At 47.1% G+C, this 53,466-nt stretch carries 47 protein-coding genes, 1 tRNA gene and 1 pseudogene; 34 read left to right on the top strand and 15 right to left on the bottom strand.

Translation table 11 applies throughout. The features are described 5' to 3' along the window. The 22 genes from MJ770_RS07560 to MJ770_RS07665 form a co-directional block, all read left to right on the top strand. Positions 1-390: GIY-YIG nuclease family protein (locus tag MJ770_RS07560; protein ID WP_239251004.1), on the top strand; the 390-nt coding region annotated here is incomplete at its 5' end. Positions 391-452: 62 nt separating this feature from the next. Beyond that, positions 453-1,502, top strand: coding sequence for a hydrogenase expression/formation protein HypE (hypE, locus tag MJ770_RS07565; protein WP_239251005.1), 1,050 nt, complete (start codon positions 453-455; stop codon positions 1,500-1,502). A gap of 396 nt (positions 1,503-1,898) precedes the next feature. After that, on the top strand, positions 1,899-2,273 hold the full coding sequence (sdhC, locus tag MJ770_RS07570; protein ID WP_239251006.1) for a succinate dehydrogenase, cytochrome b556 subunit: 375 nt from the start codon (positions 1,899-1,901) through the stop codon (positions 2,271-2,273). Next, positions 2,267-2,638 (top strand): succinate dehydrogenase, hydrophobic membrane anchor protein, encoded by a 372-nt coding sequence (gene sdhD / locus MJ770_RS07575; RefSeq protein ID WP_239251007.1) that lies wholly within the window; start codon positions 2,267-2,269, stop codon positions 2,636-2,638. The genes sdhC and sdhD overlap by 7 nt, the downstream gene beginning before the upstream one ends. Continuing rightward, positions 2,638-4,401 carry a succinate dehydrogenase flavoprotein subunit gene (gene sdhA / locus MJ770_RS07580; protein WP_239251008.1) on the top strand — a complete coding sequence of 588 codons (1,764 nt, stop codon included), beginning with the start codon at positions 2,638-2,640 and terminating at the stop codon, positions 4,399-4,401. The genes sdhD and sdhA overlap by 1 nt, the downstream gene beginning before the upstream one ends. Before the next feature lie 1,182 nt (positions 4,402-5,583). Beyond that, a complete protein-coding gene (locus tag MJ770_RS07585) occupies positions 5,584-6,279 on the top strand; it encodes a succinate dehydrogenase iron-sulfur subunit (RefSeq protein WP_239251009.1) in 696 nt (231 codons plus the stop codon). Beyond that, on the top strand, positions 6,276-6,512 hold the full coding sequence (locus tag MJ770_RS07590; RefSeq protein ID WP_239251010.1) for an FAD assembly factor SdhE: 237 nt from the start codon (positions 6,276-6,278) through the stop codon (positions 6,510-6,512). Before MJ770_RS07585 ends, MJ770_RS07590 begins: the two co-directional genes overlap by 4 nt. Positions 6,513-6,575: 63 nt before the next feature. Then, on the top strand, positions 6,576-7,862 hold the full coding sequence (gltA, locus tag MJ770_RS07595) for a citrate synthase (protein ID WP_239251011.1): 1,287 nt from the start codon (positions 6,576-6,578) through the stop codon (positions 7,860-7,862). A 162-nt stretch (positions 7,863-8,024) separates the two neighbouring features. Next, positions 8,025-10,913: a 2-oxoglutarate dehydrogenase E1 component gene (locus tag MJ770_RS07600; RefSeq protein WP_239251012.1), complete on the top strand. Its 2,889-nt coding sequence runs from the start codon at positions 8,025-8,027 to the stop codon at positions 10,911-10,913. Beyond that, positions 10,903-12,063 carry a 2-oxoglutarate dehydrogenase complex dihydrolipoyllysine-residue succinyltransferase gene (gene odhB / locus MJ770_RS07605; protein ID WP_239251013.1) on the top strand — a complete coding sequence of 387 codons (1,161 nt, stop codon included), beginning with the start codon at positions 10,903-10,905 and terminating at the stop codon, positions 12,061-12,063. Before MJ770_RS07600 ends, odhB begins: the two co-directional genes overlap by 11 nt. A gap of 77 nt (positions 12,064-12,140) precedes the next feature. Further along, complete coding sequence (lpdA, locus tag MJ770_RS07610) at positions 12,141-13,562, top strand: dihydrolipoyl dehydrogenase (protein WP_239251014.1); 1,422 nt, start codon at positions 12,141-12,143, stop codon at positions 13,560-13,562. A gap of 198 nt (positions 13,563-13,760) precedes the next feature. Then, positions 13,761-13,837: transfer RNA gene (locus MJ770_RS07615), tRNA-Val, on the top strand. A gap of 467 nt (positions 13,838-14,304) precedes the next feature. Then, positions 14,305-14,724 carry a nucleoside-diphosphate kinase gene (ndk, locus tag MJ770_RS07620; RefSeq protein WP_239251015.1) on the top strand — a complete coding sequence of 140 codons (420 nt, stop codon included), beginning with the start codon at positions 14,305-14,307 and terminating at the stop codon, positions 14,722-14,724. 282 nt (positions 14,725-15,006) lie between these two features. Continuing rightward, positions 15,007-16,089: a 23S rRNA (adenine(2503)-C(2))-methyltransferase RlmN gene (gene rlmN / locus MJ770_RS07625; protein ID WP_239251016.1), complete on the top strand. Its 1,083-nt coding sequence runs from the start codon at positions 15,007-15,009 to the stop codon at positions 16,087-16,089. Further along, complete coding sequence (gene pilW / locus MJ770_RS07630; protein ID WP_239251017.1) at positions 16,086-16,874, top strand: type IV pilus biogenesis/stability protein PilW; 789 nt, start codon at positions 16,086-16,088, stop codon at positions 16,872-16,874. The genes rlmN and pilW overlap by 4 nt, the downstream gene beginning before the upstream one ends. After that, positions 16,875-17,717 (top strand): RodZ domain-containing protein, encoded by an 843-nt coding sequence (locus MJ770_RS07635; protein WP_239251018.1) that lies wholly within the window; start codon positions 16,875-16,877, stop codon positions 17,715-17,717. A gap of 3 nt (positions 17,718-17,720) precedes the next feature. Continuing rightward, positions 17,721-18,977 (top strand): flavodoxin-dependent (E)-4-hydroxy-3-methylbut-2-enyl-diphosphate synthase, encoded by a 1,257-nt coding sequence (ispG, locus tag MJ770_RS07640; protein ID WP_239251019.1) that lies wholly within the window; start codon positions 17,721-17,723, stop codon positions 18,975-18,977. A gap of 124 nt (positions 18,978-19,101) precedes the next feature. Further along, positions 19,102-20,379 (top strand): histidine--tRNA ligase, encoded by a 1,278-nt coding sequence (gene hisS / locus MJ770_RS07645; protein WP_239251020.1) that lies wholly within the window; start codon positions 19,102-19,104, stop codon positions 20,377-20,379. A 5-nt stretch (positions 20,380-20,384) separates the two neighbouring features. Next, the gene (locus MJ770_RS07650; protein WP_239251021.1) at positions 20,385-21,023 is read left to right on the top strand and encodes a tetratricopeptide repeat protein; all 639 of its coding nucleotides are present in this window, start codon (positions 20,385-20,387) and stop codon (positions 21,021-21,023) included. After that, complete coding sequence (gene bamB / locus MJ770_RS07655; RefSeq protein WP_239251022.1) at positions 21,020-22,162, top strand: outer membrane protein assembly factor BamB; 1,143 nt, start codon at positions 21,020-21,022, stop codon at positions 22,160-22,162. The genes MJ770_RS07650 and bamB overlap by 4 nt, the downstream gene beginning before the upstream one ends. 195 nt (positions 22,163-22,357) lie before the next feature. Continuing rightward, complete coding sequence (gene der / locus MJ770_RS07660; RefSeq protein ID WP_239251023.1) at positions 22,358-23,758, top strand: ribosome biogenesis GTPase Der; 1,401 nt, start codon at positions 22,358-22,360, stop codon at positions 23,756-23,758. Positions 23,759-23,893: 135 nt separating this feature from the next. Continuing rightward, positions 23,894-25,213 (top strand): right-handed parallel beta-helix repeat-containing protein, encoded by a 1,320-nt coding sequence (locus MJ770_RS07665; RefSeq protein WP_239251024.1) that lies wholly within the window; start codon positions 23,894-23,896, stop codon positions 25,211-25,213. Positions 25,214-25,406: 193 nt separating this feature from the next. Here MJ770_RS07665 and MJ770_RS07670 read toward each other — a convergent pair whose 3' ends face one another. The 3 genes and pseudogenes from MJ770_RS07670 to MJ770_RS07680 form a co-directional block, all read right to left on the bottom strand. After that, on the bottom strand, positions 25,407-26,741 hold the full coding sequence (locus tag MJ770_RS07670) for a DUF3422 family protein (protein ID WP_239251025.1): 1,335 nt from the start codon (positions 26,739-26,741) through the stop codon (positions 25,407-25,409). A 441-nt stretch (positions 26,742-27,182) separates the two neighbouring features. Then, positions 27,183-27,371, bottom strand: a pseudogene (locus MJ770_RS07675) (helix-turn-helix domain-containing protein); the annotation flags it as partial. Between the two features lie 172 nt (positions 27,372-27,543). Then, positions 27,544-28,188, bottom strand: a complete 645-nt coding sequence (locus MJ770_RS07680) for a nitroreductase family protein (protein WP_239251050.1) — start codon at positions 28,186-28,188, stop codon at positions 27,544-27,546. 566 nt (positions 28,189-28,754) lie between these two features. Here MJ770_RS07680 and MJ770_RS07685 point away from each other — a divergent pair. After that, entirely contained in the window at positions 28,755-29,909 is a 1,155-nt protein-coding gene (locus MJ770_RS07685; RefSeq protein ID WP_239251026.1) for a mechanosensitive ion channel family protein, read from the top strand. 311 nt (positions 29,910-30,220) lie between these two features. Here MJ770_RS07685 and MJ770_RS07690 read toward each other — a convergent pair whose 3' ends face one another. The 5 genes from MJ770_RS07690 to MJ770_RS07710 all read right to left on the bottom strand — a co-directional run bounded on the left by MJ770_RS07690 (position 30,221) and on the right by MJ770_RS07710 (position 33,436). Further along, positions 30,221-30,634 (bottom strand): DUF1641 domain-containing protein, encoded by a 414-nt coding sequence (locus tag MJ770_RS07690; protein ID WP_239251027.1) that lies wholly within the window; start codon positions 30,632-30,634, stop codon positions 30,221-30,223. Positions 30,635-30,651: 17 nt separating this feature from the next. Continuing rightward, complete coding sequence (locus MJ770_RS07695) at positions 30,652-31,851, bottom strand: NAD(P)/FAD-dependent oxidoreductase (RefSeq protein ID WP_239251028.1); 1,200 nt, start codon at positions 31,849-31,851, stop codon at positions 30,652-30,654. Between the two features lie 58 nt (positions 31,852-31,909). Further along, positions 31,910-32,203, bottom strand: a complete 294-nt coding sequence (locus MJ770_RS07700; RefSeq protein WP_239251029.1) for a DUF4242 domain-containing protein — start codon at positions 32,201-32,203, stop codon at positions 31,910-31,912. A gap of 119 nt (positions 32,204-32,322) precedes the next feature. Beyond that, positions 32,323-32,718, bottom strand: a complete 396-nt coding sequence (locus tag MJ770_RS07705; RefSeq protein ID WP_239251030.1) for a rhodanese-like domain-containing protein — start codon at positions 32,716-32,718, stop codon at positions 32,323-32,325. A 106-nt stretch (positions 32,719-32,824) separates the two neighbouring features. Further along, complete coding sequence (locus MJ770_RS07710; RefSeq protein WP_239251031.1) at positions 32,825-33,436, bottom strand: TetR/AcrR family transcriptional regulator; 612 nt, start codon at positions 33,434-33,436, stop codon at positions 32,825-32,827. 193 nt (positions 33,437-33,629) lie between these two features. Here MJ770_RS07710 and MJ770_RS07715 point away from each other — a divergent pair, with 193 nt between their 5' ends. The 5 genes from MJ770_RS07715 to ispH all read left to right on the top strand — a co-directional run bounded on the left by MJ770_RS07715 (position 33,630) and on the right by ispH (position 40,026). Then, complete coding sequence (locus tag MJ770_RS07715; RefSeq protein WP_239251032.1) at positions 33,630-34,406, top strand: sulfite exporter TauE/SafE family protein; 777 nt, start codon at positions 33,630-33,632, stop codon at positions 34,404-34,406. Between the two features lie 294 nt (positions 34,407-34,700). Further along, positions 34,701-35,633 (top strand): bifunctional riboflavin kinase/FAD synthetase, encoded by a 933-nt coding sequence (locus MJ770_RS07720; protein ID WP_239251033.1) that lies wholly within the window; start codon positions 34,701-34,703, stop codon positions 35,631-35,633. Next, positions 35,620-38,430, top strand: coding sequence for an isoleucine--tRNA ligase (gene ileS, locus MJ770_RS07725; RefSeq protein ID WP_239251034.1), 2,811 nt, complete (start codon positions 35,620-35,622; stop codon positions 38,428-38,430). Before MJ770_RS07720 ends, ileS begins: the two co-directional genes overlap by 14 nt. 27 nt (positions 38,431-38,457) lie before the next feature. Continuing rightward, positions 38,458-38,943 (top strand): signal peptidase II, encoded by a 486-nt coding sequence (lspA, locus tag MJ770_RS07730; RefSeq protein WP_239251035.1) that lies wholly within the window; start codon positions 38,458-38,460, stop codon positions 38,941-38,943. 162 nt (positions 38,944-39,105) lie between these two features. Beyond that, positions 39,106-40,026, top strand: a complete 921-nt coding sequence (gene ispH / locus MJ770_RS07735) for a 4-hydroxy-3-methylbut-2-enyl diphosphate reductase (RefSeq protein WP_239251036.1) — start codon at positions 39,106-39,108, stop codon at positions 40,024-40,026. Between the two features lie 73 nt (positions 40,027-40,099). Here ispH and prmB read toward each other — a convergent pair whose 3' ends face one another. From prmB to dapC, 6 genes are all read right to left on the bottom strand, one after another. Next, complete coding sequence (gene prmB / locus MJ770_RS07740; RefSeq protein WP_239251037.1) at positions 40,100-41,026, bottom strand: 50S ribosomal protein L3 N(5)-glutamine methyltransferase; 927 nt, start codon at positions 41,024-41,026, stop codon at positions 40,100-40,102. Then, on the bottom strand, positions 41,023-42,156 hold the full coding sequence (gene dapE, locus MJ770_RS07745; protein ID WP_239251038.1) for a succinyl-diaminopimelate desuccinylase: 1,134 nt from the start codon (positions 42,154-42,156) through the stop codon (positions 41,023-41,025). Before dapE ends, prmB begins: the two co-directional genes overlap by 4 nt. 7 nt (positions 42,157-42,163) lie before the next feature. Continuing rightward, positions 42,164-42,520: an ArsC family reductase gene (locus tag MJ770_RS07750; RefSeq protein WP_239251039.1), complete on the bottom strand. Its 357-nt coding sequence runs from the start codon at positions 42,518-42,520 to the stop codon at positions 42,164-42,166. Positions 42,521-42,594: 74 nt separating this feature from the next. Next, a complete protein-coding gene (locus MJ770_RS07755; protein ID WP_239251040.1) occupies positions 42,595-43,650 on the bottom strand; it encodes a PilT/PilU family type 4a pilus ATPase in 1,056 nt (351 codons plus the stop codon). Positions 43,651-43,677: 27 nt separating this feature from the next. After that, positions 43,678-44,499 (bottom strand): 2,3,4,5-tetrahydropyridine-2,6-dicarboxylate N-succinyltransferase, encoded by an 822-nt coding sequence (gene dapD, locus MJ770_RS07760; protein WP_239251041.1) that lies wholly within the window; start codon positions 44,497-44,499, stop codon positions 43,678-43,680. Positions 44,500-44,506: 7 nt separating this feature from the next. Then, positions 44,507-45,697 carry a succinyldiaminopimelate transaminase gene (dapC, locus tag MJ770_RS07765; RefSeq protein WP_239251042.1) on the bottom strand — a complete coding sequence of 397 codons (1,191 nt, stop codon included), beginning with the start codon at positions 45,695-45,697 and terminating at the stop codon, positions 44,507-44,509. 45 nt (positions 45,698-45,742) lie between these two features. On the opposite strand from dapC, the gene MJ770_RS07770 reads away from it, so the two are divergent. From MJ770_RS07770 to phoR, 6 genes are all read left to right on the top strand, one after another. Next, positions 45,743-46,627, top strand: coding sequence for a DMT family transporter (locus MJ770_RS07770; RefSeq protein WP_239251043.1), 885 nt, complete (start codon positions 45,743-45,745; stop codon positions 46,625-46,627). A gap of 20 nt (positions 46,628-46,647) precedes the next feature. Continuing rightward, entirely contained in the window at positions 46,648-47,274 is a 627-nt protein-coding gene (gene tmk / locus MJ770_RS07775) for a dTMP kinase (protein ID WP_239251044.1), read from the top strand. Between the two features lie 243 nt (positions 47,275-47,517). Then, on the top strand, positions 47,518-48,120 hold the full coding sequence (locus tag MJ770_RS07780) for a peroxiredoxin (protein ID WP_239251045.1): 603 nt from the start codon (positions 47,518-47,520) through the stop codon (positions 48,118-48,120). Between the two features lie 113 nt (positions 48,121-48,233). Next, the gene (locus MJ770_RS07785) at positions 48,234-49,664 is read left to right on the top strand and encodes a sodium:solute symporter family protein (protein ID WP_239251046.1); all 1,431 of its coding nucleotides are present in this window, start codon (positions 48,234-48,236) and stop codon (positions 49,662-49,664) included. Between the two features lie 78 nt (positions 49,665-49,742). Continuing rightward, a complete protein-coding gene (gene phoB / locus MJ770_RS07790) occupies positions 49,743-50,429 on the top strand; it encodes a phosphate regulon transcriptional regulator PhoB (protein WP_239251047.1) in 687 nt (228 codons plus the stop codon). A 166-nt stretch (positions 50,430-50,595) separates the two neighbouring features. Beyond that, complete coding sequence (gene phoR / locus MJ770_RS07795) at positions 50,596-51,918, top strand: phosphate regulon sensor histidine kinase PhoR (RefSeq protein ID WP_239251048.1); 1,323 nt, start codon at positions 50,596-50,598, stop codon at positions 51,916-51,918. A 35-nt stretch (positions 51,919-51,953) separates the two neighbouring features. Here phoR and MJ770_RS07800 read toward each other — a convergent pair whose 3' ends face one another. Beyond that, positions 51,954-52,994, bottom strand: a complete 1,041-nt coding sequence (locus MJ770_RS07800) for an NAD-dependent epimerase/dehydratase family protein (protein WP_239251049.1) — start codon at positions 52,992-52,994, stop codon at positions 51,954-51,956. Positions 52,995-53,466 lie beyond the last annotated feature (472 nt).

Genomic DNA, 53,466 nt, shown 5'->3' on the forward strand with positions numbered 1-53,466 from the left:
GCTCTTTCCAGTCTCTCAAGAATGAGCCAGAAACACCATACAAGCTTGTCGAAGGATGGATGGATTGTTAAATCAAGGATAAATGAAATGTTTTGGGTGTACATTCTCCGCTGCGCCGACGGTAGCTATTACACCGGTCATACCGACAATCTTGAAAAACGCATCGGCCAGCACCAGGCCGGAGAATGTGTGGGTTATACCGCAACGCGCTGTCCGGTTGAGCTTGCTTGGTCTCAGGAGTGTGTCACGCGGGAAGACGCCTTATCGGCCGAGATGCAAATAAAAAGCTGGAGCCGCAAGAAGAAAGAAGCCATGATGCACGGCGACTGGATGGAAGTTTCTCGATTGGCGAAAAGTAAATCCTTTAGTCCTGAGCCTGTCAAAGGATGAGCGGATTTACATCTTTGGCGGGAGGTTGAAAGTTGAATGCCCACTGTATTTGATATAGAGCCATGAATACGGTCAAATCAAATTACACGCGCCCGCTTGATTTTAAGCAGGGACGGGTGGATATGTCGCACGGCTCCGGTGGGCGCGCCATGGCGCAATTGATCACCGAGTTGTTCACTACCGATTTTGATAACGAATATCTGACACAAGGCAACGATGGTGCGTTGTTGCCGCCAATCGCCGGGCGATTGGTGATGTCTTGCGATGGTCATGTTGTGTCGCCGTTGTTCTTCGCGGGCGGCGATATTGGCTGCCTGTCTGTGCATGGCACCATCAACGATGTCGCGATGATGGGAGCGAGGCCGTTGTATCTGGCAGCTTCTTTCATTCTCGAAGAAGGTTTTCCGCTCGCCGATCTGAAACGCATTGTCGCATCCATGGCGAACGCTGCAAGATTAGCGGGTGTCTCTATCGTCGCAGGTGATACCAAGGTGGTGGAGCGAGGCAAGGGTGATGGGATATTCATCACCACTACTGGAATTGGTGTGGCGCGTGAGGGCATCACTTTGTCCGGTGATCTTGCGCATCCGGGTGATACAATTTTATTGTCTGGCGCAATAGGAGATCACGGCATGGCGGTGCTTTCGCAACGTGAAAACCTGACTTTCGATGCACCCATCGTGTCGGATACGGCGGCGTTGCACTGGCTGGTCGCAGCCATGCTGGACAGCGGAGTAAAGTTACGCGTGCTGCGCGACCCGACGCGCGGCGGATTGGCAACGACACTCAATGAGATCGCCAAACAATCCGGTGTGGGCATGATGCTGCATGAATCCGCAATTGCGGTGAACCCGCCGGTCGAAGCCGCCTGTGAGTTTCTAGGACTGGATCCACTATATATCGCCAACGAAGGCAAGTTAGTTGCTATTTGTGCGCCGGAAGACGCAGAGCGCTTGCTTGAGGTGATGCGTGCCCATCCGCTGGCTCGAGAGGCGGCCATCATCGGTGAAGTCACAGAAGACCCCCATGGGTTCGTGCAAATAACCACCAAGCTCGGTGGTCGTCGTATCGTCGATTGGCTGGCAGGTGAACAATTGCCGAGGATTTGTTGATTTTATTGGTACATGGTAATGCTTGTCTATGATTTTGCACATTTTATTGAATGTTTGCGCGGTTTGATAGTACTGTGATAATGCCCAATTCTTGCTATGTAAACCGCATATATCAGTCATATACTCTGTGCTTGATCGCTTGAATATTCGGTTCAGATAACGGATGTCATAGTATTAACAAATTTCGTTAATATAAAACACTGGTCACCGTTCTGAAAGATTATAAAAGTCATGAAAATGTGTAGTCAGGTACAGGAAGTCCATAGCTATTAATAATCGGTACCTGGTTTCTTATTTCGGTAATGCATTTGTCGTTTGTATTTCTGATTTATGATTAATCACTCATCAGGTGTAAAATCATAAAAATTGGTCTATTTCTCCACTTCGTGTGCGCCAATGAATAAAAAACGCCCTAAATATCTTGACTTGCGCTTGATCAAATTGCCTTTGCCAGGCTTCATATCTATTCTGCATCGTGTTAGCGGATTGTTGCTATTTTTAGCTCTACCGCTGTTTCTGTGGATGCTGCAGAGCAGCCTGCTTTCTATCGAAACTTATACTCAGTTGGTCGCGGTACTGCGATATCCCCTAAGTAAATTAATTTTAATCTGCCTGCTGTGGGCATTTTTACACCACCTTTGCGCCGGAATACGCTATCTCGCGATTGATATGCATATCGGCGTAGGGTTGACGCATGCACGTGCCAGCAGCAAATGGGTATTGTTTGTGAGCTTGGGTTTGACTGTGCTAATGGGAGCGTGGCTATGGTAGATCGTATCGTAACCGGCGCGCATTATGGGTTGCGGGATTGGTTGGTGCAGCGTGTTACCGCTGTTCTGATGGTGGCCTACGTGCTTTTTATTGGGGCCTATGTAGTGCTGAACTCCAGTTATGTCAGCAATACCTGGGTCGGTCTTGATTACAACACTTGGACAGGGTTATTTTCAAACTTGGTGATGCGCTCGTTTTCATTGCTATTTTTGTTTGCCGTTTTCTACCATGCATGGATTGGGGTGCGTGATATTGTGATGGATTATGTCAAGTCGGCAAGAATACGCCTTGTTATATATGTGTTGGTAATAATGGCGTTGCTGCTGTATTCGGTTTGGGCAGTTCAAATTTTGTGGGGAATGTAATGGCAGTGGCGAAACGCACATTTGACGTTGTAATTGTGGGAGCAGGTGGCGCGGGGATGCGTGCGGCTTTGGCATTATCTGAGGCTGGATTGAAAGTGGCGGTACTGTCAAAAGTTTTCCCCACACGTTCGCATACCGTAGCGGCGCAAGGTGGGATTGCTGCATCATTGGGCAATATCAGCGAGGACAATTGGCATTGGCACATGTACGATACAGTGAAAGGTTCGGATTATCTTGGTGATCAAGATGCCATTGAATTCATGTGTCGCGCTGCGCCAGAAGTGGTGTATGAACTGGAGCACTTCGGCATGCCATTTGATCGTTTGGAAAATGGCACAATTTATCAGCGCTCATTCGGTGGCCACATGCAAGACTATGGCAAGACCCCGGTGCAGCGCGCCTGTGCTGCTGCTGATCGCACCGGTCATGCTTTGCTGCATACGTTGTATCAAAAAAACATGCAGACCAATACCATTTTTTTCGTGGAATGGATGGCTCTGGATTTGATTCGCGACGAAGATGGCGACGTGCTTGGCGTGGTGGCAATGGAAATTGAAACCAGTGAAGTGATGATTTTACAAGCGCGCGCCACGCTGTTTGCTACCGGAGGCGCGGCGCGCATTTTTCAAGCGAGTACCAATGCATATATTAATACCGGCGACGGCTTGGGTATGGCAGCTCGTGCTGGCATTCCGCTGGAGGATATGGAATTTTTCCAGTTTCATCCCACTGGAGTTTATGGCGCGGGCGTGCTGATTTCAGAAGGTGTACGCGGCGAAGGTGGCTATCTCCTCAACAAGGACGGTGAGCGTTTTATGTCGCGCTATGCACCAACAGCCCAAGACCTGGCAAGCCGCGACGTGGTATCACGTGCCATCGCCACTGAAATAAAGGAAGGACGCGGTTGCGGTCAACATAGCGATCATGTTTTGTTGAAGGTGGACCACATCGGTGATGCAGTCATTCGCCAGCGCCTGCCCGGCATTCGTGACATTTCCCTGAAGTTCGCGCACGTTGATCCAGCTTTGGCTCCCATTCCAGTGGTGCCTACTGCGCATTATATGATGGGCGGTATTCCCACTAATTATCATGGTCAAGTGGTCGCCCCTTACAAAACCGGGCCGGAAGAAGTTGTGCAGGGATTTTATGCGGTGGGTGAATGCGCTTGTGTGTCAGTCCATGGCGCTAACCGGCTGGGTTGTAATTCATTGCTTGATTTGCTGGTGTTCGGGCGTGAAGTGGCGCGGCAGATTATTGAGGACTTGCAGCGTAACCCTCATCCCAAACCATTGCCACACAATGCCTCTGAGCGTCCGCTGTCGCGTCTTGCAAGGTTGAAATCACAAAAAAACGGAGAGAGTGTTGCCGAAGTAGGGGCAGAAATGCGACGTGTGATGCAACATCATTGCGGTGTGTTCCGTTTCCCCGACCTGCTGGCTCAAGGCGTGCAAGAAATTCGCACAGTGGCAGAGCGCGTTCAAAATACTATGATTAATGATCAGAGCAGGGTGTTTAATACTGCATGTGTAGAGGCATTGGAGCTCGACAATCTTATCGAAGTAGCGCAAGCCACTATGGTTTCTGCTGCAGCGAGGCAAGAAAGCCGTGGCGGTCACACTCGGGATGATTTCCCTCAACGCGACGATGACCACTGGTTGAAGCATTCACTATATTTTAGCGAAGGACAAAAGCTGGATTACAAGCCGGTCCGGCTGAAGCCGTTATCTGTCGAATCATTTCCGCTTAAGGCGCGAGTGTACTGATCTGGAGATCTCAGTGTGTCGGCAGTCAATTTCAGATGGAAAGTAATATTTTCGAAAATTGATCAGTAATGGCTTGAGTTACCGGATTCCTCATTTTTTGAGGTGGATTATAGGGAATCTGTGGGCAGGCTATGCGAAGCATGTGAATGGTTTGTGGTCAAAATGAGTGCATATATAAAAGTTACTAGCAGGGATGAGCAGGTAACTTTTGCAAGTCTTGTTGAATCAATCAGTGACGAGCGTTTTTGTACTGTTATTACGTGTTATTGATGAGATCAATGCCTATTGATCGCCTCTGAAATTTCAATTTTTTAGGCAAGACAAGTCGCGAGAAAAAAACCGAACACAGCAGATATGGTGAAAAAACATTTTTATTTTTGTGCTGTATTGTCGATAAGGATCATCTACATGAAATGGAAGTACTGGAAGACTGCCGGGACGTGATGGTTAACTGTTTGGGTCGTGAAAACTTCCCCAGTTTTTTGATGGTGTACTGGAGTAGCCGCTATGTTTTTGTAAGTCAATTCGAACTTTTTTGAACTTTACGCTCCAATGCTACGAGCCGTGAGGAATTTTTTGAGCTGTTGCAGGGTACGGAAGAGGAGATATGAATGCCTATCTGTTACTTGTCCAGGTGGAGTCCACAAAGGCCTGTTGATCTCAAGGAGCATGCACGGGACTTGCGCTGGCTCAGAGCGCCAGCTTCTTCCATTGCTTATCGCAGTTCACCGAATGCTATTTGCTAGTGGCTTTGAGCGTGTGCTACGTAATTGTATTGCGATTTCATTTCCGTACACCGTAATTGGCAGCCAGCCCACGAAATAAAAAAATAGTATATATTATTCAAGGCACAAAAAATTTCAAGTTGCGATGTCACTACTGCGGCAGCGGTGAAGAAGGCAAGGCGTCGAACTGGCGGCAGCATTGGGATTTGAGCTGCCTCATATAAGTATCGTGCGTCGCAATTGTATAAATCGCTTTAGCAGTTACATGCAAGACCATTTTTTACAGTGCAGTCAGTGATTAAACATACAATGTAATTAAAAAGTAGTGCGTGCAGATGTGGCTATATATGTGTTTAAAAAAGGCGATGGACTTGCCTTTATTTTGAGGCGGGTGATTGTTTAGGTGCGGGGATGGTGTAGGCAGATGACTAGAAGTGATTAGCAGAGGAGTGAAACCATGAAATTCAAAATTTACCGGTATAACCCCGAAACCGACGAACAGCCTTATATGCGCAATTATGAGTTGGATATAGAGGTGGGCGATATGATGTTGCTGGATGCGTTGCTTCTGATCAGGGAGCAGGACGACAGCCTGAGCTTGCGTAAATCTTGTCGTGAAGGCGTGTGTGGATCGGATGCGATGAACATTAATGGGCGCAATGGTTTGGCTTGCATTACGCAGCTGTCCAGTTTGAAACAACCAATTGAATTGCGCCCGTTGCCCGGCCTGCCAGTGATACGTGACCTGATCGTGGATATGTCGCAGTTTTTCAAGCAGTACCATTCGATCAAACCTTATTTGGTGAATAACGATCCGCCTCCGGAAACAGAGCGCTTACAGTCGCCTGCGCAGCGTGCCGAGTTGGATGGATTGTACGAATGCATTTTGTGCGCCTGCTGCACTACTGCATGCCCATCATTTTGGTGGAATCCGGATAAGTTTGTAGGTCCTGCCGGTTTACTGCAAGCCTATCGCTTTATCGTCGATAGCCGCGATCAGGCAACAAGCGAGCGATTGGATTATCTGGAAGATCCGTACCGATTATTTCGATGCCACACGATTATGAATTGTGTGGATGTATGCCCCAAAGGTTTGAATCCCACAGCTGCCATTGGAAAAATTAAAGCCCTCATGGTGAAGCGTACGGTATGAAAGAGGTGGAACGAGTGCGCTGGCGCTGTAGACGAGGTCTGTTGGAACTTGACATTGTGCTGGGGCGATTCGTAGAGCAGCATTATGCAAGCTTGAATAAGGCACAGCAGGATGCACTTGATGTGCTGCTGGATATGCCCGACCCGACACTCTGGGATATGATTACTAATACGCAGCCGTCGCCGCTGCAAAGTGAGCAGTGTGTGGTGCTGAAATTGATGCAGACAGTTTGAGAGCGCCTTGCGCGGTAGTGGCATTATTTGCTACTACATAAAGTTGTAAAAACAGGAGGCGAGATGAAAGAAAAACGTGTTGCAACACTGATGCTGGATGATAACCGTAGTATCGAGTTGCCGATATTGTCTGGCACTATGGGTCCTGATGTGATCGACATCCGTGAATTGAGTAAGCTCGGCGTATTTACTTACGATCCAGCTTTCGTTTCCACCGCCAGCTGCTCTTCCGATATCACATTTATTGATGGCGATGCCGGGTTGCTGTATTACCGCGGTTATCCGATTGAACAATTGGCTGAAAAATCGGACTTTCTTGAAGTGTGCTACTTGTTGCTACACGGTGAGTTGCCGAATGCGATACAGAAAAGCGAGTTCACTGGAAAGATTATGAAGCACACTATGGTGCATGATCAGCTTGCCCGTTTTTTTAACGGCTTCCGTCGTGACGCTCATCCGATGGCGGTAATGGTTGGGGTAGTAGGTGCGCTGTCGGCTTTTTATCATGAGTCGCTTGATATTACTAACCCGGAAAATCGCGAAATTTCGGCGTTACGCTTGCTGTCAAAGGTGCCGACCATCGCCGCAATGACTTACAAATACTACACCGGCTTTCCATTCATGTATCCGAAGAATGAATTCAGCTACGTTGAAAATTTCATGTACATGATGTTCGCGACTCCAGCAGAAGACTATGTGCCGAACCAGAAACTGGTACGTGCACTAGAGAGTATTTTCATACTGCACGCTGATCATGAACAGAACGCTTCGACTTCGACTGTACGGCTGGCAGGTTCCAGTGGAGCAAATCCATTCGCATGTGTGTCCTCCGGCATTGCAGCGCTGTGGGGGCCAGCTCACGGTGGTGCGAATGAAGCAGTACTGAAGATGCTGGAAGAGATAGGTGATGTGTCACGCGTGGCGGATTTCATGAAAGGTGTGAAGGACAAAAAATACCGCCTGATGGGCTTCGGTCATAGGGTATACAAAAACATGGATCCGCGCGCAAAAGTAATGCGCGCTACTTGTTATGAGGTGCTTAAAGAGCTAAATCTAGAGAAGGATCCACTGTTTGCAATGGCACTGGAGTTGGAGCAGATTGCGTTGCGGGATGAGTACTTCATAGAGCGCAAACTATACCCCAATGTGGATTTTTATTCCGGAATTGTGCTAAGTGCGTTGGGTATCCCTAGCAATATGTTCACAGTAATTTTTGCTGTGGCACGCACCATAGGTTGGATGTCGCAGTGGAATGAAATGATCGCCGACAGCGAGCGTAAAATTGCTCGACCACGTCAGCTGTATCTGGGTGCAACACAGCGCGATTTTGTACCGTTAGCCAAGCGCTAAATCCGGATCGAAATAAACGCACACCTGGAAAAACTGAGGCTGGAAGGCCTTCATGTGCTTTAGTGTCATATCATATTGAAAATGTTTAACCTCCCAGCGCCGCACTTTTATGAAGCTGTGAAGCGCAAAGACATGACGACAAAAACAGATGGGTAATAATACATGACGTCGGTAATACAAACCATGTTGGGCAACTCTATGTTGTTCGGTGCCAATGCGCCGTATATTGAAGGTCTATATGAGGCGTATTTGGCCGACCCCGATTTGGTTCCGGATGGTTGGCGTGCCTACTTTGACGGCCTGCAAAACATAACGAGCACGGAGCAGCAAGATTTTCCGCATAGCCCGGTGGTGCGTGCTTTTGCTGCCTTACCGTTGACGGATGCACAAAGCGTAATTCAAAAAGCTGATATGGCGCGCAAGCAGGTGGCAGTAATGCAACTTATCAATGCTCATCGTTTCCTCGGCGTGCATCGCGCCAGCCTCGATCCTCTGAAGCGGCATTCCAGACCTGAAGTGCCCGAATTGGATCCAGCCTTTCATGGTCTCGCGGAGGCGGACATGGATGTTACATTCGAGACAGGTTCTCTGGTAGGAGCGCCCCGCATGATGCTGCGGGAAATTCTGCAGTTGGTGCGCCAGACCTATTGCGGCAGCATAGGTGTCGAGTATATGTACATCAATGATGTTGCGCAAAAGCGCTGGATTCAAAATCGCCTGGAGAGTGTACGCGGCCAGCCAAATTTCAGTGCTGAGACGCGGTATCGTATCTTGGAGCGGCTGACTGCAGCTGAAACGTTGGAGCGCTATTTGCATACCAAGTTTGTCGGTCAGAAGCGTTTTTCTTTGGAGGGTGGCGAATCACTTATTCCGATGCTTGAACATTTATTGCAACGCGCAGGTACGCAAGGAGTATGCGAGACTGTTATTGGCATGGCACATCGTGGACGCTTAAATGTGGTGGTGAACACATTAGGCAAACTACCGAGTGATTTATTCGCTGAATTTGAAGGTGTGCACCGTGAACAGCTGACTTCCGGCGATGTGAAATACCACCAAGGTTTTTCCTCGGACATTTCTACTCCGGGCGGAGCGATGCACTTAGCTTTAGCATTTAACCCCTCGCACCTGGAAATCGTTAATCCGGTGGTGGAAGGTTCAGTGTGCGCTCGTCAGCATCGTCGCGGCGACAAGGACAAACGCGAGGTGATGCCTGTATTGTTGCATGGCGATGCGGCCTTCGCTGGCCAAGGCGTGGTCATGGAAACTCTCAGCTTATCCCAAACGCGCGGTTATAACACGGGCGGTACAGTGCACATCATTATTAATAATCAGATCGGTTTTACAACTTCGAATATACATGATGCCCGATCTTCTTTGCACTGTACCGATGTGGCGAAGATGATAGAAGCTCCGATTTTCCATGTGAATGGAGATGATCCTGAAGCAGTACTGCTGATTACCGAAATTGCACTGGATTACCGCATGACTTTCAAAAGGGATGTCGTGATCGATATGGTGTGTTTCCGCAAATTGGGCCATAACGAACAGGATGAACCGCTGGTTACGCAGCCATTTATGTACCGTTATGTTAACCAGCATCCGGGCACACGTGCGTTGTATGCTAAATACTTGTTAGAGCAAAATGTGATCGTGGAAGGGGATCCGGAAGCTATGATCGCGGCCTATCGTCGCTCAATGGATGAGGGTATTAATCCGATCCAGCCAGTATTGAATGATTTGAATAAGGCATTAGCTGTAAACTGGTCTAAATTCAGGAGCGGCGTGACTTGGGACGTGACGGTGAACACTGCCGTACCGCAAGAACAGTTGCAAAAATTGGCGCGACGGCTAACAGAAGTGCCAACGGATTTCGAGCTTCATTCGCGCGTGGAAAAAATTATCACTGACCGCCGTGCCATGGGTAATGGCGAATTGGCTTTGGATTGGGGCATGGCAGAAAATCTAGCCTATGCCAGTTTGGTAGCTGAGGGTATTCCTGTTCGTTTGTCTGGTCAGGACAGCGCGCGCGGTACCTTTTTTCATCGCCATGCTGTGCTGCACGACCAGAACCGTGTGCAGTGGGACAAAGGGTATCACATTCCATTGCAAAATATTGCGCCCAATCAGGCCGATTTTATCGTTATTGATTCCATCCTTTCGGAAGAGGCGGTGCTGGCATTTGAATATGGTTATGCTACCGCTGAGCCAGATTCTCTGGTTATATGGGAGGCGCAGTTCGGCGATTTCGCTAATTGTGCTCAGGTGGTAATTGATCAATTTATCTCATCAGGGGAGGCCAAGTGGGGACGCATGTGCGGGTTGGTGATGTTTTTACCTCATGGTTACGAAGGGCAGGGGCCAGAACATTCATCCGGGCGCATTGAGCGCTATTTACAGCTATGCGCAGATTACAATATTCAAGTGTGCATCCCTTCCACTCCTGCTCAAATGTTCCATTTGCTGCGCCGCCAGATGTTGCGCCCAACACGCAAGCCGCTTATTGTCTTTACACCCAAAAGCATGCTGCGCAGTAAAGATGCTTCTTCGCCGCTGAATGAGTTGGCTCAAGGAGCATTTCAGCCAATAATTGGAGAAGTGGATGCGGTGGAAGCTACCAAGGTGCAGCGTATCATTGTATGTAGTGGGAAAATATATTATGGGCTGAAGACCGCACGACAAGAACTCGGCATTCAAAATGCTTTGCCGCAGTCCTTACCTTCGGAAGTGGTGGCGATTGTCAGACTAGAACAACTTTATCCATTTCCGCATGATGCTTTCGAGGCACAGATTGCCAATTATCCAAATGCTACAGAATTGCTGTGGTGTCAAGAAGAGCCGGGTAACCAGGGCGCATGGCATCGCATTCAGCATTATCTGCTGCGCCATATGCGTGACGGCATGAAGCTTGCATATGCGCTGCGCTCTTCTTCTGCATCACCTGCGGCGGGCTATTTGGCGGTGCATAATGAACAACAAAAGGCAGTGATAGACGCTGCTTTCCGCTGCGATCTCGACATTAAATCAGGAGCAAGACGCCATGCAAGTTGAAGTGAAAGTGCCGCAACTTTCCGAATCGGTTTCCGAGGCCACTCTGGTAACCTGGCACAAGCAGCCTGGTGAAGCTGTGGCTGAAGGTGAAAATTTGATAGACATTGAAACTGATAAAGTGATTTTAGAGTTGCCTGCGGTCAAATCTGGAGTGCTGACCAAAGTTCTCAAGCAAAATGGTGACAAGGTGACCAGCAATGAGGTGATTGCCTTGTTGGATACCGATGCAAAACCTGATGTGACCAGCGCCGTTCAACCAGATGTGAAAACCAAGGAGCCAGCTGCCGTGATGCCTGCGGCACAGAAAATTGCGGCGGAAAATAAAATTGATACAGCTGCGATTAATGGTAGCGGACGTGATGGACGCGTCATTAAGGAAGATGTGTTGACTGCGGTACAGAAACAAGCTGCAGTGATGGTAACCGAAGTTCCGCAACCCATTGAGGGTGGGCGTGTGGAACAGCGCGTGCCGATGACTCGCATCCGCCAACGCATTGCCGAACGTTTGCTTCAATCGCAACAGAATGCCGCAATTCTTACTACTTTTAATGAAGTGAACATGTTGCCAGTGATTGAGTTGCGTAATCACTATAGAGATGCTTTTGAAAAGAAGCATGGTGTAAAACTAGGTTTTATGTCATTTTTCATCAAGGCTACGTTACTCGCATTGCATAAATTCCCAGTGGTGAACGCGTCGGTGGATGGTACGGATATCATTTACCACGGCTATTACGACATCGGCGTGGCAATTGGTAGTGAGCGCGGCTTGGTGGTGCCTATCATTCGCGATGCTGACAAGCTTTCACTAGCCGATATCGAAAGACAAATTATGGACTTTGGTACGCGTGCCAAAGACGGTAAGATTACATTGGAAGAATTGCATGGAGGTACCTTTTCCATTTCCAATGGTGGTGTGTTCGGCTCCATGCTCTCTACTCCTATAATTAATCCGCCACAGTGTGCCATCCTCGGTATTCACGCTACCAAAGACAGACCAGTGGCCGAAAATGGTCAAGTTGTCATTCGCCCGATGAATTACCTCGCTCTGTCTTACGATCACCGAATCGTTGATGGGCGTGATGCCGTATTATTTCTCGCCACTATTAAAGAAGCGCTGGAATATCCTGGACGAGTGTTGCTGGATTTGTAGATGTGCTTTTGCCAATTCAAGCCGGAATGAAATGAAAAGTTTAGTGCGGGTTCAGATATTGATAAAAGGATTTTATTGTGTCGAAATCATTTGAGGTTGTAGTTATCGGTGCCGGCCCTGGAGGTTATGTGGCGGCGATACGTTGTGCTCAACTAGGGCTGAATACAGCCTGTATCGACGATTGGAAAGGCGTGCAAGGCAAGCCCAGCTTAGGCGGAACTTGTCTTAATGTGGGCTGTATTCCATCTAAAGCTTTGCTGGAATCATCAGAAAACTTCGAACGGATGACGCATGATTTTGCTGCGCACGGCATAAGTGCTGACAATGCGAGCATGGATGTTCAGAAAATGGTGAAGCGCAAGAATAAGATCGTGTCCGATTTTACATTGGGCATTAATCAATTATTCAAGAAAAATAAAGTGGATTCACTGCACGGTAAGGCTCAACTTCTCGGTCGGGATGGCGATGTCTGGCGTGTCGGGATTGTGGATGGAGAGGAAGTAAGGGCGAAGCACATTATAATTGCCACAGGCTCAACGTCGCGAATTTTGCAACAAGCACCGCTGGATGGAGTGCGGATTGTGGACAATGTAGGTGCTCTGAGTTTTAGCGAAACGCCCAAGCGCCTTGCGATCATCGGTGCGGGGGTCATTGGGCTGGAACTTGGTAGTGTATGGCGCAGGTTAGGGGCTGAGGTGACGATACTGGAAGCCTCGCCTGTATTTCTTCCTGCCGCCGATGAGCAAGTAGCTAAAGAAGCATTGCGTGCTTTTACAAAGCAAAAGCTGGCTATCCACTTGGGTGCCCAGGTTGACGGTGTTACTCAGGCTGCTGAAACTATAAAAATTAATTGGCGTGATATAAATGGGGCTGCGCAGGAGTTGGTTGCGGACAAGCTGATCGTTGCAGTAGGACGTGTGCCAAATACGCAAAGTTTGAACGCAGAATCGGTCGGACTTAAGCTGGACGATGCAGGGCGAATTGAAGTGGATGAACAGTGCCGTACTAGTCTGCCACATGTGTATGCGGTAGGTGATGTGGTGCGCGGCCCGATGCTTGCGCACAAGGCCTCAGAGGAAGGTGTGATGGTGGCAGAATTGATCGGCGGGCAGATGGGACACACTGATTTGAATTTGGTGCCGAATGTAATGTATACCGCTCCGGAAATTGCTTGGGTGGGTAAGACTGTACAGCAGCTTAAGGCAGAAGGTGTCGCTTATAAAGCTGGGCAGTTTCCCTTTCTTGCTAATGGACGTGCTCGCGCCTTGGGTGACACGGCGGGATTTATTAAAATTTTAGCTGATGCAAATACAGATCGCGTCCTTGGTGTACATATTGTCGGCCCGATGGCATCTGAGCTTATTCAGCAGGCGGTGCTGGCGATGGCGTTTTCAGCAAGTAGTGAAGATTTGGCACGTACCGTTCATGCACATCCGTCATTGACTGAAGTGATGCATGAAGCCGCACTGGCGGTAGATATGCGTGCAATCCATATATAACCGGAGTTTTTCGTGCTTGTAGTATATAACGTCAAATTTTAGATTGTGATGGTGAAAAGAGCCACGATCTAAACCGTTTGTTGACCAAATCCGGTTTCGATGTGATTTTTTCATATGGAAATATATTTTTGAACTACTATCGAAGATGTTTACATTTGAACCTGGCTTGAGATTCGGTTACAATGCCGTGCCTTGTATAGGCGCGTAGCTCAGCTGGTTAGAGCACCACCTTGACATGGTGGGGGTCGTTGGTTCGAGTCCAATCGCGCCTACCACTGAATTTGAAATTAAATCAGTTGGTTAAAGTAGGTTATTCTGCTCATAAAATTACAACATTTTCTACGGGCTTCTTTAGCAAGTATATAAGCAAAAATTAACTATCCGGCATGGATAGCGCTCCCAGCAGGAACCTGTACATCTTTCCTCACATTTCTTACCTTTTTGAATTAAGGCAAAACATCTTGGCTATCCACGCAATTGTGTAATTGGGCCGAGGCAATGTCGAACATTAATCAGGTGCAGTGAAAGTTGCTTTGAAAGTGACATCCGTGAATTCCCGTCCCAGGTCAAGAAATAGATGCCGTGTGCTCCAGCCGCTTGATCGGATCACGGAATAGCATTCCATGGGGCAGGTATGCTACCTTGTGGCTGGACTATGTGCGCTGTTTGGACAAGGCGACATAAGCCGCAAAGCCTGTTAAAATCCGCAACTTAATTGTTAATCACCATTGGAGAAAGTAGCATGGCTGTTGAACGTACCTTGTCAATTATTAAACCTGATGCTGTTGCTAAGAATGTTATTGGACAGATTTACACCCGCTTTGAAAATGCTGGATTAAAGATAATTGCAGCACGTATGGTGCAGATGTCACGTTCCGAAGCAGAAAAATTTTATGCCGCACATCGTGAGCGTTCATTCTTTAAGGACTTGGTAGATTTTATGATTTCCGGTCCAGTGATGGTGCAAGCATTGGAAGGTGAAGATGCGATTGCAAAAAATCGCGATTTAATGGGAGCCACGGATCCGAAAAAAGCTGACAAGGGTAGCATTCGCGCTGATTTCGCTGACAGCATTGATGCCAATGCAGTACATGGTTCAGACTCACCGGAAGCCGCCACAGTGGAAATTACTTGTTTCTTTCCTGATCTGAAAGCTTCATAAATCAGCCCGATTTCGTAAGCTAATTATGTTTTTCATGTAAGGTTTTATCTGGTATGTTCATTCAATTGTTGTTTGAAAATAATAGCCTGTGCAATAAGTTCGCGAATTTATGATATGTTCAAGCTGTTATGAACGTAAATTCGTGTTGATACGAGCCAGTGTAAAAAACTTTGCATTTGTTTCCTCGCCATCCAACATGGCTTAACATTAGTTAACTTTCAGTTATTCGAGGAGCAGGACCATCCCCATCGTGGGGATGGTGTAACTTTTAAAGGTCAACTGATGTCCAAAAACCTTCTTGACTTTGATGTACCACGACTTACCGCCTGGTTTGCTTCAATGGGTGAGAAGCCCTTCCGTGCGCGTCAGATAATGCGCTGGATTCATAAAGTAGGAGAGCCGGATTTTACAGCGATGACCGATATCGCTGCTTTGTTGCGCGAAAAGTTACAACAGAATGCTTATGTGGCTGCGCCACAGGTGATGCGCGACGAAATTTCTGCAGATGGTACGCGTAAATGGTTGTTGGACGTTGGTACGGGCAATGCAGTGGAAACAGTTTTTATTCCAGAGGCGCGGCGCGGCACATTGTGTATCTCAACTCAGGCGGGTTGCGCGCTTAACTGCTCATTCTGCTCGACCGGTAAACAAGGTTTCAATCGTAATTTAAGTGTGGCCGAAATTATTGGTCAACTGTGGTGGGCCAACCGTCAAATTGGCAAAGATGTTGATGACAAGTGGCCAGTCACTAATGTGGTGATGATGGGCATGGGCGAGCCGTTGCTCAATTTCGATAATACAGTAAGTGCCTTAAGTCTTATGCTGGACGATAATGCTTATGGCTTGTCTAGACGTCGTGTGACTTTGTCCACATCTGGCATCGTACCTGCGATGGACAGACTACGTGAGGAATGCCCAGTAGCGTTGGCTGTGTCGTTGCATGCATCCAACGACAGCTTGCGCGATGTGCTGGTGCCGATCAACCAGAAGTATCCTTTGCGTGTATTACTGGCAGCATGTCAGCGTTATCTGGAACGCGCTCCACGTGATTTTGTCACTTTTGAGTATGTGATGCTGGAAGGTGTGAATGACAGCGTACAGCAAGCGCATGAGCTTGTGGCGTTGGTGCGCGATGTTCCGTGCAAATTTAATTTGATACCGTTCAATCCTTTTCCGCAGACGCATTACCGTTGTCCTAATGCCGATGTTATAGCCAGATTTCGTGATGTGCTGATGCAGGCCGATATGATTACTACTATTCGTAAAACAAGAGGTGATGATATTGCTGCTGCCTGTGGACAACTGGCTGGTCAGGTACTGGATAAAACCAAAAGAACACACCGATTGTTAGAGATACGCACATGAATTTATTTTCACGTGTGAAAGGGTTGAGTTTTTTTCTGCTTGCTGTGAGCATGGCAGGATGCGTTACGCCATCCAGTGGTGGATACGGCAGTGAGGCACAGAGTGCGATTACGCGGGAAGAATCCAGCGCCAGAATACATACTGAATTAGCTGCGCAATATTACGATCGTGGACAGCTTGGAGTGGCTTTAGAAGAAATATCTGCGGCTTTGCAGACTAAACCTGACTACGCACCTGCTTATAACGTGCGCGGCCTTGTGAACATGGCTTTGCATGAAGATCAGCAGGCAGATGAGGATTTCCAGCGCAGCTTGCGTTTGGATAGTGCCAATTCAGAAGCGCATAACAACTATGGCTGGTTTCTTTGTGAGCGAGGGAAGGAGTCAGATTCCATTAAACACTTCATGGCAGCGCTAAAGAACCCACTTTACGCTACTCCGGGGAGAGCTTATTTGAGTGCAGGATTGTGTTCCATGAAGGCCGGCAATACAAAAGATGCTGAAGAATTTTTGAAGAAAGCGCTAATCGCCCAGCCCAATATGTTGGAAGCACAGCTGGGTTTAGCCAATCTGTACTTTACTAAAGCCGATTATGTAGGTGCGAAGTCCTATTTTATGACCTTTAAACAGAAAAATTCATCCCCTTTAACAGCTGAAAACCTTTGGCTGGCAGTACGCATTGAAGATAAATTGGGCAACAGGGTCGCGGAAAATAGTTACGCGACGCAATTGCGTAACAATTTTCCTGATGCACATGAAACTAAGCTAATGCTGGACAGGCAATAAGTGGATAATTCGTCGGAAAATAATTTAGGCACTGTCTCTGGCAACACTGAGGCACGTCCATTCAGCGTGGGTGCTGTGCTGCGTGAGGCACGCGAGCAACACGGGCTTAGCGTTGCGGATGTGGAAAGTCGTCTCAAGTTTCCATCACCCAAAATTGAGGCACTGGAGGCGGATAACTTTACTCTTTTGTCTGGGAATTCTTTTGTGCGTCTTTTTGTACGCAGCTATGCCAAACTATTGCAATTGGATCCTGATCCCTTATTAGCAGCATTACCAGAAACGCAAACGCAACCTTCGCTGCACTCTGCAAGCAATATGATTGGAGTGCCGATTCAAAATGCCTACGTATCGCGCGGGCTTAAGAGCATCTGGTTGGCAACCGGTCTTGTTGTCATCGCGGTCATATTGGTCTTTGTCTGGTTGAATCGCAGCCAGTCAATTACGCCGCAGGCTAGGGTGGAAGTAGTAGGGTTGCCAGCCATTACAACGACGCCTCCAGAGTCTGATGCGATGGAAGAGCCGTCACCTGATGAGCTCGATGTCTCCCCAGAAACCCCGACCGATGCCAATGCTATACAGTCAAAATCAAATAGCGCATCCAAGAAATCCGGCGCTATTCGACTGATATTTGATGAAGAATCCTGGGTCAAAGTGACAGACAGTGATGGCAAGGTACTGCTGTCACAACTTAATTCGCGCGGCAGCGAAAAGCACTTGAATGGCCGACCTCCGTATTCCGTGGTTGTTGGAAATGTCGGCGGCGTGCGGGTATATTATAAAGAGAAGCGTGTTGATTTCGCGCCTTCGTATCCTGGCGGAATCGCGAATCTCACGTTGGAATAGATTATGAGTCAACATCCCATTCCGCGTCGCGTGACGCAACGTGTCATGGTGGGCAATATCGCCATAGGTGGCGGTGCCCCTATCGTTGTGCAGTCCATGACCAATACTGATACCGTGGATGCCGTAGGTACCGCGCGCCAAGTTTATGAACTGGCACAAGCTGGTTCCGAATTAGTGCGAATTACTGTCAATACCGCCGATGCTGCCGCACAAGTGCCTCGTATTCGCGAGCTGCTCGACCAAATGGGTTGTAATGTGCCCTTGGTAGGGGATTTTCATTACAACGGACATCGTTTGTTAGCTGATTTTCCGGACTGTGCCCAAGCACTGGGAGGCTACCGAATTAACCCGGGTAATGTCGGTCGTAACCGTAAAGGTGAAGACCAATTCGCGATGATGATAGACGCTGCCTGCCGGTATACTAAGCCGGTGCGTATCGGGGTGAATTGGGGTAGCTTGGAGGCTGATCTGATCGTGCGCATGATGGATGAAAACGCTAAATTAGCACAGCCGAAGGAAGCTGCCGCGGTCATGTCTGAGGCGCTCATCGTGTCTGCGCTGGAAAGCGCTCAGCGCGCCGAGAAACTTGGTTTGCCGCATGATCGAATCGTGTTGTCATGCAAAGTGAGTGAGGTTCAGGCTTTAATTGCGGTATACCGTGAATTAGCACAGCGCTGTGATTACCCGTTGCACTTAGGTTTAACAGAAGCTGGCATGGGATCAAAAGGTATTGTCGCTTCCACCGCTGCGCTGGCTGTGTTACTGCAGGAAGGGATAGGAGATACCATACGTATCTCTCTTACGCCGGAACCGGGCGGCGATCGCACGCAGGAGGTAATTGTGGCACAGGAGATTTTGCAAACGATGGGTTTGCGCTCCTTTGCGCCTATGGTGATTGCTTGCCCCGGTTGCGGTCGTACCACTAGCACAGTTTTTCAAGAATTGGCGCAAAGTATCCAGTCTTATTTACGTGAGCAAATGCCGGTATGGCGCGAGCAATTCAGTGGCGTTGAGGAAATGACAGTGGCAGTAATGGGTTGCATCGTGAATGGTCCAGGGGAAAGCAAGATGGCCAATATTGGTATCAGCCTGCCGGGCAGTAACGAGCATCCCGCAGCACCAGTATATGTAGATGGTCAAAAAGTGGTTACTTTACGTGGTGACAATATCGCCAACGAGTTCAAGCAGATCGTGAATGATTACGTTACGCGTAACTATGCGCAGCGTGAAGCTGATCGTCCCCATTCAGAAACCATATAGATCCACGTATAAATTGAGCACCAAATAATTTAAAACAGCGTTCAGGCATTGCAGGCGTGCATAGTATTCGGGCGAGGCTGTTTTAATCATATCTGTCATGAGTTAAATAAAGGTTAATCGTTTTATGAGTAGCAATTCCCCGTTGCAGGCCGTGCGTGGCATGAATGACATTTTGCCGGAAGAGGCGGGACTTTGGCTGTGGTTCGAAGATACTGTGCGTGACTGGCTGGAAAGTTATGGTTACCGCAACATTCGTATGCCGTTGCTGGAACAAACGGCGCTATTCAAACGTGCGATAGGCGAAGTGACCGATATTGTAGAAAAAGAAATGTACAGCTTTGAGGATAGCCTCAATGGTGATCAGCTTACGCTGCGTCCGGAAGGAACGGCTTCCTGTGTGCGCGCCGCGCTGCAACACAGCCTGTTGTACAATGCGCCGCAGCGTTTGTACTACAGTGGTGCAATGTTCCGCCACGAACGTCCGCAAAAGGGGCGTTACCGTCAGTTTCATCAAATCGGTGTGGAAGCATTAGGTTTTGCTGGCCCGGATATCGATGCTGAACAAATTCTGATGTGCGCGCGTTTATGGAACAAACTGGGATTGCGCGATATCACATTGCAACTTAATACTCTGGGTGATAAAGCTGCAAGACAGCGACATCGCGCCAAATTGATAGCCTATTTTGAGCAGCACAGTGGTGTATTGGATGCTGATGCCTCGCGCCGTTTACACAGTAACCCACTACGCATACTTGATAGCAAAAATCCGGCTATGCAAGAAATAATATTGGCCGCGCCTAGTCTGATGGAGGAGCTGGAAGAAGACGCACTTGAACATTTTGAGGCAGTTCAAAAAATCCTGCATCGTCACGAAGTGGCGTTTGAGATAAATCCACGCTTAGTGCGTGGGCTGGATTATTATAATCGCACTGTATTCGAATGGGTTGCTACCCGTCTCGGCGCGCAGGGAACTGTCTGTGCTGGTGGTCGTTTTGATGGTCTGATTGAGCAAATTGGCGGAAAACCTGCACCGGCCACCGGTTTTGCCATGGGTATAGAACGCTTGCTGGCACTGTTGTTGGAAGATGGTATGGAGACTCCATCAGCACCACTAGATGTATATGTAGTGCATCAAGGTGAGATGGCAGATGGCATGGCTAGCTTGATGGCGGAGCGAATGAGAGATTTAGGGCTGCGCGTTGTGTTGCATTGCAGTGGGGGAAACTTTAAATCACAGATGAAAAAGGCAGATGCCAGTAATGCCTTCTTTGCAGTTATTCTCGGTGACAATGAAGTGAGTACCGGGATGGCTACACTCAAATCGCTACGCGGTGGCGAACAAATGCAGGTGGCATTTGACGAATTGCCGGCCAAAATTAATGAACTGATTAAACAAGGATAGAAAAAATGGCGGTACTAGATTTGCAGGAACAGGAACAAGTAGATGAATTTAAGGCATGGTGGAGTGACAATGGCAAGTGGCTGTTGATAACTGTGACCTTGGTTATAGTCGGTTTCGCTGCGATGCAGGGATGGAAATTTTATACTGAAAAAAAGTTGACTGAAGCCAGTATGTTATATGGAGAACTGGAAAAACAGCTAACTAGCAACGATCCTAAGCGGATTAATGATGCCGCGACAGCTGTGATCGACAATTATGACTCTACCGTTTACGCGCCACGAGCGGCTCTGCTGGCGGCACAGGTTAATATTGAAAGTAATGATTTGCCGCGCGCTAAAACGCAACTAGAGTGGGTGATTAAACATGCTGAGGAAACTGGACTACAGAATGTAGCGCGTCTCAAGCTGGCCAGTGTCTTACTGGATGAAAAAAAATACGATGATGCACTTAAGCTGGTGAACCAAAAGCATGCTGAATCATTCGAAGGTTTGTATGCCGACCTTAAGGGTGACGTGTTGCACGCACAGGGCAAGGCTGATGAAGCACGAGCCGCTTACCAGCTTGCATTAAATAAAACCGCTGCCCAGAGTCAGTATCGCACATTGATTCAAGTTAAATTGGACGCGCTTGGAGGGGCTAAATGATTATTCGCACAGCCGCGTTGTTGCTACTTGCCATGTTGGCAGGTTGCTCCACTGTGTCTGGCTGGTTTAGCAGCGAAAAGACCGGCAAGGAACCAGCAGAGTTGGTCGAATTTAAACAAGCTGCTACGTTTGATGTGCGTTGGCATCAGAAAATCGGTGAGAGTGAAAATTATGTACTGCAGCCTGCTGTAACCAGTGATGCGGTGTATGCCGCCAATGCCGAGGGTGAGTTGTTTCGACTTGATCCTGTAACAGGAAAACAAGTGTGGCGTGTCGACAGTGGCTTTACCATTTCTGCTGGAGTAGGGGTGGGAGAGGGTTTGGTACTTGTTGGTGGTGGGAAAGGCCAATTGGCTGCCTTCGCGGCAGATGGTAAATCACTATGGACAACGAAAGTATCCAGCGAAGTGTTGAATGTAGCACCCGTTGTCGATGGTATAGTGGTAGTGCGTACCGCTGACGGCCGCCTTTCAGGAATAGATGCTACGGATGGCAGTCGTCTATGGCAGTATGAGCACGCGGTACCCTCGCTGATTGTACGTAGCCATGCTGGTGTTGCAGTTGAACGTGGCACAGTATTCGCCGGGTTGCCTGCTGGTAAACTAACGGCAATTAGCTTAAGTTCAGGCATCGTCATATGGGAAACAGTCGTGTCTCTGCCGCGAGGCAACACTGAGTTGGAACGGATCAGCGACATTACCAGTTCGCCGGTGCTAGATGACGAACAGGTTTGTGCAGTGGCTTTTCAAGGGCGCGTGGCATGTTACAGCTTGTCCCAAGGTAGCTTGCTATGGAGTCGGGATCTATCCAGCGATAAGGGTATCCAGCTATTTCATAATTATCTTTATAGTACGAATACTAGTGGTGCTGTATTGGCGATGGATAAAAGTAGTGGAAGTTCAGTTTGGAAAAATGATCAGCTATTCATGCGTCAACCCACTGTACCCCAAGTATATGGAGATAATCTGGTAGTGGGCGATTATGAAGGGTATCTACATGCACTGAGCCGTGAGGATGGCAGTATGGTGGCAAGACTCAAGACCGATGGTAGCGCAATGTTGACTGCTCCGATGAAATTTGATGGCGGTCTGCTGGTGCAAACTCAAGATGGTGGTTTGTATTCGGTTATCCTCCATTAAAGAGACTTCTAAAATCTAATTTTGCAAGCTGCCGCTTTGCGGCTTGCTTGCTTACCATCGTTTAATCGCAATGTGGCGTTACTCGAATAATTATTATCTATATATCAATAGTATACAATTCTACGGATTCTATTCGTGCCTAGAAATTTGAGTTTAAGAGGCGCTCTTAAATTTGTTCCTAATTGAAAGTCAGAAATGTTACCCACACTCGTTTTAGTCGGTCGTCCCAATGTAGGGAAGTCCACTTTATTTAACCGCCTTACGCGTAGCCGTGATGCTCTGGTGGCTGATCAGCCAGGGCTCACGCGTGACCGCCACTATGGGCGCGGGCGCGTTGGAGAACGGCCATTTCTAGTGGTGGATACTGGTGGGCTGGAACCAGTCGCCAAGGACGGCATTCTGTACGAAATGGCCAAACAAACGCGGCAAGCGGTGGACGAAGCTGACTTGGTGTTGTTCTTGGTTGATGGACGACAAGGATTGACCCCGCAGGACAGAATTATTGCCGAACAATTGCGCAAAGCTGGACGTCCGCTGTTGCTCTTGGTCAACAAGGCTGAAGGCATGCAACGTGCTGCTGTAGTCAATGAGTTTTTTGAATTGGGTATTGGTGAACCGTTGCCTATTTCTTCAGCACATGGTGACAATGTAAGTGAAATGGTGGAGCTTGCACTGGAAGAGTTACCACCTCAGGCTGAAAATGATGAGAATCATTCTGATCAACCGAAGATGGCTATTGTTGGCCGCCCTAACGTTGGTAAATCCACCTTAGTTAATGCGCTGTTAGGTGAAGAGCGGGTAATTGCTTTCGACCAACCTGGCACCACACGCGACAGCATCTATATTGATTTTGAACGTAATGGAAAACAATACACGATTATAGACACCGCTGGTGTTCGTCGCCGTGGCAAAGTCGACGAAGCAGTCGAGAAGTTTTCCGTAATAAAAACATTGCAAGCGGTAGAAGACGCCAATGTTGTCGTTATCGTGGTAGATGCGCAACAGACCATAACCGAGCAGGATGCGCATATCGCAGATTTCGTTTTGCAAGCTGGACGTGCACTGGTACTAGCAGTAAATAAGTGGGATGGGCTGGACGACTACCAACGCGAGACGACTAAACGCGATCTTGATCGCAAGCTACATTTTCTCAGTTTTGCCAAATTGCATTACATCTCTGCACTCCTTGGAAATGGCGTTGCCGGCATATTGAAATCGGTGGATGAGGCTTATGCAGCGGCCATGGCCAAACTGCCTACGCCTCAGCTCACACGGGTACTTATAGCTGCCGTGGAAAAGCAGCAGCCGCCGCGCTCACAGTTTCGCCCCAAGTTACGTTATGCACACCAAGGTGGCAGCAATCCGCCACTAATCGTGATTCATGGCAGCGCGCTGGACAAAATACCGGAAAGTTACCGCCGTTATCTGGAACGAACTTTTTGTACTGCCTTCAACCTGCAAGGAACTCCACTCAGGATAGAATTCAAGGCAGGCAAAAATCCATTCGCCAATAAAACTCCCAAGCCGTTAACGGAAAGCGAGGAGCGCAGTGCGCATCGTGCTCGCATCCGTGGGCGCAGGTTGTATGGGCGTTAATTCGAGCTTAACAACATATTAACTTTGTATCGATATCAATTAATTATGTGGTGCACGCAAAAACAAGGTGCGGAGTGTTTTGCATAAATAATGTATACCGTGGTATTGATTTTTATTGACGCAACAAACTAAAACATGCCTTGTATTTTCTTACGACACGTAGTTTTGTTTCTTCTGTTCCTGTGCAGTTCAATATCACAAGCCGCCAGCATCGTTAAAGCTGACGCTGATAATTATCGTGCATTACTTTCTCGGCTGGAGCCAGGCGATACTCTTTTGCTACAGCCCGGCGTTTACAAAAAAGGTTTACCTGTGCATCGGCTACACGGGGATGAGGACAAACCCATCATCATTACAGGTCCGTCCAACGGCCCTCGCCCTGTTTTTGTGGCAAATCCTAGAAACAATACAATCAGCATTATTAACGCCAGTTACATTGTTATCCGTAATTTAGAGCTTGAAGGGCAGGGCATGGCTGTGGACGGCGTTAAATGCGAAGGACACGCTGATTGGGCTCACCACATCACGCTGGAAAATCTGGTATTTGAAGGTCATGGCAATAGCCAACAAACTGTGGGGATCTCTACAAAGTGTCCGGCGTGGAATTGGGTTATTCGAAGTAACACAATTAGGGGTGCTGGCACCGGGATTTATCTGGGCAATTCTGACGGCACCGCACCATTTGTGGCGGGATTGATAGAGCACAATGTAGTCGTTGATACGACGGGTTACAACTTGCAAATCAAGCATCAAAATGTGCGGCCAGAGATTCTGGGTATGCCTCTCGATCCAAGCGTCACAACCATCCGACACAACGTTTTTAGCAAAGAGAAAGGAGCCGCCACCGGAACATTCGCACGTCCTAATGTACTCGTGGGTCATTGGCCCGTCACTGGGAATGGGTCGAAAGATATCTACGAAATCTATGGCAACTTCTTCTATCAAAACCCTACCGAATCGCTTTTTCAGGGAGAAGGGAACCTTGCCTTGTATAACAACCTTTTTGTCAGCGGCCATGGGGATGCGATCAGAATTCAGCCACATAATGATATTACACGCACCATACACGTTTTCTACAATACTGTTATTACCCCTGAAATCGGCATTTCAATCATATCAGGTCAGGGCAGCGAAAATTTTATTCAACACGTTTCAGCTAATGTGATCTTTGCTTCTAAACCTGTTGTTGCCAATTCGCAGGAATCCAATAGCATTGGCAAAAGAGATGATGCTGCTGATTATCTAGTGAATCCATTTGCCCCATTGGGCGCTATGGATCTTTATCCAAAAGTATCTAACTTGAAATCCAGACTGGTAGACACCACCTCATTTCGCGTTTTTAAAGACTGGGATATGGATTTTAACAATCGCAAGCGGAATGCACATACCCGTGGAGCGTATGGCGGAGAAGGTGTAAATCCTGGCTGGTTACCACAAATCGAACGTAAGCCATAATAATGGTCTATCCGAATCCTTAGAAGCGCTGGGCCGCCAAGGGTGATTGGAAGAATGACAAATTAAGCAGCGGGTATTTACTAAAGGGCACCTCTATAAATATTCACAAGAATGTTGAGAGTATTGCGTGATGGTAATGAAAGATCCTATTTGTAATTGATACGGTCTGTTGAATATGAACTACCAAATACTATCAATTCAGCTTAATAACTTTATCGTGAATGCGGCGAGTTACATACCAGACTGCCCAGAGGATTAACGGGATCATTACCCCGGTAATCAACTCAGGATGAATCGGTAAACCAGCAGCCTTGCCTGCTTTGGCTGCGTACAGTAGCAAGCTGACTACATAATATGAAATAGCGGCAATCGATAAACCCTCCACCATACTTTGCAACCGCAACTGAAGTTCTTGTCCACGCGTAAGCTTTTCGAGTAACTGTTGGTTTTGCGACTCGGTCATTATGTCAACTCGCGTACGCAGCAATGCGCTAGTTTGCGAAATGCGTTCAGAAAGTGAAACCATGCGTTGCGCAGTAGCTTCAACAGTTGCTATGGCTGGAGAGAGGCGACGTCCCATAAATTCACCAATAGTTGGCGTTCCAGGGATGGCTTTTTCTCTTAACTCGGTGATGCGCTGAGTCATTATTTTGTCGTAGGCATGCGTGGCTGCAAAGCGATACATGTGTTTGACATTAGCACGTTCAATACTTACAGCCAGTGAAATTAATCGATCTAGTAATTCTTGTTCAGATGCGGCTTTTATTTCCAGCTGCGCTGTGATTTCGACTAACTGTTGCTCAGCATTTGTTAACTCGGGGGCAAGCTGTTTAGCCGCTGGCAGACTTCGCAGTGCGGCAAGGCGGTAAGTTTCGAGTTCGAGCAGGCGCTGTGAAATACGTCCAGCACGTGATTCGGATGTTTCAGTCGGCGCAATTACAAGCATGCGTTCAAAACCGCTGTAACGCAGCATAAAATCTGTAACCGCTATAGAGTTGCTATCCCTTCCGATGAGAGAAGCTACAACGGGGTTTTTACCAAACCAATTGCGTGCTAATGCAAGGGCCTCTACCGGGTGATTTAAGTCGCCATGTACCATGGCTAGCTTGATAGCAGCAAAAGTACGGCCAGGAATCCCAGCTAACCAACCTTCTGGCAGGGCTAAAAACGAATGCAATTCAGGGTCTGCTGCTCCTAATTGTGCGACTTCAGGCAAGTGTTGCACAAGCGAATAAGAAGTGAATTCGGTGTGGCGCTCCCACCTTAAGCTACAACCCTGTAGCCGCAACCTCAGAAAGTTATCCTGCAAATGTCCAATTACGAGCGCTTCTTGACAGGGGAGTCGGCGCAAATGCTCACATTCTTGCTCAAGCGTGACACCATCATTGAAAACCGCCACATAAACCACCAACGCTGGTAAACGGATACGTTGGCTCGGGCGGGTATGCACCACGTTATGCAACAAAGCACGCTGCGGGTCGTTAGGAGGTAACACATCGCGCTGAATAAAATTACCACTCGGACTCATGCTTGATAACCCAATGACAAGAAATTTATTGAGTAAATTATACTAGCTCCCAATCGTCTACACCTTCTGTAACCAAAATTTAATAAGGCTATGTTCGCGAAGTATGTTGTTAGGCTTAATACTGCTGAGACGATGGGCAGGGATTGAACCGGTTATTTACCATCTGAAATCAGATTATCTGCTGGGACGTAACTTCCTTTAAGGGATGGTGGGCGACCAACTAAACGTCCTGATAGCTGCTGCAGCCTGGAACTTCTTCATTAAGTGGATGAGGGATTTTATTGTTGCCTGTTTTTTAGGCACAGATAATAACCACTATGGCACAAAAAACATCATTATCTCGCTATGGCATTGCATTAAGTACAGAGGCGTAAAACAGATTAGCACTCAGGCTGCTTACGTAGCCTGATCTTAACAACAGAATCAAATAATTCAGTGTCGACTAGGTACGCGGCGCTCGCGATTGATAAGTCCTTCTAAACCATCGGTTTCAACGAGTTCTTGATAGCGATAAAACGTGTCTCTTGATACGCCCATAATCTTGCAGGCTTTGGAGACGTTTTGAAGCTCTGAAGCAAGATTGAGCAATCCTGCTTTATGTTTAATGATTGGGTTGTTAGTATGAAACATGAGCGTTACCTTTCTTTATGTTTGATGACGGATTCGACACCCATATCAAACTCGGTAACGCTCACTTTTACAAGTGCATTGTCAGATCAGATTGAGATTAGTTCAATTTATAAATAGAATCTAACTGTATTGATTTTACATTGATTTTGTGACCTCATCGATTTTTGTAACTTCAGTCACAAGAAGACTCATAACCTGACTCGTTAAATTGCTTTGCAAACTTGTTTTGGATAACCACTTCATCTAGCGCTAGCTGACCCGGCCGTGGCCACGCTTCCTTTGTGCCTTTGCCAATTGCAACAAACATTGCAATTACATGGTCGTCAGGAAGGTGAATAAGCTCAGCAACTTTTTCGAAATCGAAACCATCCATGGGACATGAGTCATATCCAATCGATTTTGCGGTAAGCATTAATGTTTGCGCGGCTATGCCACAAGATCTCATTGCCTCATCTCTTTGAACCTGATCTTTGCCTCGATAGTAATTATCGATAGCTGGAAGCATAAATTCCTGGACCTCTTTTGGGGCATTATTCCAGTAACGACCAGGCTGCTTTTCCCATGACTTCAGGTCGGCACATAGAATAATGAACAACGACGCATCTGTTACTTGTGCTTGGCCCCAAGCCACCTGCCTGATTTGTGTTCTTAGTTCTTGGTCAGTTATTACGACGTAGCGCCAGTTTTGAATATTGAACGCCGTAGGTGCAAGTACAGCCAAAGATAGAAGCTCGTTTACTTCTTCTTCTGTCATGCTGTGGCTGGCGTCAAAATGTTTAACTGCTCGGCGTGAACGTATTGCATCTACTGTCTTCATACTGTTTATCCTATTTGTTTTGTATAAAAATATATCATAAGAGATGTTGCCATCCGCTTTGTGGGTACTGCTAATATCTCGAAGAATTGGCAGTCGTTTAAAGTAGCCCATTGTATATTGCATCACGGATAGCTTTTTACAGCCACCTTGGCAATCTGTGAGTGAAATATCTACCGGATAAGCCGTCTAACGCTACTCATTCGTGCGACCAAGGCTTTGGCATAGCCTTGGTGTGGATAATGATATGAGAGCTTGGGCGGGAATTGAGGTTGGCAAGTATCGATAAAAGGCTGTAGCAAAATAACTCGTATGCGTCGTTTACGGGGCTGTGCTGGAAGCATGTCAGGGCGGTGTGATCGCGTATGCTTGCTTGATTTATAATGCCATTGCTCAGACCCTTCTGATTAAGGATGGCAGGCGAGTGCTTGCTCTCTTATCTATCTATTTGTGTACAGACGAAATCTTAAAAGTTGGCATTGACCGAGGAGCGGTGGTCAGGGATACTTCTAATTGCGCGGTTGAATTTCCTACCTTTTTTTCCTTAATTCTTTTGGTACCTTCGATTTATGCTTCATGATTTTTGGCAAGAAATTCTTACGGTGTGGCGTGTTGGCATTCTGAATACCACCCTGGGTGATATTTTCATTGCGATAGGCGTGTTTCTAAGCTTCTTGCTTGTTCGTCGAATTTTCTCTCGCTTTTTTTGCTATGTCTGCCATAGGCTGGGTAGACAATCCGAAACAGATATATATGACCGTATCCTGGAAGCTATTAAACGTCCCCTTGAATTTACCTTTGTAATTATTGGTCTCTATATTTCAGGACAAGTCGTCGAACTATCTCCAGCGTTAAATACAATTTTTGGGCAAATCATCCGATCCCTTATTGCCTTCACGATCTTTTGGTCCATTTTTCGAATGCTTGATCCGCTGTCACTATTGCTAAATCGATCCAGTATGATCTTTGGCAACGAAAGCATGCATGAAACCATTAAAAGCTTTTTCATAAAAATCGCAAAATTTGTAGTTGTGTGCTCAGGTATTGCCGCTGTGTTTCAAGAATGGGGATTTAATGTCGCGGCAGTCCTCGGTAGCTTGGGTTTGGTCGGTATGGCGGTTGCCCTCGGCGCGCAGGATATTATCAAGAATTTGTTTGCGGGGCTCACCATTTTCTTAGACCATGTTTTTGAAAAAGGGAATTGGATCAAGACGCCTGACGTGGAAGGTACTGTTGAAGAAATCGGATTTCGTGGAACAAAAGTTCGTCAGTTTGATAAAGCTCTGGTCACGATCCCTAACTCCAAATTGGCCAATGAAGCGTTGATCAACTACTCTCGGATGACCAACCGGAGAATTTATTGGATGATTGGAGTTGAATACCGTTCTACTACACAACAAATCCAGAATATTATTCGTGCAATTACGACCTATATTCACGAGTGTGGAGATTTTGAAACCAATCCAGAACGCACAAAAACATTCGTTTTTTTGGATTCATTTGGCGGCTCGAGTATCGACATTATGCTTTATTGCTTTTCTAAAACGACCGTATGGGGTGAGTGGCTGCAAGTGAAACAACGCTTGGCCTATAAAATCAAGGAAATTGTCGAAGCTGAGAAGGCCAGTTTTGCATTCCCATCGCAATCTATTTATGTGGAAAGTCTGCCATTCGGGCAACCAGAAGCATTCCCGCTCCACAGACCTGAACCAATTGGAATATAAAGTTTGAAGAAAAAAGTGGGGAAGTCATGATGTTACAGTTTTTTGTCAAATACAGTGCAAAACTGAGTAGATCAGCATACTTAAAATTCGATAGCCAGCCTTTCATGGCTCGAAAGATCGTGGTCTTTTCACGTTGAAATAATGGCACTGCATGAGAGCAAATCTAATCCAGTCGCCTACCCCCAAAAGTAAAAAGTGCGCACTTGCAAGAAGTACGCACTTACCGGATGAACCCTAAAAACCAGCACTTGGTTCAGGTTTTGTTTCTCTGATTATCAGCATAAGTAAGCTGCCCTCCTGAAGTTTACTAGTTAGTTATTTTTCATCTGACGGCCAATAATGCGCATCGTACCAATAAAGAAATGTAATGAACGACGAACATCGGGGTCGTTTAAGGAGCTCATCAATTGAAACAAGCCGGGTGGCTTTTCTAATGCTTCTGTTTGAGCGTTCGCCATACGAATAGCATTACCGGTTGTCCACCCCAGCGCTAAAATTTCCTCGCCGACTTTAGTGGTTTTTTCCAGTGACGCTTCATCAAGAAATTCAATATTGTCTGATATGAGTGACAATAAATCGATGATATGGTTAAACCGACCAGCTTGTACTAATGGGGCCGTTTTTTCGATTAAGCTCTGAATACCCTCGATAGTTGCGGGATTATTAAGGGCTGCATTCGACATAAGGTTTTCTTCAATTGTATTTAACTGCTTTTGCTCAGACATAAGTAACTCCCCTTTATTCAAACTATTCCACGCGCAACGGCCCAATAAATACCGCGATTAAACGTTTTACGCATTAATCCCCCGAGCTTGGTAGGTGGGGCGACCTGTACATCATGCTTATAGTCGTACCAGAGCGGCATGCCGGCTTCCAATCCCATTTGAGCGATTGCTTGAACTTTTCCATCATAAATGGCAGAGGTATAACCGCGACGAATTTCCGAAGCGATATTTTCCACGACAACAGGTGACTGGTTATGACAGCTGCCCCCAGCTTTACTAACGGGCAAATCAACGGTATCGCCCATAACATAGACATTATCGGTACCGTACATTTTCAAGGTTTCAAAGTCAGTAGGTAACCAGCCTTCATTATTTTGTGCTTCTGATTTTCCTGAATTAATTACGGCATCTACTGCGCGGATAGGTGGAGTGGCCATTAAAATATCAAATTCTTGGGAGTTGCCTTCTTCCGAATAAGCTATTTTTGCTTCGGGATCAACCTTGTCCAAAGTAAAACCACGTTGATAGCTAATGTTTTTACTATCAAAGATGGTAGGCAATACATCGCAGGTCGGTTTCTGTAAAAATAAACAATTACGCAATAACTGAGAGACCGTAGGATAGCTATAAATAATCTCTACGCGGTCTCGTACACCTCGTTTACGTAAATAATCATCAAGCATTAGCGTAGTTTCGATAGGAGCAATACCACATTGATGGGGTACGTTCGGGGTTTTTGGGAAATTGACTGTTATAAATATACGACCCTCTTCGATGGTGCGTAATTTTTGAGCGAGTTGTTGCGCTGCTTTAGTCTGATAAAAATGATCACCTGCCTCCTTCAGCCCTTCAACACGTTCTGGCGCAGGAATACAGCCTGTTGAAATAACAAGATACTCATATTCGTATCGCTTGCCGCTTTCACAAAGGACGCGGTTTTTCTCAAATTCAAAAGCTTCAACACCATCAACATGAAAAATAATTTCAGGGCGTAATAATGAACGTTGTTTACGGACTAATTCATGAGGATGAAAAGCACTAAAAGCCACATACATATTGGCGGGCTTGTAAATATGGTTAGGGGAATTTGAGAGCATCATAATCTCAATTTCACGATTTAGAATTTCAGGATAAAACTTAGCGACTAAGTTGTTAGCGGTCATCGTGCCGCCAATCCCGCCACCAACAACAATGATACGTTTAGTTGCGCTAGTCATAATGACTCCTTTAAGTGGTTATTAATTAATGAAAAAATATTGTTTTCCCATTGAATTTTCATAATGCTGGACCGCTGCTATGTTCGGCTGTGGTTGGATTGATCATAGCTTTTACTTCGGCAATAGAATTTGCCGGAAATTTTCCACGTTCTGCATGTGTTTTAATGCTTTGTTTGTCGGGGGCAATGTAAATGCAATAGATTTTGTCGTTCGTTACATAACTTTCTACCCACTGAATTTGCGGCCCCATATCGTTCAGAATGCAGCAAGATTTTTGTGATAGCTGTTGCAACCCTGCAGCGTCTAATTGGCCTGCGTCAGGAATTTCTCGTTCAATAATATATTTAGGCACATTGTCTCCTATGTAATAAGATGACCAGTCATCTTTTAATGGTTGTAATAAAAACGATATAGGCCATTGTGGCCACATCGATTAAAACTTTTTGGTTACACAGTTTTTAAAAGTAACACTTATGTCTGTGATGGAGCTTTCACTGCTAATCCAGCAGCTTTCCAGGCTGTAATGCCGCCATTAATATTCTTGATGTTTTTAAAGCCCATTTGTTGCATCACAGCTGTAGCCATTGCAGAACGCCCCGAACTGGCGCAAAGTAATAGCCATTTCTTATTGCGGTCAGTCAAATTTTCATTACGACCTGCATTTTGACGGTCAGCCGCCACTTCCAGTATTCCACGGGGAATATTCAACGCGCCCTCAATAGTGCCTGACATAAATTCAGCAGGTTCTCGCACATCTAATACCGAATAGCCTTCATCCAATAGAGATTTAACATTTGATACATCTATTTCGGTAATTTGCGATTTTGCTTGTTTAACAAAATCCATCAAAGTTTTTTCTTCATTCATATCAAAACTCCTTGGTTAATAAATGGTCGTTCGTCTTGTTATTGGTCGTCACAAAACATCCAAACAACTGAAAATTGTGTCATCTTGTCTTGTTTCCAACCTAAAATTAACCAGGCAAAAAATAATCATTTAGTAACGTATCACGAAACTCATGCAAAGGTTGCACGGAATGTTCGATTTTCATCCGTAACAATCCACCTTGCCAATTATTTATCAATAAGTTAGCCATTGTTTCGGCACTTCTGTCAGTACGTACTGTACCTTCTTTTTGTGCTTGCAATAATGCGTTATATTGCAGCAATTTGTAGCGTTCAACAGCAGATTTTATCGACTGATTGCATAGCTCGCTGGTATCACCAATTTCCCCCATCAGATTGCCCAATAAACATCCGCCTTTGTATCCATTTTTTTCCACTCCAGCTATAAGTTCTGAATAGTAATTTTTTAAAGCTGTGAGTGGGTCAACTTGTGGCTGTTGTAAATGCTTCGTTAAGAGCTCGATAAACGGTTCGATATAATGACTAATTGACTGAGCAGCAAAATTTTCTTTACTATCAAAATAACTATAAAAAGAACCTTTTGGTACCTGTACTGCACTTACTATTTCATTAATACCGGTTGCATGATAACCCTGGCTCATCAGTAGATGGACGCCTTGGTCGAGTAACTTTTCGCGCTTAGTTTCGCGTTTAGATGGCTTGTTTGTCATAATTAACATGAATAATATGACCAGTCATATATTTTGTCAATTTATCTTTTCTCCACTGAGCGTACAAAGGAAAGGAATCAGGTATTGGAGTCATGTGTATTTGAGCTAAGTTTTATGGAACGCTCTGCTCGTTGACTTCACACGGCATATCTTCAAATATGTATATTTGCACCGAGTTACGTTACGAGAAGTCAAAGTCTACATGATTGAATGGATAATCATCGTTGCCGCCGGTTTTTTCGGCGGCGCGCTCAATGCCGTTGCCGGCGGCGGCAGTTTTATCACGCTACCGGCCCTGATTTTTGCTGGAGTGCCGCCCGTAGTTGCAAATGCAACCGGCACGGCGGCACTACTACCAGGCTACATCGCCAGCGCCTGGCGCTTTCGGCATGATATAGAATTTCCTGCGGGCATAAAATATTCGACCATCATGTTGATCGCTATCATTGGTGGCAGTGTCGGTGCGGTTATTTTGTTATTCAGCAGTGAACAGCTATTTTTGATGCTAATTCCCTGGCTAATATTGTTTGCCACCACCATATTTTTTATTGGACCGAGGTTGATTGGTAAAGCGAAACAATTGCCATCCCAAGCTACAAATACGATCCCGGTCCAGCGACCGCACTCACAAAAAATGATAGCGTTCATCGTTTTATTCTTAGTCTGTGTCTATGGTGGCTATTTTAATGGCGGATTGGGCATCATCTTGCTGGCTGCCCTGGGTTTATTAGGACAAACAAACTTGATAGCCATGAACGGCGTCAAAAATATCGTTTCCGCGCTGCTCACGGCTATTGCTGTTGTAGTTTATGCGGCTGGGGGAGTTATCGCCAGCGAGCATCTTTGGGTGCTGAGCGTTGCCGCGATTGTTGGTGGTTATGTCGGCGCTACGTTTGCATATCGTATTTCGCAGCGCGCATTGCGAATATTTATTGTGGCTGTCGGTATATTAATGACACTGGGATTTTTCCTGACGTGATTGGATAAATTACACCAGGGTTTTTCTAACGAATAGATCGCCACAGAGTCTCGCCGATTGCTACACCATGACCGGTTTATACCTGTGCCCACTTTAGCTATTCAACAAAATTCCCCAAGCAGTATTTAACTTAGGATAGTGAGTGGACTATTCTGTCCATTAAAAATAGACTCAGACTATTAAGGTTTCAATTTGAGCAAGGCAGGCATCGATGCAGAATATATTCCATGCCTTGCGACCATTCTGTGCTCTCACGGTATAATCGCACTCTTTTTAACTGGCGAACTAGCCTGAATGTTGATTTTTCGCGGACTCCACTTAACGGGCAAAACGCCTGTTGCACTCACTATCGGTAATTTTGATGGAGTACACCTGGGACATCAGGCGTTACTCAAGCAATTAAAAATGGCAGCTCAGCAGCTTGAACTGCCGACTGCCGTGCTTGTGTTCGAGCCGCATCCGCGTGAATTTTTTACACCGCAGGAGGCACCTGCACGGCTGACCAGTATGCGTGAGAAGCTTAAATTTTTTGCGATACTCGGTGTGGATCGCGTTTATGTATGTCGTTTTAACAGCAGTTTTGCACAGATGAGTGCAGCAGATTTCATTCATGCATTGTCTGACAAGTTGGCGGCGAAGTATGTGCTGATTGGCGATGATTTTCGCTTCGGCAATCGACGCAGCGGCGATATTGCGTTATTGGAGAAAATAGGCGGTCAACTTGGTATAGAAGTGGAGGTCATGCATAGGGTGTCGCACAATGGTGTACGCATATCCAGCACGGCGGTGCGCGCAGCGCTTAGTAAAGGTGATCTTCGTGCTGCACACCGTTATTTGGGGCGGCCTTATAGTATCGGCGGGCGTGTGGTTCATGGCGACGGTTTAGGCAGGCAGCTCGGTTTTCCAACCGCAAATATCCAGTTGAAGCACAATCGGCCGCCGCTGAGCGGTATCTTTGTCGTAAGGGTGCAAGGGGATGGTTTGCCACAAATGCAAGGTGTAGCAAGCTTGGGTGTTCGTCCCACTGTGAAACAAAATGGCAAGCCAGTACTGGAAGTGCATCTATTCGATTTTACTGGCGAAATTTATAACAAGCATTTGCGCGTGGATTTCCTGCACAAACTGCGCGACGAAGTGAAGTATCTTGATCTGCAAAGCTTGACGCAACAGATTGAGCTTGACGTGTGTAATGCAAAACTATGGTTTATACAACATGATGGATTATAAAAAAACTCTTAATCTTCCCGATACGCCGTTTCCCATGCGCGGTAATTTGGCCAAGCGTGAACCGCAGATGCTTGCTCAATGGCAGGCACAGCAACGCTATGAAAAAATACGCGCCACTAGCCTTGGACGCCCAAAGTTCATTCTGCATGACGGCCCACCTTACGCTAATGGTGACATCCACATTGGCCACGCGGTGAACAAGGTGCTCAAGGATATGATTGTCAAAAGCAAAACTTTGTCCGGCTTCGATGCACCGTATGTGCCCGGCTGGGATTGTCATGGTCTGCCGATTGAATTGCAGGTAGAAAAGAAGCATGGTAAAGGGATGCCGCCTGCTCGCTTTCGCGAGCTGTGCCGTGAATATGCCACCGAGCAAATCGAGAGTCAAAAAAAGGATTTTATTCGCCTGGGTGTGTTGGGTGATTGGGACAATCCTTATCTCACTATGAACTATCAATCTGAGGCGGATATCATCCGCGCCTTGGGAAAAGTATTCGAGCGCGGCCATCTTTATCAGGGACGTAAGCCGGTGAACTGGTGTCTGGATTGTCAGTCTGCGTTGGCCGAGGCAGAAGTTGAGCATGAAGACAAAACGTCGTCGGCGATTGACGTGGGTTTTGAAGTTATAAGCAACGATTCTTTGTCCAAGGCTTTTGGCGTGTCTTTACCGAGTGATGAAAAAGCTTATGCGGTCATTTGGACTACTACGCCATGGACGTTGCCCGCTAATCAGGCAGTAAGCGTACATCCTGATTTTGACTACGTGCTGCTACGAACAGCACGCGGATTGCTGATATTGGCCGATGATCTGAAACAAGCCTGCCTGGATCGCTATGAGTTGAAAGGTGAAGTACTCGCCGTGTGCAAGGGCGTTGTACTGGATGGGTTGCCATTACATCACCCTTTTGATAAACGTGGAGTCAACGTTATTTGTGGTGATCATGTAACTCTGGAAGCGGGTACAGGCTTGGTACATACTGCTCCTGCACATGGCCTGGACGACTATTTCGTTGGTCAGAAATATGGGCTACCTAATGACAGCCCAGTGGGCGACGATGGCAAGTTCCTTGCCAGCACGCCATTGGTCGGCGGTCTGTTCGTATGGAAGGCGAATGATGTGGTGGTCGCCACACTTCAGGCCAGCGGTCATCTGATGCACCTGGAAAAAATTCAGCATAGCTATCCGCACTGTTGGCGACATAAGACGCCAATCATTTTTCGTTCCACACCACAATGGTTCATCGGTATGGAACAATTTCAGCCTACGCACTCCCTTTCGAATACGGGCGAGGGAACAAACTTGCGTGACCTCGCCAATAAAGCGGTCGAAGCCACGCAGTTCTATCCGGCATGGGGCAAGGCGCGACTGAAAGCCATGATTGAAAACCGCCCGGACTGGTGTGTGTCTCGCCAGCGTAATTGGGGTGTGCCGATGCCTTTCTTCGTCCACAATGAAACCATGCAGTTGCACCCACGCACACTTGAGTTGATCGAGCAGGTTGCGCAGCGCGTCGAACAACAGGGTATCGACGCGTGGTTTTCGTTGGATGCCAAAGAGTTGTTGGGCGAAGACTCGGCACAATACCGCAAACTTTCCGACACACTGGACGTATGGTTCGATTCCGGCACGACCCATGCGTCGGTGTTACACCGACGCAAAGATTTGTCATTTCCGGCAGATTTATATCTGGAAGGATCGGATCAGCATCGTGGCTGGTTTCAGTCTTCGTTGCTTACCTCTTGCGCATTGAATAACCGTGCACCCTACAATGCTCTGCTTACCCATGGTTTCGTGGTGGATGGCCATGGTCATAAGATGAGCAAATCCAAGGGCAATGTCATTGCACCGCAGAAAATTTTTGACACGCTGGGCGCAGACATTTTGCGTCTGTGGGCTGCGTCGACGGATTACTCCGGCGAGATGACTATCTCCGATGAAATTTTGAAGCGTGTGGTGGAAAGCTATCGTCGTATCCGTAATACTTTACGCTTTTTATTGGCGAATACTGCAGATTTTGACGTGCAGCGAGATGCCTTGCCAGTGGACGAGTGGATGGAGATTGACCGTTATGCCTTGGCGCTGGTAAGCCGGTTGCAAGTAGAGCTTAGAGGTGATTATGAACGCTACGAATTTCATCTGGTAGTACAGAAATTGCAGACTTTTTGTTCCGAACAGTTGGGTGGATTCTATCTGGATATCCTCAAAGATCGTCTTTATACCACAGCACAAAATTCGTACGCACGCCGTTCTGCACAGAATGCACTGCACTATATTAGCCATAGTCTGGTGAGATTAATGGCGCCGATACTCAGCTTTACTGCAGAGGAAGCGTGGGAAACTTTGAGTGGCCAGCAGGACGTGAGCGTGTTTCAGCAGGGTTGGTTTCCCTTACCAGATTTGCCGAAATCAGATGATCAAGGGCTAGTGAAAAATTGGACGATTATTTGTAACTGGCGTGCCAGAATAAATAAGCACATCGAAGAAGTGCGCGCTGCTGGGCTAATTGGCCAAGCGCTGGCCGCTGAGGTGGAAATTTACGCAGAGGATGAAAATTTCGATGTGCTTGATCGCCTTGGTGATGACCTGCGTTTTGTGCTAATAACTTCCCGTGTCACCGTGCATCGTGTTTCATCTGAAGCGGAAGAGCGCATTGAAGTAATGCCGAGTATGAATACCAAGTGCGAACGTTGCTGGCATTACCGTGCCGATGTTGGTAACGATCCTCAAAATACTACGCTGTGTGGGCGCTGCGTCAGTAATTTATTGGGTGATGGTGAGGTAAGGAAGTATGCTTAATGCTGCTCTATCTCTGATGGGGAAAGCATGACGAAGCCAGTTGGGGGAGACGCTAGATTGATCCACTGGTTAAGTTTGGCAACAGTAATAATCATCCTCGATCAAATCACCAAGCTCTGGATCAGCTGGAATTTTGACTATGGCGAGAGCGTGGCGGTGACAAATTTCTTTAACTTGGTGCTCGTGCACAATAGCGGTGCGGCGTTCAGTTTCCTCAGTAATGCTGGAGGCTGGCAACGTTGGTTTTTCACTGTCATAGCCGTGGTTGCATCAGTTTGGATAGTATGGCTGCTACATAAACATAAGCAGGAGAAACTGTTCTGTTTGGCTCTGACATTGATTCTCGGTGGTGCAGTGGGTAACCTGATAGACCGCGTTGCTTACGGCTACGTGGTGGACTTCCTGGATTTTTACTGGAATACTTATCACTTTCCAGTATTTAACATTGCAGATTCAGCAGTTACCTGTGGTGCAGGGTTGATGCTGTGGGAAAGTTTTACAAAAAAATCATAGGATGTTTTTTTGTATTCATGGGAATATCAAATCAGGGCGTTGCTAAAAATTAGAGCTCTCCCAATGTAAGTCGCAGAAAAATTTCCTAGTGCTGCATATATTTAATAGGCAGGCTATCAATCAGAATTTCTAGAGATATTTATTATTTATTGAAGAGAGAGAATGGAAATATTACTCGCCAATCCCCGCGGTTTTTGTGCTGGCGTTGACCGCGCCATCGAAATGGTCGAGCGCGCGCTAGACCTGCATGGTGCCCCAATTTATGTACGCCACGAAGTAGTACATAACGAGTTTGTGGTTGCTAACTTGCGAAAAAAAGGTGCAGTGTTCATTGATGATTTAGCTGATGTACCCGCAGGCAGTATCCTCATTTTCAGTGCACATGGCGTATCTCAAGCGGTGCGAAGCGAAGCGGAGGCACGTGGGTTTACAGTATTCGATGCAACTTGCCCGCTGGTAACCAAGGTGCATAGCGAAGTTGCGCGCCTGCGCCTGCGGGGTAAGGAAATTATAATGATAGGACACGCCGGTCATCCCGAAGTGGAAGGCACTATGGGGCAGGGAGACGGCAACATGTATCTGGTGGAGTCGCCGGCAGACGCGCAGCTTCTTGAGGTGAAAGATCCAAATAACATTGCTTTTGTTACCCAGACTACACTCTCAATGGATGATACCGCTACAATCATTGAAATACTCAAGACTCGATTTCCAGGCATTACCGGCCCCAGTAAAAACGACATTTGCTATGCTACGCAGAACCGACAGGACGCGGTCAAAAATCTGACTAACCAATGTGACCTGGTAATCGTGGTGGGTTCGCCCAGTAGCTCTAATTCAAACCGCTTGCGTGAAGTGGCACGCAACATGAATGTTCCAGCTTACCTTGTTGATAATGCTGGTGAATTAAAATCTGAATGGCTGTCTGGAAAATCGCGTGTCGGTATCTCAGCCGGTGCTTCCGCTCCAGAGATATTGGTGCAGAACGTGATTGCACGGCTACAAGAGCTAGGTGCAGTGAGTGTACGTGAATTAGATGGTATTAGCGAAAATGTAGTGTTTCCAATCCCCAAAACGCTTGCCTGAAAGCACCTCTAACAATCTAGTTGTTGCGAACAACCGCTATGCAAAATTAGATTTGTAGAGGTGCCCTGTAGTGTCAGATTGAATTGAGGTTGTTACGAATTAAATCCTCGCGCCGCAACATAAAGACAAACTCGTCACCCGCTGCTACCTCCAGCCAGATGAACGGCAGATTGGGATATACGGCTTCAAGTGCGGGACGATTATGACCGATCTCTACCACTAGCAATCCATTGGGATTGAGGTGGTCGGCCGCATGTTCCAATATTTTGCGTGTGGCATCAAGCCCATCTGCGCCACTACCCAACGCGAGTTGCGGCTCATGCCGATATTCTGACGGTAGCGAGGCCATGGATGGCGCATCCACGTAAGGTGGGTTGCTGATAATGACGTCGTATTGTTTACCCTTCAGATTGGCAAATAGATCTGATTCTATAATGTTGATTCGGTCTTCCAAACCATAGTCAGCAATATTGCGCTGAGCAACTTCCAATGCGGCTGGAGAAATGTCAACCGCATCCACTGCTGCATCAGGAAAAGCGTGCGTAGCCAAAATGGCGAGACAGCCACTGCCAGTGCATAGATCTAATACGTTGGTCACGATCTTCGTATCAGCTATCCAAGACGCAAATTGCTCTTGTATCAGTTCCGCGATGAAAGAGCGTGGCACGATGACGCGCTTATCCACATAGAATCGAAAGTCTCCTAACCAAGCTTCTTGCGTCAGGTAGGCGACAGGAATTCGTTGATCTACGCGCTGCTTGAGCAATGCAAGTAATGCATTTTTTTCGTCTGAAATTAGTCGCGCATCAAGAAAAGGATCCAGTGTGTCCAATGGCAGATGCAGCGTGTGCAGTATGAGGTAGGCTGCTTCATCATATGCGTTGGCTGAACCATGCCCGAAGCTGAGCTTTGCTTCGTTGAATGCACTTACCGTAAAGCGCAACCAGTCACGCACGGTGTGAAGTTCGTCGCTGGAGTCAAAGTTATGCAAGTCACTCATGTTTTATTGGCCAGCAGGTTGACTAGTGTGCGGCAGTATATTTTGGACAATACATCCAAATCGGTCACGGATACGCATTCATTGAGTTTATGTATCGTTGCGTTAATCGGACCGAACTCTATTACTTGCGGGCAGATGTCGGCTATGAAACGCCCATCGGAGGTGCCACCACTGGTCGAAAGTTCGGTTTCGATACCCGTTACCTCTTTGATAGCAGCACCCACTGCATCAACCATATCACCGCGTGGTGTGAGGAAGGGCTTACCGGAAAGTGACCAGGCCAATTCATAATTCAGCTCATGCTGATCAAGAATGGCGTGGGTCTTGGATTTCAGTTCTTCTACTGTGCTTGCAGTTGAAAAACGAAAATTGAAGTCGATTTCTACTGTGCCAGGAATGACATTCGTTGCCCCAGTGCCACTGTGTATGTTGGAAATTTGCCAAGTTGTAGCTGGGAAATAAGTGTTTCCTTTATCCCATGCCATTGCGGCCAGTTCGGCAATGGCCGGGGCGGCGAGATGAATGGGGTTTTTGGCCAGGTGCGGGTAGGCGATATGACCTTGCACTCCTTTTACAGTAAGTTTGCCCGAAAGCGAACCGCGCCGACCGTTTTTGATGGTGTCGCCAGTTTTTGCAGATGAAGTGGGTTCGCCCACGATACAGTAATCCATTTTTTCTCCGCGCATTTTTAATGCTTCTACTACGCGAACTGTGCCATTTACGGCTATGCCTTCCTCATCGGAAGTAAGTAACAAGGCAATTGAGCCGGCATGATTGGGGTGTGTTGCCACAAATTCTTCGATGGATGTGACGAAGGCGGCCAGTGAGCCCTTCATGTCGGCAGCTCCGCGACCATATAACATTCCGTCGCGTATAGTTGGCGTAAATGGGTCGCTGTGCCACTGATCCAGTGGGCCAGTCGGCACGACATCGGTGTGGCCAGCAAAGCATACCACTGGCCCACTGCTGCCGCGCCGTGCCCACAGATTGTCCACATTATCGTAGCGTAATGTTTCCAGCTTGAATCCAAGCGGTTCGAGGCGTGCGCCGATGAGAGTCAAGCAGCCTTCATCCAACGGTGTGAGCGAGCGGCGAGCGATAAGTTGTTTGGCGAGTTCAAGGGTGGGCATATATAGATTAAGACTTGAAATTAAAAATTTTTTCGTAACTGACATCGTCGAAGCCGATATGCAGCAGTTTGCCATCCTGTTCCAATAGCGGGCGTTTAATGACGCTTGTTTTTTCCAGTAACAGCGGTAAAGCGCTATTGTTGTCATTGATGGCTTGTTTTTGTTCGACTGACAAGCCGCGCCAAGTCAGACCCTTACGGTTAATTAGACTTTCCCATCCCATCTGTTGCAGCCAGCACTGCGCCAGTTCCGGTTCAAGGCCATGTTTTTTAAAATCGTGAAATTGATACTCTGCACGATGCTGGTCCAGCCAGGCGCGGGCTTTTTTGACAGTGTCGCAATTTGAAATGCCATATAATTTCATCTTGTGGAATTCATAAATATTTAATATTTGTCAGTGTGGAACTGCCAAAGTCACCTGCAATTAAGCGTGCTGAACTAAGAGTAATAGATCAAGGATGATAAATTACTGGCCGAGTCAGCGTTGCGTAAAGCATCTTCTTTAGTAATATCCCCATTTTTATACAGCTTGAATAATGCCTGTTCAAAGGTCTGTGAACCGGACGATACACTTTGATCGATAGCATCGCGAATCTTATCGATTTCATCGTTTTTAATCAGCTCAGAGATAAGTGTTGTATTGAGTAAAATTTCTACAGCGGGCACCAATTTGCCATGCACGTTGGGTAGCAAACGTTGAGAAATTACTGCCCGCAAGCTCATTGCCATGTCAGCGAGTATTGCTCGACGAGTATCATGCGGAAAGAAATTTACGATGCGATTCAGAGCATGGTAGCTATTGTTGGCGTGCAGCGTGGACAGGCATAAATGACCACTCTGGGCAAAGATCAGCGCATGTTTGAATGTTTCGCGGTCGCGAACTTCGCCTATCATTAGCACGTCAGGCGCCTCGCGCATGGCGCTTTCCAGAGCATTGCCATAGGAAAGCGTGTCGGCGCCGACCTCGCGCTGATTAACTATGGATTTATTATGTTGAAACAGGTACTCGACGGGGTCTTCAATTGTCAGGATATGTCCGGAGGCAATGTTTTTACGATGCTCAATCATTGCAGCCATTGTTGTGGATTTGCCCGATCCAGTCGCACCCGCAACCAATATCAGGCCACGCTTTTCCATAATGAGCTGATTCAATACTGGTGGCAGATGCAGATCCTCAGCGCTGAGAGTGCTGAACCGGATATAACGAATGACAATGGAAATGCTGCCTCGCTGGCGGAAAATATTCACCCGATAATTTCCAGCATCAAAGACACGATAGGAAAAATTCATTTCCATGCTGGACTCGAAGGTAGCGATTTGCTCAGGTGTCATTATTTCATAGGCGATGCGCTTAATAATTTCGTTATCAAGTTTTTTTGCGTTCACCGGCATAACCACGCCATTGATCTTGATGTTGATTGGTGCACCCGCGGAGAAGAAAAGATCAGAGGCCTGTTTGTCGGCAGCCAACTGTAAAAAAGGTGTAATGATCATAATCTTTTTCCCGGGGTGAAACTGGCTTTAAATTCCGCGTAATAGCTCATTAATGCCGACTTTTGCCCGGGTTTTGGCATCCACTTTCTTTACGATCACTGCGCAATACAGGCTGTAGCTGCCATCCTTGGAGGGCAAGTTGCCGGACACTACTACGGAGCCAGCCGGTACGCGACCATAATGTATTTCGCCAGTTTCGCGATCGTAAATCTTGGTGCTTTGTCCGATATAGACACCCATCGAAATTACCGCGCCTTCTTCTACAATCACGCCTTCGACAATTTCTGAACGCGCACCGATGAAGCAATTGTCCTCGATAATGGTTGGATTGGCCTGTACCGGTTCCAGTACACCGCCGATGCCGACTCCACCACTCAAGTGAACGTTCTTGCCAATCTGTGCGCAAGAACCGACTGTCGCCCAAGTATCCACCATGGTACCTTCGCCCACATAAGCGCCAATATTGACGTAAGAGGGCATCAAAACCACGTTTTTGCCTATGAATGAACCTTTGCGTGCCGCAGCTGGTGGCACTACGCGGAAACCGCCTTCACGAAAATCGCGTGAGTTGAAGTCGGCAAATTTGGACGGTACCTTGTCGTAATAATTGGTAAAGCCGCCTTTGATGAAAGCATTGTCTTCAATGCGGAAAGACAATAACACTGCTTTTTTCAGCCATTGATGGGTCACCCACTGACCATCAATTTTTTCTGCCACTCGCAGAATGCCATGGTCGAGGTGGCCAATAACAGTGTCCACTGCATCTTTCAGTTTGGCGTCTACGTTGCGTGGTGTAATCTCGGCACGGTGTTCAAAGGCGGGTTCGATGATCTGTTGCAGTTGTTCCATGATTTTCCTAGTTAAGTTTGCGGGTAAATTCGGCGATGCGATGCGCGGCTTCCATGGTTTCGCTCAGCTCAGCTACCAAGGCGATGCGGATAAAATTTTCGCCTGGATTGATACCATGAGCATTACGTGCCAGGAAGCTTCCGGGCAACACTGCAACATTATAGTCTCGATGCAGAAATTGCGCGAAGCGGGTGTCAACTACAGGCACGTGTAGCCACAAGTAAAAGCTGGCATCCGGTAGCGCCACCGGCAGTACAGGTTCCAGGACGCGTTTAACCAGTGAAAATTTCTCCATATACAGGCGCCTATTTTCGGCGACATGACCTTCATCCTGCCAGGCGACGGTACTAGCGGCTTGCACTGCCGGATTCATGGCGCAGCCATGGTAAGTGCGATACAGTTTAAATTTTTCTATTATTTGTGCATCGCCCGCCACAAAGCCGGAACGCATGCCCGGTACGTTAGAACGCTTGGATAAGCTGAAAAAAGACACCAGATTACGGAAATTCCCGCGCCCCAGTTGTTGTGCTGCTTGTAATGCACCGAGGGGTGGCGTATCGAAATATATTTCAGAATAGCATTCGTCGGCAGCGATGATAAAACCGTAACGGTCGGCTAAATCGAATAGCGTCTTCCATTCTGCAAGTTCAATTACACGTCCGGTCGGGTTGCCGGGTGAGCATACATATATCAGTTGCGTGCGCTGCCAAACATCCTGTGGTAATTGTTCAAAATTTAACGCGTAGTTATCTTCTGGCAGGGTGTTGAGAAAATAGGGCGTGGCACCAGCCAGCAGAGCTGCGCCTTCATATATCTGATAGAACGGATTAGGGCAAATTACAGTGGGGTTGTTACACGTACGGTCAATGACTGCCTGGGCGAAAGCAAACAGCGCCTCACGGCTGCCATTTACAGGCAGGACTTGTGACTTTGCATCCAGAGCAGGAAGATCGTAACGTTGCTCAAGCCAGCTGGCAATGCTGCCACGCAGCGTGTCACTACCAGCTGTTGTGGGATAATTCGAAAGTCCCGCCAGATTGGCACTTAATGCGTCACTGATTAATTTCGGAGTGGCATGTTTGGGTTCTCCAATGTGCAGGCTGATAGGCCGATAAGTTGGGTTGGGTGCAACTGAGCTGAACAAATTGGCGAGTTTCTGGAACGGGTAAGGCTGCAGACTATCAAGATTAGGATTCATAATTTTTTCTTAAGCTGAACAATCACAATTATAAGGGTGTGGCGAGTGGCATCAAAACAAAAAGTTTTGTCGGTGATATGCCTGTTGAGTGGGGCACTGGTATGGGGACTGATATGGTACCCCTATCGTGCACTAAACAACATGGGGGTAGGCGGCGAATTATCTACGCTGCTCAGCTATTGTATGGCAATGGTATTAGGCCTGCTGCTCTTGGGGCCGATATGGCGCGAATTGCGAATTGCCGGGTGGCTGTGTATTGCATTGATGGCGAGTGCAGGCTGGACTAATTTAGGCTATGTACTGGCGATGTTGGATGGCGAAGTTATGCGCATTCTGCTGCTGTTTTATCTCGCGCCATTATGGACGGTATTTTTCTCATACTGGCTACTCGGCGAAAAATTAAATTATTATGGCTACGCCATTATCGCGCTGTCATTGGGTGGTGCATTCGTTATGCTGTGGGATACACAGCAAGGTTTACCGCTGCCGCAAAATCAGGCTGAATGGATAGGCCTTTCAGCGGGGGCTAGTTTTGCTTTGATGAATGTCATAGTGCGTCGTACACAGCACTTAAGCGTGAATTTCAAAGCGGCAAGTATATGGATTGGCACGATACTGTTTACCACCGTGTTGCTGTTGTACAAGGGCAATTTTATGGCGCAATTGCATAGCATCCCCAGCGATGCGTGGTGGTTGCTATGGCTGATTGGATTGGTGTTGTGTGCCATTAGTTTTGCTTTGCAATATGGGCTGACTAATTTGCCGGCCAACCAGTCTATTGTTCTGCTTCTATCCGAGCTGGTATTTGCTGCCGTATCCGCGTATTTCTTGGCTAATGAGGAAATGGGACTGCGGGAAGTTATCGGTGCAGTGTTGATTGTTTCGGCCAGTTTGCTGTCAGGGAAATGCACGCCACAGCACGATAAATAATATTTCTTGGGGAATTGTTAATGAACAAGGCGAAATTTATTACCTTTGAAGGGGTAGATGGGGCAGGTAAGAGTACCCATCTGGCCTGGTTTGTCGAGGTCTTGCGAAAAAGCGGTAAGAAGGTGCTGGTAACGCGTGAGCCGGGTGGCACACCCATGGGTGAGTGTCTGCGTGAAATTCTGCTAAATCAATCCATGCACGCAGAAGCGGAGGCGCTATTAATGTTTGCCGCTCGTTTAGAACATATTGAGCAGGTTATCAAGCCAGCTTTGCAACTGGGAACCTGGGTGGTGTCCGACCGTTTTAGCGATGCCAGTTTTGCCTACCAGGGTGGGGGCAGGGGGGTGAAGGTGGCAAAACTGGAACAATTGGAATGTTGGGTACATGAAAATTTTCAGCCGGATTTGACATTGTTGTTTGACATTCCAGTTGAGGTGGCACGCCAACGATTGTCTAAAAATATAACATTGGATCGCTTCGAGCAAGAAGAAGGCACTTTTTTCGAGAAGGTGCGACAAGCTTATCTGGAGCGCTTTAAAAATCATTCAGATCGCTTTGTTTTGATTGATGCTTCGCAAACACCTGAGAAAGTTAAGGAAAATTTAGAAAAAACAGTCCTATGCCATCCAATCTTTAAAGAAAGATGATTGATATTGAAATCAAGCGCGGCCGACGCCACTGTCCGCTCGCCACATAGTTGAATTTTGAGGCGATAATTTAATCTTTCACAGCTTTGATTGGCCAGACAGGCCGCTAGAGACTCGATGTGAAGGTTATACCGAAACTATTTGATTGATTCTCAGCCTTTCAGAGCATTGTGGTTGACAGTCACTCTATCACTCGCTAAATTCCATCCCTTGGCAATAATTAATTCAGCAAAAGGAAAAATAATGACTGTTCTCGTCGGCAAGCTTGCCCCTGATTTTACTGCTGCTGCAGTGATGGGTAACAATGAAATAAACGAAGCTTTTAGCTTGAACAATCACTTGGATGGCAAGTATGGAGTGGTGTTCTTTTACCCGCTGGATTTTACTTTCGTATGTCCTTCCGAATTGATTGCTTTTGATCATCGCTTAGACGAATTTAAGAAGCGTAATACCGAAGTAATCGGCATTTCTATTGATTCGCAGTTTACACATCTGGCTTGGAAAAATACGCCCATTAATAATGGCGGTATCGGTCAGGTGCGCTACCCGCTGGTGGCCGACATTAAGCATGAAATTTGCCGCGCCTATGACGTTGAGCACAAGGACGGGGTGGCTTTCCGTGGCTCATTTTTAATCGACCGTAGCGGTGTGGTACGCCACCAAGTAGTGAACGATCTACCGCTTGGTCGCGACATTGATGAAATGCTGCGCATGGTAGATGCATTGCAATTTCATGAGGAGCATGGAGAAGTTTGCCCCGCTGGCTGGAGCAAGGGTAAAGCTGGGATGGATGCCTCCTCTGAGGGTGTATCGAAGTACTTGGCCGAGCACGCCGAAAAATTATAAATTCTTGTTTGTACATTACAAAAAGGCTCCCGTGGGGGGCTTTTTTGTTTATCTCAATAGCAGCCAAGGACTGCTGCAATTAGTCTGTACTGATACGATTTAACAATACATTCATGCTGATCTGGCTCGTCATTCTTTATCTGATGATTTCCATCGGAATCGGCTTGTATGCCGCCACGCGCGTACATAATGTCAAAGACTATGTGATGGCCGGACGGCACTTGCCGCTGTATATCGTTACGGCCACAGTGTTTGCTACCTGGTTCGGTGCGGAAACAGTGCTGGGAGTATCCGCAACGTTCGTTCAGGAGGGCTTGAGGGGAATCGTTGAAGATCCCTTTGGTGCCAGCATGTGCTTGATTCTGGTGGGTGCATTTTTCGCCGCCAAGCTTTATAAAATGAACCTGATTACCATTGGCGACTATTACCGGCAGCGTTTTGGTCGCACGGTTGAGGTGCTTACCAGCCTGGCTATTATCGTTTCATACTTGGGCTGGGTCTCAGCGCAGATTACAGCGTTGGGCTTGGTGTTCTCGTTTATCACCCAAGGTGCGATTTCACCCGGTGAGGGAATGGTGGTTGGCGCTGGCATCGTGCTAATCTACACCCTCTTCGGCGGAATGTGGTCGGTGGCTTTGACAGACGCTTTCCAAATGACAATTATCGTTGTCGGTATGCTGTACCTCACTTGGCTACTATCTGGTATAGCAGGTGGAGCAGACAGGGTTATAGACCATGCCGCACAAGCTCAAAAGCTTATTTTATGGCCGCAGCTGGAAACCAGAGATGTACTCGCATTCATCGGTGCGGCGGTAACAATGATGCTAGGCTCCATTCCACAGCAAGACGTATTCCAGCGTGTGATGTCTGCAAAAAATGAAAAAACTGCTGTATTCGGCGCGTTACTTGGTGGCACCCTGTATTTTCTGTTCGCCTTTGTACCTCTTTTTCTGGCTTATTCCGCCACATTGATTGACCCCGTTATGGTGGCTACGCTGATTGACGATAACGCACAGTTGATTTTGCCCACGCTGATCATGAACCATACACCAGTGTTTGCTCAGGTGATATTTTTTGGTGCACTACTTGCCGCCATTATGAGTACTGCCAGCGGCACTTTACTGGCACCGTCAGTGACATTTACCGAAAATATCCTGAAAAGCATTATTGGTCACCAGAGCGACCGGCATTTTTTATGGACCATGCGCGCTGTCGTTGTATGTTTCACCGTGGCCGTTACTTTGTTTGCGTTAAAATCCACATTAAGTATCTACTTGATGGTGGGGAATGCCTACAAGGTGACGTTAGTGTCAGCATTCATCCCGCTGGTGTGCGGGTTGTACTGGAAGCGAGCGAACACGCAAGGTGCGTTGTTTGCAATTGCCGCTGGCCTATCGTCTTGGTTACTGCTTGAAATTTTTAATCCTGATGGGCTGTGTCCACCACAGCTGGCGGGCTTGCTGATGAGCGCATCAGGCATGTTGATCGGCTCGCTGCTGCCCGATTTGAAGCGCCGTAGCCATGCTACTCATTTGATTGAATAGGGAGCATACCGTCATACTGCTGTCACATTTCTGTCATACCATCGCAAGTTGTTTGTCATATAAACGACGGAGAAAATAATGACCGCGAATATTCTGGTAGTGGAAGACGAACCTGCAATACAGGAGCTGCTTGCATTCAATATAACGCAATGCGGCTACCATGCAATCGAGGCATTGGATGCCGATGACGCTTGGACGCATATCAACCATGCGTTGCCGGACCTGATTCTGCTTGACTGGATGCTGCCCGGTAGTAGTGGCGTGGAACTGGCGCGCCGTCTGCGCGCCGATCACCGTACACATAACATCCCCATCATCATGCTGACTGCGCGAATCGACGAACGCGATAAAATTCTGGGACTGGAATCCGGCGCAGACGACTACATAACCAAGCCATTTTCGCCACGTGAACTGATGGCTCGCATCCGTGCCGTGCTGCGCCGCCGCGCGCCACAAATGAGTGATGAAATAGTGACAGCAGGTGGGCTGGAATTATCGCCAGCGATGCATCGTATCAATGCTGATGGAGCAATGATTGATCTGGGGCCAACTGAATTTCGTTTGTTACATTTTTTTATGACTCATCCTGAGAGGGTCTATAGCCGTTCGCAGCTGCTTGACCAAGTTTGGGGCGATCATGTATTTGTGGAAGAGCGCACAGTGGATGTACACATTCGCCGTTTGCGCCAGGCGCTTGAGCCCTCCAACCACGATAGGCTTGTTCAAACTGTGCGCGGTAGCGGCTACCGTTTTTCATGCAACTAAACTGGATGGGTTAAAGCGTAGCAGCACTCCGTACCGTCAATTACAAGACACCTTTAAAAATTGGATTTTTAGAGGTGTCCTACAATTTTTTTACCCTGCTTAGATGTGATTTTCCAGCGCTTATACACCATGATAATAGCGCAGCATAATTTTTAAAGGCTACACCATGTTTGATTTTTGGCGTCGTGCACTTTTTCCCGTGTTTGTCTTCTTGATTCTTTCCCTGCTAGTGTGGGTGACAGTAGGAGCGTTACCCGCTACCTTATTCTTTAGCATGATGATGTTGATAAATCTAGTTCTGCACTTACGTCAACTCAAAGCTCTTGATTTCTGGCTGATCGATTCTGATGAGCGTATGGTGCCTGATGGCTCAGGGTTGTGGGAGGATGTATTTATGCGGCTAAACAGGATGGTACGACAACATCATAAAGAACATAAGCAACGCGTCGCGGCGCTTCAGCACATGGAGCAGGCTACCTCGGCGCTACCAGAAGGAGTGGCTATACTTGATGAAGCCTACCACATTGAATGGTGTAATCCGCTTGCAGTGCAACATTTTGGCCTGGACTACAAGCATGATATCGGCCAACAGATCACTTATCTTGTTCGTCAACCAGAATTCGCTAAATACCTCGCCGTGCGCGACTTCAACGAACCGCTGGTTCTTTACGGGGCGCGACAGGATGGGCTGACGCTGTCCATTAAATTAATCCCCTATGGAGACAACAAGCGGCTACTAATTAGTCGCGACATTACCCATTTGGAGCGCATTGAAACCATGCGTCGTGATTTTGTCGCCAATGTGTCGCATGAGTTGCGCACGCCGCTTACCGTAGTCAATGGCTTCGTTGAGACCTTGCATGATATGCCCAACCTTGAAAATAATATGGCGCGCCGTGCGCTAAATCTGATGGGAGAGCAAATGTGCCGTATGGAGCAGCTGGTAGATGGTTTACTAACCTTGTCCAAGCTGGAGGATACACTCAATGCCTTGCAGGAAGAAACCGTGGATGTAGCCAGACTTTTACGCACACTACTTCAAGAAGGGCAATCTTTAAGTGCGGGGAATCATACGCTGCAGCTAGAACTGGCGAGCAGTTGCGCCCTGCTGGGCAACGCTGATGAGTTGCGCAGCGCCTTTGGCAATTTGATTTCAAATGCAATCCGTTACACTCCACATGGAGGCGAGATTTTGGTGAGTTGGCACGAAAAGGGCGATCAGCCGGTATTTAGTGTGCAGGACAGCGGCATTGGAGTCTCGCCGCAACACATCCCACGACTGACGGAGCGTTTTTATCGGGTTGATCGCAGTCGTTCAAGAGAAACCGGGGGTACAGGTTTGGGGCTGGCAATTGTCAAGCATATAGCCAGCCGACATCAGGCGCGCTTGGAAATAGCCAGCGAGGAAGGTAAGGGCAGTACGTTCAGTGTTATATTTTCTTCGAGCCGATGCCTGTCATTGCAAGTGGAAGAAACAATTGCCAATTAGTAACACCTGTAATGCAAACGGCTTGATTTTCAATATCATTCATTACGTTTAGCCATGTTTTTAACATACCATGCCATCGATTCTTCCAAGCCTTGGGCGATGTTGTGAGTAGGCGCATAACCCAAAAAAGACTGGGCTTTTGAAATGTCCGCTTGAGAGTGCCGCACATCACCTGCACGAAAATCACGGCAAACGGGTTTAAATTCTTTTAAGTGTGGGAAGTGCGGCAGGAGTAGCATTCGGCTTTGATCAAAGAGGTTGTTGAGCGTAGTCCTGTCCCCAACAGCGATATTGTAAACTTGATTAGTGGAATCGATCTCCTCTACAGTCGCGGCAAGAAGATTTGCCTGCACAGCATTATCAATGTAACAAAAATCGCGACTGGTTTCTCCGTCACCATTAATAAAAACAGGCTCATTGTTGATCATACTGGCTACCCACTTGGGAATTACCGCTGCATAGGCACCATTAGGATCCTGGCGACGACCAAAGATGTTGAAATAGCGCAAACCGATTGTGTGAAATTCGTAACATCGACTGAATACATCGGCATAAAGTTCGTTCACATACTTTGTTACTGCATAAGGCGACAAAGGCTTGCCTATTATATTTTCAACCTTGGGCAAGCCTGGATGGTCACCATAAGTTGAACTGGAAGCCGCATATACAAAACGCGTTACCGCTGCGTCGCGTGCCGCTACAAGCATGTTGAGAAATCCCGAGATATTATTTTCGTTAGTAAGAATAGGGTTCTCAAGCGAGCGTGGCACCGAACCGAGCGCCGCCTGGTGCAGTACGTAATCCACACCTGACACAGCCTCTCGACAAGAATTTAGATCACGAATATCCCCCTCTATGAGACGAAATCGAGCCCATTGCTGCGGTGTAACGCAAGTTTCCACCTCCTCAAGGTTCTTTCTATAACCTGTAGCAAAATTATCTAAGCCCTTAACATGCTGGTCAAGCTTGAGGAGTGTCTCCAGCAAGTTACTGCCAATAAAACCAGCCGCGCCAGTAATCAGCCAAACTCGAGGGTTCTGCAGTAGGCGCTGCTTAACAACTTGAAAAGCGGTCATAAATTATTTCCTCACCAATACCTAAAGAGCCGTACTGCATGCCTTTAACTGTAATCGGATTAAACGTGAATGTGACACCAGTCTAAGTGAATTGTTTGCGATTTAACTTTAGAAACTTGAATTTTCTTTGAGTGGGTAGCGAGGACGACTGTGAAGCACAGACAGAGGTTTCCCGAAACTATCCAAGGCGAATTCTACCGTACTCAGCTTTTTTCAGACACTCCATCCAAGTATTAGACCAAACTAGTTTGTATTAGCGGTAACCATAAGATTGTGGAAGTAGCAGAGCCTCAGCCGCAAGGAGTGTAAATGCATTACATTTTACCCCTATTGTGTCCCCATGCGGGGGGATGTCTAAAAGCTGAAAAGAAATTAGGGCACCTCGAAAAACCCATTCTCATGAAGCACTTTTGATAAAATTCACCTATCTGAACTCGAGTCCTACCAATGCTGATGAAACGCCGTAGCGCGA

The organism is Candidatus Nitrotoga sp. M5 (assembly GCF_927904885.1).
GTDB lineage: Bacteria > Pseudomonadota > Gammaproteobacteria > Burkholderiales > Gallionellaceae > Nitrotoga.

What these genes read in the sequence shown, in the direction of transcription:
- hypE (WP_239251005.1), top strand. Translation starts at nt 453, where the DNA reads ATGAATACGGTCAAATCAAATTACACGCGCCCGCTTGATTTTAAGCAG.
- sdhC (WP_239251006.1), top strand. Translation starts at nt 1,899, where the DNA reads ATGAATAAAAAACGCCCTAAATATCTTGACTTGCGCTTGATCAAATTG.
- sdhD (WP_239251007.1), top strand. Translation starts at nt 2,267, where the DNA reads ATGGTAGATCGTATCGTAACCGGCGCGCATTATGGGTTGCGGGATTGG.
- sdhA (WP_239251008.1), top strand. Translation starts at nt 2,638, where the DNA reads ATGGCAGTGGCGAAACGCACATTTGACGTTGTAATTGTGGGAGCAGGT.
- MJ770_RS07585 (WP_239251009.1), top strand. Translation starts at nt 5,584, where the DNA reads ATGAAATTCAAAATTTACCGGTATAACCCCGAAACCGACGAACAGCCT.
- MJ770_RS07590 (WP_239251010.1), top strand. Translation starts at nt 6,276, where the DNA reads ATGAAAGAGGTGGAACGAGTGCGCTGGCGCTGTAGACGAGGTCTGTTG.
- gltA (WP_239251011.1), top strand. Translation starts at nt 6,576, where the DNA reads ATGAAAGAAAAACGTGTTGCAACACTGATGCTGGATGATAACCGTAGT.
- MJ770_RS07600 (WP_239251012.1), top strand. Translation starts at nt 8,025, where the DNA reads ATGACGTCGGTAATACAAACCATGTTGGGCAACTCTATGTTGTTCGGT.
- odhB (WP_239251013.1), top strand. Translation starts at nt 10,903, where the DNA reads ATGCAAGTTGAAGTGAAAGTGCCGCAACTTTCCGAATCGGTTTCCGAG.
- ndk (WP_239251015.1), top strand. Translation starts at nt 14,305, where the DNA reads ATGGCTGTTGAACGTACCTTGTCAATTATTAAACCTGATGCTGTTGCT.
- rlmN (WP_239251016.1), top strand. Translation starts at nt 15,007, where the DNA reads ATGTCCAAAAACCTTCTTGACTTTGATGTACCACGACTTACCGCCTGG.
- pilW (WP_239251017.1), top strand. Translation starts at nt 16,086, where the DNA reads ATGAATTTATTTTCACGTGTGAAAGGGTTGAGTTTTTTTCTGCTTGCT.
- ispG (WP_239251019.1), top strand. Translation starts at nt 17,721, where the DNA reads ATGAGTCAACATCCCATTCCGCGTCGCGTGACGCAACGTGTCATGGTG.
- hisS (WP_239251020.1), top strand. Translation starts at nt 19,102, where the DNA reads ATGAGTAGCAATTCCCCGTTGCAGGCCGTGCGTGGCATGAATGACATT.
- MJ770_RS07650 (WP_239251021.1), top strand. Translation starts at nt 20,385, where the DNA reads ATGGCGGTACTAGATTTGCAGGAACAGGAACAAGTAGATGAATTTAAG.
- bamB (WP_239251022.1), top strand. Translation starts at nt 21,020, where the DNA reads ATGATTATTCGCACAGCCGCGTTGTTGCTACTTGCCATGTTGGCAGGT.
- der (WP_239251023.1), top strand. Translation starts at nt 22,358, where the DNA reads ATGTTACCCACACTCGTTTTAGTCGGTCGTCCCAATGTAGGGAAGTCC.
- MJ770_RS07665 (WP_239251024.1), top strand. Translation starts at nt 23,894, where the DNA reads ATGCCTTGTATTTTCTTACGACACGTAGTTTTGTTTCTTCTGTTCCTG.
- MJ770_RS07670 (WP_239251025.1), bottom strand. Translation starts at nt 26,741, where the DNA reads ATGAGTCCGAGTGGTAATTTTATTCAGCGCGATGTGTTACCTCCTAAC.
- MJ770_RS07680 (WP_239251050.1), bottom strand. Translation starts at nt 28,188, where the DNA reads ATGAAGACAGTAGATGCAATACGTTCACGCCGAGCAGTTAAACATTTT.
- MJ770_RS07685 (WP_239251026.1), top strand. Translation starts at nt 28,755, where the DNA reads ATGCTTCATGATTTTTGGCAAGAAATTCTTACGGTGTGGCGTGTTGGC.
- MJ770_RS07690 (WP_239251027.1), bottom strand. Translation starts at nt 30,634, where the DNA reads ATGTCTGAGCAAAAGCAGTTAAATACAATTGAAGAAAACCTTATGTCG.
- MJ770_RS07695 (WP_239251028.1), bottom strand. Translation starts at nt 31,851, where the DNA reads ATGACTAGCGCAACTAAACGTATCATTGTTGTTGGTGGCGGGATTGGC.
- MJ770_RS07705 (WP_239251030.1), bottom strand. Translation starts at nt 32,718, where the DNA reads ATGAATGAAGAAAAAACTTTGATGGATTTTGTTAAACAAGCAAAATCG.
- MJ770_RS07710 (WP_239251031.1), bottom strand. Translation starts at nt 33,436, where the DNA reads ATGTTAATTATGACAAACAAGCCATCTAAACGCGAAACTAAGCGCGAA.
- MJ770_RS07715 (WP_239251032.1), top strand. Translation starts at nt 33,630, where the DNA reads ATGATTGAATGGATAATCATCGTTGCCGCCGGTTTTTTCGGCGGCGCG.
- MJ770_RS07720 (WP_239251033.1), top strand. Translation starts at nt 34,701, where the DNA reads ATGTTGATTTTTCGCGGACTCCACTTAACGGGCAAAACGCCTGTTGCA.
- ileS (WP_239251034.1), top strand. Translation starts at nt 35,620, where the DNA reads ATGATGGATTATAAAAAAACTCTTAATCTTCCCGATACGCCGTTTCCC.
- lspA (WP_239251035.1), top strand. Translation starts at nt 38,458, where the DNA reads ATGACGAAGCCAGTTGGGGGAGACGCTAGATTGATCCACTGGTTAAGT.
- ispH (WP_239251036.1), top strand. Translation starts at nt 39,106, where the DNA reads ATGGAAATATTACTCGCCAATCCCCGCGGTTTTTGTGCTGGCGTTGAC.
- prmB (WP_239251037.1), bottom strand. Translation starts at nt 41,026, where the DNA reads ATGAGTGACTTGCATAACTTTGACTCCAGCGACGAACTTCACACCGTG.
- dapE (WP_239251038.1), bottom strand. Translation starts at nt 42,156, where the DNA reads ATGCCCACCCTTGAACTCGCCAAACAACTTATCGCTCGCCGCTCGCTC.
- MJ770_RS07750 (WP_239251039.1), bottom strand. Translation starts at nt 42,520, where the DNA reads ATGAAATTATATGGCATTTCAAATTGCGACACTGTCAAAAAAGCCCGC.
- MJ770_RS07755 (WP_239251040.1), bottom strand. Translation starts at nt 43,650, where the DNA reads ATGATCATTACACCTTTTTTACAGTTGGCTGCCGACAAACAGGCCTCT.
- dapD (WP_239251041.1), bottom strand. Translation starts at nt 44,499, where the DNA reads ATGGAACAACTGCAACAGATCATCGAACCCGCCTTTGAACACCGTGCC.
- dapC (WP_239251042.1), bottom strand. Translation starts at nt 45,697, where the DNA reads ATGAATCCTAATCTTGATAGTCTGCAGCCTTACCCGTTCCAGAAACTC.
- tmk (WP_239251044.1), top strand. Translation starts at nt 46,648, where the DNA reads ATGAACAAGGCGAAATTTATTACCTTTGAAGGGGTAGATGGGGCAGGT.
- MJ770_RS07780 (WP_239251045.1), top strand. Translation starts at nt 47,518, where the DNA reads ATGACTGTTCTCGTCGGCAAGCTTGCCCCTGATTTTACTGCTGCTGCA.
- MJ770_RS07785 (WP_239251046.1), top strand. Translation starts at nt 48,234, where the DNA reads ATGCTGATCTGGCTCGTCATTCTTTATCTGATGATTTCCATCGGAATC.
- phoB (WP_239251047.1), top strand. Translation starts at nt 49,743, where the DNA reads ATGACCGCGAATATTCTGGTAGTGGAAGACGAACCTGCAATACAGGAG.
- phoR (WP_239251048.1), top strand. Translation starts at nt 50,596, where the DNA reads ATGTTTGATTTTTGGCGTCGTGCACTTTTTCCCGTGTTTGTCTTCTTG.
- MJ770_RS07800 (WP_239251049.1), bottom strand. Translation starts at nt 52,994, where the DNA reads ATGACCGCTTTTCAAGTTGTTAAGCAGCGCCTACTGCAGAACCCTCGA.